Source organism: Mesoplasma melaleucae, from assembly GCF_002804105.1.
Taxonomy (GTDB): Bacteria; Bacillota_I; Bacilli_A; order Mycoplasmatales; family Mycoplasmataceae; genus Mesoplasma; species Mesoplasma melaleucae.
The window spans coordinates 57,672-115,342 of record NZ_CP024964.1; the positions used below are offsets into that span (position 1 = coordinate 57,672).

Annotated in this window: 56 protein-coding genes and 1 pseudogene (2 of these 57 cut by a window edge); 49 read left to right on the forward strand and 8 right to left on the reverse strand. The window is 27.3% G+C overall.

Going from position 1 to position 57,671, the window contains the following annotated elements:
- The 10 genes from EMELA_RS00260 to EMELA_RS00305 all read left to right on the forward strand — a co-directional run.
- On the forward strand, window positions 1-710 hold the 3' portion of the coding sequence (locus tag EMELA_RS00260) for an alpha-ketoacid dehydrogenase subunit beta (protein WP_028123954.1). 280 nt of this gene lie to the left of the window's left edge; only the last 710 of its 990 coding nucleotides appear in the window; its start codon lies off the left edge, out of view; the stop codon is at window positions 708-710.
- A gap of 21 nt (window positions 711-731) precedes the next feature.
- On the forward strand, window positions 732-1,997 hold the full coding sequence (locus tag EMELA_RS00265) for a dihydrolipoamide acetyltransferase family protein (RefSeq protein WP_028123955.1): 1,266 nt from the start codon (window positions 732-734) through the stop codon (window positions 1,995-1,997).
- A 15-nt stretch (window positions 1,998-2,012) separates the two neighbouring features.
- Window positions 2,013-3,827 (forward strand): dihydrolipoyl dehydrogenase, encoded by a 1,815-nt coding sequence (lpdA, locus tag EMELA_RS00270; RefSeq protein ID WP_028123956.1) that lies wholly within the window; start codon window positions 2,013-2,015, stop codon window positions 3,825-3,827.
- A 1-nt stretch (window position 3,828) separates the two neighbouring features.
- The gene (gene pta, locus EMELA_RS00275; protein WP_028123957.1) at window positions 3,829-4,797 is read left to right on the forward strand and encodes a phosphate acetyltransferase; all 969 of its coding nucleotides are present in this window, start codon (window positions 3,829-3,831) and stop codon (window positions 4,795-4,797) included.
- A gap of 1 nt (window position 4,798) precedes the next feature.
- Window positions 4,799-5,992 (forward strand): acetate kinase, encoded by a 1,194-nt coding sequence (locus EMELA_RS00280; protein WP_028123958.1) that lies wholly within the window; start codon window positions 4,799-4,801, stop codon window positions 5,990-5,992.
- A 95-nt stretch (window positions 5,993-6,087) separates the two neighbouring features.
- Window positions 6,088-6,888: a pyrroline-5-carboxylate reductase family protein gene (locus tag EMELA_RS00285; protein WP_028123959.1), complete on the forward strand. Its 801-nt coding sequence runs from the start codon at window positions 6,088-6,090 to the stop codon at window positions 6,886-6,888.
- A gap of 102 nt (window positions 6,889-6,990) precedes the next feature.
- Window positions 6,991-7,332, forward strand: a complete 342-nt coding sequence (locus EMELA_RS00290) for a hypothetical protein (RefSeq protein ID WP_028123960.1) — start codon at window positions 6,991-6,993, stop codon at window positions 7,330-7,332.
- A 183-nt stretch (window positions 7,333-7,515) separates the two neighbouring features.
- The gene (locus EMELA_RS00295) at window positions 7,516-7,806 is read left to right on the forward strand and encodes a hypothetical protein (protein WP_156932101.1); all 291 of its coding nucleotides are present in this window, start codon (window positions 7,516-7,518) and stop codon (window positions 7,804-7,806) included.
- 119 nt (window positions 7,807-7,925) lie between these two features.
- Window positions 7,926-8,144, forward strand: a complete 219-nt coding sequence (locus tag EMELA_RS00300) for a hypothetical protein (protein WP_100608940.1) — start codon at window positions 7,926-7,928, stop codon at window positions 8,142-8,144.
- Window positions 8,145-8,323: 179 nt separating this feature from the next.
- Window positions 8,324-8,626 (forward strand): hypothetical protein, encoded by a 303-nt coding sequence (locus EMELA_RS00305; RefSeq protein WP_028123963.1) that lies wholly within the window; start codon window positions 8,324-8,326, stop codon window positions 8,624-8,626.
- A gap of 377 nt (window positions 8,627-9,003) precedes the next feature.
- Here EMELA_RS00305 and EMELA_RS00310 read toward each other — a convergent pair whose 3' ends face one another.
- Window positions 9,004-9,603 carry an FMN-dependent NADH-azoreductase gene (locus EMELA_RS00310; RefSeq protein ID WP_028123964.1) on the reverse strand — a complete coding sequence of 200 codons (600 nt, stop codon included), beginning with the start codon at window positions 9,601-9,603 and terminating at the stop codon, window positions 9,004-9,006.
- Window positions 9,604-9,690: 87 nt separating this feature from the next.
- Between EMELA_RS00310 and EMELA_RS00315 the strand changes: the two genes are divergently transcribed.
- From EMELA_RS00315 to EMELA_RS00325, 3 genes are all read left to right on the forward strand, one after another.
- Window positions 9,691-10,488, forward strand: a complete 798-nt coding sequence (locus EMELA_RS00315) for a TatD family hydrolase (protein WP_028123965.1) — start codon at window positions 9,691-9,693, stop codon at window positions 10,486-10,488.
- Window positions 10,489-10,537: 49 nt separating this feature from the next.
- Window positions 10,538-11,344 carry a TatD family hydrolase gene (locus tag EMELA_RS00320; RefSeq protein WP_028123966.1) on the forward strand — a complete coding sequence of 269 codons (807 nt, stop codon included), beginning with the start codon at window positions 10,538-10,540 and terminating at the stop codon, window positions 11,342-11,344.
- Between the two features lie 245 nt (window positions 11,345-11,589).
- A complete protein-coding gene (locus EMELA_RS00325) occupies window positions 11,590-11,916 on the forward strand; it encodes a hypothetical protein (RefSeq protein WP_028123967.1) in 327 nt (108 codons plus the stop codon).
- Window positions 11,917-11,919: 3 nt separating this feature from the next.
- Here the strand turns inward: EMELA_RS00325 and EMELA_RS05070 are convergent.
- Window positions 11,920-12,240 (reverse strand): annotated as a pseudogene (locus EMELA_RS05070) (winged helix-turn-helix transcriptional regulator).
- 127 nt (window positions 12,241-12,367) lie between these two features.
- Between EMELA_RS05070 and EMELA_RS05155 the strand changes: the two are divergent.
- The 8 genes from EMELA_RS05155 (at window position 12,368) to EMELA_RS00360 (ending at window position 17,226) form a co-directional block, all read left to right on the forward strand.
- Window positions 12,368-12,556: an NADPH-dependent FMN reductase family protein gene (locus tag EMELA_RS05155; RefSeq protein ID WP_028123968.1), complete on the forward strand. Its 189-nt coding sequence runs from the start codon at window positions 12,368-12,370 to the stop codon at window positions 12,554-12,556.
- A gap of 68 nt (window positions 12,557-12,624) precedes the next feature.
- The gene (locus EMELA_RS05275) at window positions 12,625-12,750 is read left to right on the forward strand and encodes an NAD(P)H-dependent oxidoreductase (protein WP_084485279.1); all 126 of its coding nucleotides are present in this window, start codon (window positions 12,625-12,627) and stop codon (window positions 12,748-12,750) included.
- On the forward strand, window positions 12,728-12,871 hold the full coding sequence (locus tag EMELA_RS04645) for a hypothetical protein (protein ID WP_169733528.1): 144 nt from the start codon (window positions 12,728-12,730) through the stop codon (window positions 12,869-12,871). The genes EMELA_RS05275 and EMELA_RS04645 overlap by 23 nt, the downstream gene beginning before the upstream one ends.
- Before the next feature lie 248 nt (window positions 12,872-13,119).
- Entirely contained in the window at window positions 13,120-13,794 is a 675-nt protein-coding gene (locus EMELA_RS00340) for a type I restriction endonuclease (protein ID WP_028123969.1), read from the forward strand.
- A 717-nt stretch (window positions 13,795-14,511) separates the two neighbouring features.
- Entirely contained in the window at window positions 14,512-15,234 is a 723-nt protein-coding gene (locus tag EMELA_RS00345) for an IS3 family transposase (RefSeq protein ID WP_051584584.1), read from the forward strand.
- Between the two features lie 50 nt (window positions 15,235-15,284).
- Window positions 15,285-15,506: a transposase gene (locus tag EMELA_RS00350; RefSeq protein ID WP_028123971.1), complete on the forward strand. Its 222-nt coding sequence runs from the start codon at window positions 15,285-15,287 to the stop codon at window positions 15,504-15,506.
- Between the two features lie 13 nt (window positions 15,507-15,519).
- On the forward strand, window positions 15,520-16,488 hold the full coding sequence (locus tag EMELA_RS00355; RefSeq protein WP_051584585.1) for an IS3 family transposase: 969 nt from the start codon (window positions 15,520-15,522) through the stop codon (window positions 16,486-16,488).
- 9 nt (window positions 16,489-16,497) lie between these two features.
- Window positions 16,498-17,226: a Fic family protein gene (locus tag EMELA_RS00360; RefSeq protein ID WP_028123972.1), complete on the forward strand. Its 729-nt coding sequence runs from the start codon at window positions 16,498-16,500 to the stop codon at window positions 17,224-17,226.
- Window positions 17,227-17,384: 158 nt separating this feature from the next.
- Here the strand turns inward: EMELA_RS00360 and EMELA_RS00365 are convergent, their stop codons facing one another.
- The 4 genes from EMELA_RS00365 to EMELA_RS00380 form a co-directional block, all read right to left on the reverse strand.
- The gene (locus EMELA_RS00365; protein ID WP_028123973.1) at window positions 17,385-18,923 is read right to left on the reverse strand and encodes an ABC-F family ATP-binding cassette domain-containing protein; all 1,539 of its coding nucleotides are present in this window, start codon (window positions 18,921-18,923) and stop codon (window positions 17,385-17,387) included.
- Between the two features lie 67 nt (window positions 18,924-18,990).
- On the reverse strand, window positions 18,991-20,022 hold the full coding sequence (locus EMELA_RS04650; protein ID WP_028123974.1) for a phosphatase PAP2 family protein: 1,032 nt from the start codon (window positions 20,020-20,022) through the stop codon (window positions 18,991-18,993).
- Between the two features lie 88 nt (window positions 20,023-20,110).
- The gene (locus EMELA_RS00375; RefSeq protein ID WP_028123975.1) at window positions 20,111-21,055 is read right to left on the reverse strand and encodes a 5'-3' exonuclease; all 945 of its coding nucleotides are present in this window, start codon (window positions 21,053-21,055) and stop codon (window positions 20,111-20,113) included.
- 58 nt (window positions 21,056-21,113) lie between these two features.
- Complete coding sequence (locus EMELA_RS00380) at window positions 21,114-21,674, reverse strand: IMPACT family protein (protein ID WP_028123976.1); 561 nt, start codon at window positions 21,672-21,674, stop codon at window positions 21,114-21,116.
- A gap of 78 nt (window positions 21,675-21,752) precedes the next feature.
- Between EMELA_RS00380 and secA the strand changes: the two genes are divergently transcribed.
- The 21 genes from secA to pth all read left to right on the forward strand — a co-directional run bounded on the left by secA (window position 21,753) and on the right by pth (window position 50,850).
- Window positions 21,753-24,584, forward strand: a complete 2,832-nt coding sequence (secA, locus tag EMELA_RS00385; RefSeq protein WP_028123977.1) for a preprotein translocase subunit SecA — start codon at window positions 21,753-21,755, stop codon at window positions 24,582-24,584.
- Window positions 24,585-24,653: 69 nt separating this feature from the next.
- Window positions 24,654-26,657 carry an excinuclease ABC subunit UvrB gene (gene uvrB / locus EMELA_RS00390; RefSeq protein WP_028123978.1) on the forward strand — a complete coding sequence of 668 codons (2,004 nt, stop codon included), beginning with the start codon at window positions 24,654-24,656 and terminating at the stop codon, window positions 26,655-26,657.
- A complete protein-coding gene (uvrA, locus tag EMELA_RS00395) occupies window positions 26,654-29,506 on the forward strand; it encodes an excinuclease ABC subunit UvrA (protein ID WP_028123979.1) in 2,853 nt (950 codons plus the stop codon). The genes uvrB and uvrA overlap by 4 nt, the downstream gene beginning before the upstream one ends.
- Complete coding sequence (locus tag EMELA_RS00400; protein ID WP_028123980.1) at window positions 29,490-30,596, forward strand: bifunctional folylpolyglutamate synthase/dihydrofolate synthase; 1,107 nt, start codon at window positions 29,490-29,492, stop codon at window positions 30,594-30,596. The genes uvrA and EMELA_RS00400 overlap by 17 nt, the downstream gene beginning before the upstream one ends.
- Before the next feature lie 14 nt (window positions 30,597-30,610).
- Window positions 30,611-31,285, forward strand: a complete 675-nt coding sequence (locus EMELA_RS00405; protein WP_034971105.1) for a folate family ECF transporter S component — start codon at window positions 30,611-30,613, stop codon at window positions 31,283-31,285.
- An 86-nt stretch (window positions 31,286-31,371) separates the two neighbouring features.
- Complete coding sequence (hprK, locus tag EMELA_RS00410) at window positions 31,372-32,304, forward strand: HPr(Ser) kinase/phosphatase (RefSeq protein ID WP_028123982.1); 933 nt, start codon at window positions 31,372-31,374, stop codon at window positions 32,302-32,304.
- 7 nt (window positions 32,305-32,311) lie between these two features.
- Complete coding sequence (locus tag EMELA_RS00415; protein WP_028123983.1) at window positions 32,312-33,907, forward strand: prolipoprotein diacylglyceryl transferase family protein; 1,596 nt, start codon at window positions 32,312-32,314, stop codon at window positions 33,905-33,907.
- A complete protein-coding gene (gene trxB, locus EMELA_RS00420; RefSeq protein ID WP_028123984.1) occupies window positions 33,891-34,826 on the forward strand; it encodes a thioredoxin-disulfide reductase in 936 nt (311 codons plus the stop codon). Before EMELA_RS00415 ends, trxB begins: the two co-directional genes overlap by 17 nt.
- Window positions 34,827-34,851: 25 nt before the next feature.
- The gene (locus EMELA_RS00425; RefSeq protein ID WP_084485281.1) at window positions 34,852-36,234 is read left to right on the forward strand and encodes a prolipoprotein diacylglyceryl transferase; all 1,383 of its coding nucleotides are present in this window, start codon (window positions 34,852-34,854) and stop codon (window positions 36,232-36,234) included.
- A gap of 21 nt (window positions 36,235-36,255) precedes the next feature.
- Window positions 36,256-37,209: a DNA-binding protein WhiA gene (whiA, locus tag EMELA_RS00430; protein ID WP_028123986.1), complete on the forward strand. Its 954-nt coding sequence runs from the start codon at window positions 36,256-36,258 to the stop codon at window positions 37,207-37,209.
- Between the two features lie 77 nt (window positions 37,210-37,286).
- On the forward strand, window positions 37,287-37,523 hold the full coding sequence (locus EMELA_RS00435) for a helix-turn-helix domain-containing protein (protein ID WP_034971106.1): 237 nt from the start codon (window positions 37,287-37,289) through the stop codon (window positions 37,521-37,523).
- Between the two features lie 70 nt (window positions 37,524-37,593).
- Window positions 37,594-37,860 carry a preprotein translocase subunit SecG gene (gene secG, locus EMELA_RS00440; RefSeq protein ID WP_100608941.1) on the forward strand — a complete coding sequence of 89 codons (267 nt, stop codon included), beginning with the start codon at window positions 37,594-37,596 and terminating at the stop codon, window positions 37,858-37,860.
- Between the two features lie 27 nt (window positions 37,861-37,887).
- On the forward strand, window positions 37,888-41,463 hold the full coding sequence (locus EMELA_RS00445; RefSeq protein WP_028123989.1) for an ABC transporter permease: 3,576 nt from the start codon (window positions 37,888-37,890) through the stop codon (window positions 41,461-41,463).
- Between the two features lie 12 nt (window positions 41,464-41,475).
- Window positions 41,476-42,822, forward strand: a complete 1,347-nt coding sequence (locus tag EMELA_RS00450; protein WP_028123990.1) for a M17 family metallopeptidase — start codon at window positions 41,476-41,478, stop codon at window positions 42,820-42,822.
- Between the two features lie 89 nt (window positions 42,823-42,911).
- Window positions 42,912-44,255 (forward strand): M17 family metallopeptidase, encoded by a 1,344-nt coding sequence (locus tag EMELA_RS00455; RefSeq protein ID WP_028123991.1) that lies wholly within the window; start codon window positions 42,912-42,914, stop codon window positions 44,253-44,255.
- Window positions 44,256-44,314: 59 nt separating this feature from the next.
- The gene (locus EMELA_RS00460; RefSeq protein WP_028123992.1) at window positions 44,315-45,664 is read left to right on the forward strand and encodes a M17 family metallopeptidase; all 1,350 of its coding nucleotides are present in this window, start codon (window positions 44,315-44,317) and stop codon (window positions 45,662-45,664) included.
- Window positions 45,665-45,708: 44 nt separating this feature from the next.
- On the forward strand, window positions 45,709-46,383 hold the full coding sequence (locus EMELA_RS00465; protein WP_051584586.1) for a hypothetical protein: 675 nt from the start codon (window positions 45,709-45,711) through the stop codon (window positions 46,381-46,383).
- Between the two features lie 202 nt (window positions 46,384-46,585).
- Window positions 46,586-47,875: an adenylosuccinate synthase gene (locus tag EMELA_RS00470; protein WP_034971108.1), complete on the forward strand. Its 1,290-nt coding sequence runs from the start codon at window positions 46,586-46,588 to the stop codon at window positions 47,873-47,875.
- A gap of 18 nt (window positions 47,876-47,893) precedes the next feature.
- A complete protein-coding gene (purB, locus tag EMELA_RS00475) occupies window positions 47,894-49,192 on the forward strand; it encodes an adenylosuccinate lyase (RefSeq protein WP_028123995.1) in 1,299 nt (432 codons plus the stop codon).
- 36 nt (window positions 49,193-49,228) lie between these two features.
- Complete coding sequence (locus tag EMELA_RS00480; protein ID WP_028123996.1) at window positions 49,229-50,272, forward strand: ribose-phosphate diphosphokinase; 1,044 nt, start codon at window positions 49,229-49,231, stop codon at window positions 50,270-50,272.
- 14 nt (window positions 50,273-50,286) lie between these two features.
- Window positions 50,287-50,850 carry an aminoacyl-tRNA hydrolase gene (gene pth, locus EMELA_RS00485; protein ID WP_028123997.1) on the forward strand — a complete coding sequence of 188 codons (564 nt, stop codon included), beginning with the start codon at window positions 50,287-50,289 and terminating at the stop codon, window positions 50,848-50,850.
- A 20-nt stretch (window positions 50,851-50,870) separates the two neighbouring features.
- Here pth and EMELA_RS00490 read toward each other — a convergent pair whose 3' ends face one another.
- Window positions 50,871-51,614: a class I SAM-dependent methyltransferase gene (locus EMELA_RS00490; protein ID WP_051584587.1), complete on the reverse strand. Its 744-nt coding sequence runs from the start codon at window positions 51,612-51,614 to the stop codon at window positions 50,871-50,873.
- A 42-nt stretch (window positions 51,615-51,656) separates the two neighbouring features.
- Entirely contained in the window at window positions 51,657-52,166 is a 510-nt protein-coding gene (locus EMELA_RS00495; protein WP_028123998.1) for a hypothetical protein, read from the reverse strand.
- Between the two features lie 184 nt (window positions 52,167-52,350).
- Here EMELA_RS00495 and rpsF point away from each other — a divergent pair, with 184 nt between their 5' ends.
- From rpsF to EMELA_RS00530, 7 genes are all read left to right on the forward strand, one after another.
- Window positions 52,351-53,226, forward strand: a complete 876-nt coding sequence (gene rpsF / locus EMELA_RS00500; protein ID WP_084485282.1) for a 30S ribosomal protein S6 — start codon at window positions 52,351-52,353, stop codon at window positions 53,224-53,226.
- Between the two features lie 62 nt (window positions 53,227-53,288).
- Window positions 53,289-53,744 (forward strand): single-stranded DNA-binding protein, encoded by a 456-nt coding sequence (locus EMELA_RS00505; RefSeq protein ID WP_028123999.1) that lies wholly within the window; start codon window positions 53,289-53,291, stop codon window positions 53,742-53,744.
- Between the two features lie 26 nt (window positions 53,745-53,770).
- Entirely contained in the window at window positions 53,771-54,001 is a 231-nt protein-coding gene (gene rpsR, locus EMELA_RS00510; protein WP_011182979.1) for a 30S ribosomal protein S18, read from the forward strand.
- 133 nt (window positions 54,002-54,134) lie between these two features.
- On the forward strand, window positions 54,135-54,578 hold the full coding sequence (rplI, locus tag EMELA_RS00515) for a 50S ribosomal protein L9 (RefSeq protein ID WP_028124000.1): 444 nt from the start codon (window positions 54,135-54,137) through the stop codon (window positions 54,576-54,578).
- Between the two features lies 1 nt (window position 54,579).
- On the forward strand, window positions 54,580-55,926 hold the full coding sequence (gene dnaB, locus EMELA_RS00520) for a replicative DNA helicase (RefSeq protein WP_034971111.1): 1,347 nt from the start codon (window positions 54,580-54,582) through the stop codon (window positions 55,924-55,926).
- Between the two features lie 65 nt (window positions 55,927-55,991).
- Window positions 55,992-57,386: a lipoprotein gene (locus tag EMELA_RS00525; protein WP_028124002.1), complete on the forward strand. Its 1,395-nt coding sequence runs from the start codon at window positions 55,992-55,994 to the stop codon at window positions 57,384-57,386.
- Window positions 57,387-57,505: 119 nt separating this feature from the next.
- A protein-coding gene (locus EMELA_RS00530) for an ECF transporter S component (protein WP_028124003.1) crosses the window boundary here: on the forward strand, window positions 57,506-57,671 show its 5' end (the start). Its footprint extends 749 nt past the window's final position; only the first 166 of its 915 coding nucleotides appear in the window; the start codon lies at window positions 57,506-57,508; the stop codon falls past the right edge of the window.

Here is a 57,671-nt window from a genome sequence, read left to right on the forward strand (position 1 = left end):
TTATTGCAAACATTTCACGTATGAGAAACAGAAGTCGTGGTAAATGAACTGCACCAATGGTAATTAGAATGCCTATGGGTGGGGGAATTAGAGCCTTAGAGCACCACTCAGAAGCTTTAGAAGCTATCTTTGCACATATTCCAGGGATTAAAACAGTTATGCCATCAACACCTTATGATACAAAAGGTTTAATCTTGGCAGCTATTGAGTCACCAGATCCAATTATTGTTTTAGAACCAACAAAATTATACCGTGCATTTAAACAAGAAGTACCAGATGGATACTATACAGTTCCAATTGGTAAAGGATATAAAATCCAAGAAGGAAATGATTTAACAATCGTTACTTATGGTGCACAAACAGTTGACTGTATGAAAGCAGTTGAAATGATTAAATCAACTCACCCAACAGCATCAATTGAATTAATTGACTTACGTTCAATTCAACCATGAGATAAAAAAATGGTAATTGAATCAGTTAAAAAAACAGGAAGATTATTAGTTGTAAGTGAAGCAGTTAGATCATTTGGTGTACCTGCAGAAATTATTGCAACAGTTAATGAAAATTGTTTTGATTCATTAAAAGCACCTTTAGCAAGATGTACTGGATATGATGTTGTTATTCCTTATGACAGAGGAGAAGGATACCACCAAGTGAATCCACAGAAAGTTGTAGAAGCAATTAAAAAAGTGCTTGACTATAAATTTTAGTTAGAGAGGAATTAGTAAAATATGTTTAAAGTTAAATTTGCTGATATTGGAGAAGGACTTACTGAAGGAAAAGTAGCAGAAGTTCTTGTTGAATTAGGGCAAGAAATTAAAGAAGGAGACGCTTTATTCTTTGTTGAAACAGATAAAGTTAACTCAGAAATCCCAGCACCAGTCGGTGGGAAAATAGCAAACATTTTAATTTCTCAAGGACAAGAAATTAAAGTTGGTGATTTAGTTATTGAAATCGATGATGGATCTAAAACTGCTGAAGTAACTCATGTTGCTGAAGTTAAAACTAAGAATGAACCAATTGAAGAAAATGCTTCAGTTGTAGGTTCTACACCAGTTTCAAATGACGTTATTGCTTCAAGAGCGACAACAAACACAACTGCAGAAGTTTCTAATAGTGGAGTTAAAGCAACACCATTAGCAAGAAAAGTTGCAGCTGATAAAAAAATTGATTTATCAACAGTTAAAGGAACAGGTCCAAATGGAAGAATTTTAGTTGCAGACTTAGATTCAGGACCAGTTGCGGCAACTGCAACTTCAGCTCCAAAAGCAGCTGTTAAAACTGTTGAAATTGATGCACCATTATCATGAGATTCAGTTCCAATGAATGGAATTAGAAAAGCTACTGTTAAAGCAATGGTTAAATCTCATTCAGAAAATGCTGCATTTACAGGAATGAAAAATATTAACATCACTCCTACATATGATATGCGTGCAATGTTAAAAGATGGATGTGAGTTAAAAGGAATTAAATTAACTTATTTAGCATTTATCGTTAAAGCAGCAGCAAAAGTATTAGAAGAAATGCCAAACATTAATGTGCGTATTGATGCAGAAAATAATGTAATCTTACAAGTACATAACATTAATATTGGAATTGCAGTAGATACTGATAAAGGATTAATGGTTCCAGTTATTAAAGGAGCAAACCATTTATCAATATTTGATATTGCAAACAAAATTGGAGAGTTAGCTAAAAAAGCTAGAGATGGTAAATTATCAATGGCTGAAATGAAGGATGCAACTTTCACAGTTTCAAACTTTGGATCAGTTGGTTTAGATTACGCAACACCAATTATTAATTCACCTGAATCAGCTATTCTTGGAGTAGGAACAATGACAAAAACACCTATCTTTGTGAAAGATGAAATTAAAGCAGGATGAATCATGCCATTCTCAATGACATGTGATCATAGAATAATCGATGGTGGAGATTCCGGAAGATTCTTAATGAAAATAGAAAATTATTTAAGTAATCCAGCATTACTATTAATGTAAAAGAGGAGAAGCAAAATGTTTAAAGTTAAATTTGCTGATATTGGAGAAGGACTTACTGAAGGAAAAGTAGCAGAAGTTCTTGTTAAATTAGGGCAAGAAATTAAAGAAGGAGATGCTTTATTCTTTGTTGAAACAGATAAAGTTAACTCAGAAATTCCAGCACCAGTTGGTGGGAAAATTGCTAAAGTTTTAATTTCTGAAGGACAAGAAATTAAAGTTGGTGATGTAGTTATTGAAATCGATGATGGAAGTGCTACAACTGAAGCAGCACCTGCGCCTGCAGCTGCTGAAGAAGAAAATGCAAGTGTTGTTGGTTCAACACCTGTATCTAATGATTTAATTCCAAGTAGAGGACCAGCACCAACTCAAACTGTTGCTGCTGCTCAACCTGTACCAGTTGCTACAAAACATACTGATATTGAAGAAAGTTTTGATGTAATTGTTGTTGGAGCTGGAATTGGTGGATATGTATCTGCTATTAAAACAGCTCAACTAGGATTAAAAACATTAATTATTGAAAAACAATACTATGGTGGTGTTTGTTTAAATGTTGGATGTATTCCAACTAAATCATTGTTAAGAACTGCAAAAGTTTTTGAAGATATTGTTCATAAAGCAGTTAACTTAGGAATTGATATGAAAACAAAAGATCAACCAAGTATTAATTGAGACAAAGCATTAGAACGTAAAGATGGTGTTGTTAATAAATTAACTAGTGGTGTTAAAGCATTATTAACTAAAAATGGTGTAAAACAAATTATTGGTGAAGCATCAGCATTAGATAAAAATACAATTACAGTAAATGGTAAAAAATACCACTGTGATAATTTAATTATTGCTAGTGGATCAGTACCAAACGAATTGCCTTTACCAGGATTTGCAGAAGGAAGAGCAAGTGGATTCTTAATTGATTCAACAAAAATTCTTTCATTACCAAAAATACCAAAAGCATTAACTGTTATTGGTGGTGGAGTTATTGGAATTGAATTTGGTTGTTTATTCGCAGCTTTAGGAACAAAAGTTACTATTATTGAAGGTGCACCAAAAGTTCTTCCAATGCTTGATCAAGATGTAACAGCATTAATGACAAAAACTTTAAAAGAAAAATACAAAATTGAAATTTTTACTAATGCAAAAGTTAAAGAAGTTAAAGGTAAATCAGTTACATTTGAAATTGATGGAGTAGAACAAAATGTTAAATCAGATTACTGTTTAGAATCAATTGGTAGAAAAACAGTTACTAAAGGATTTGATAATATTGGTCTTGAATTATCAGAACGTAAATCAATTGTTGCAAACGACTATGGTGAAACAAACTTAGATGGTGTTTATGCAATTGGAGATGTTACAAGTAAAATTATGTTAGCTCACGTTGCTTCACATGCAGGGATTGTTACAGCAAACCGTATTGCTTTAAAAGCTAATAAACTTGAAGGACATGATTTAAAAATGGATTACTCAAAAATTCCAAGTTGTATTTACTCACACCCAGAAATTGCTATGATAGGTAAAACAGAACAACAATTAAAAGCAGAAGGGATTGAATACAAAACATTTAAATTCCCATTTGCTGCAATTGGAAAAGCATTAGCTGATGATGATACAACAGGATTTGTAAAAATTATTTGTGAACCAAAATATAAAACATTATTAGGGGCACACATTATTGGAAATAGAGCAACAGACATGATCTCAGAATTCACAACTTTAATGGAATGTGAAGGAACTATTACAGAATTAGCAAGAGCTATCCACCCTCACCCAACAATGAGTGAAGCAATTGGAGAAGCAGCTGAAGCATTAGAATCAGGAAAATCATTAAACCTATAATATGTATTCAGTAGAACAAATTAAAAAAATTCTTATAGATTCAGATCATAAAAAAACTATTGTATTACCAGAAGGTGAAGAACCAAAAATTCAAGAAGTAGCAAATACACTTGTGAAAGAAAATATTTCAAAAGTTATTATGTTATTTCAAAAAGCAGAATCAATTCCAACAACTTTAGATGCAAAAATCGAAGTTATTACAATTGATAAATTTGACAAAGAACCTTTAATCCAAAAATTTATGGATTTAAGAAAAGATAAAACCAATTTAGAGCAAGCAACTAAATTAATGGGGCAAGCGAACTATATTGGTGCAATGCTAGTTAAAATGGAAAAAGCAGACTGTATGTTATGTGGAATTACATATACAACAGCTGACACTATTAGACCAGCATTACAAATCATTAAAACATCACCAAATGTTGCATTAGCAGCAAGTGTGTTTATTATGAACAAAGGTGATGAAAATTACTTCTTTACAGATTGTGCTTTAAACTTAAAGCCAACAAGTCAACAATTAGCAGATATTGCAAAAATGACAGCAAAATTTGCTCAATCGTTTGATGTTAAAAATCCTGAAGTTGCTTTATTAAGTTACTCAACAGCAGGATCTGGAGCAGGTGAAGATGTTGATCGTGTTAAAGAAGCAATTAACTTATTAGATTCTCAAACAGTCGATTTTAATTATGCCGGAGAAATTCAATTTGATGCAGCATGAGATAAAGAAATTAGAAATAAAAAATTTAAAGATTGTAAATTAACTAAACAAACACCTGATGTATTTGTGTTCTCTGATATTAATGCAGGAAACATTGGTTATAAAATTGCACAAAGAATGGGTGGATACGAAGCAATTGGTCCATTTGTTCTAGGATTCAATAAACCAGTTAATGATTTAAGCCGTGGGGCTACATTAGTTGATATTATGAACACAGCAATTATTACAATTTATCAAGCATTGGAGGCATAATATGATTTTAGTAATTAATGCAGGAAGTAGTTCAATCAAATTTAGATTGTTCAACGATTCTGATAAAAAAAATCCAATTGATATTCTTGATGGAATAGCTGAAAGAATAACAATTGGTGGAGATGTTTCGTTTAAATATGAAGGCAAGAAATACGAATATGAAGTAGCTTTACCAAATCACGAAGTAGCAATTAAATTTATTTTAGATAAATTAATTGAATTAAATATTATTAGCAATGTTGATGATATTAGTGCAGTTGGATTTAGAGTTGTTCATGGGGGAACAATTAGTAAATCATCAATTATTAATGATGATGTGTTTAATAAAATTAAAGATGCTGTTAAATTAGCACCTTTACATAACCCAGGAGCAATTACAGCTATTGAAGCTGTTAAAAAAGTTATGCCAAAAGCAGAATTGGTTGCATGCTTTGATACAGCATTCCATCAAACTTTAGCAGAGGAACAATATTTATATGCAGTTCCTTATTCTTGATATCAAAAATATGGAGTAAGAAAATACGGATTTCATGGAATTAGTTACCAATACATCACAGAAAAAATGTCTGAGGTTTTAAACAAACCAAAAGATAAACTAAACTTAATTGTTTGCCACCTTGGTAATGGTGCAAGTATAGCATGCATCAAAAATGGTAAGTCATTTGATACAACAATGGGATTAACTCCTCTCGCTGGTGTAATGATGGGTACAAGAAGTGGTGATATTGATCCATCAATTATCGAGTACATGTGTAAACAATTAAATACAGATGCTTCAAAAATAACAAATATGTTAAATAAAGAATCAGGTCTATTAGGAGTAAGTGGTAAATCAAGCGATATGCGTGATGTAGCAGGTGGATATTTTAGCGGTGATTCAGATTTCAAGCGTGCACTTAACAAATATACTCAAGTTGCAGCAGATTACATTATTAGGTTTGCAAACTTATTAGGACACGATATTGATGCAATCGTTTTCACAGCAGGTGTTGGAGAAAACTCAGCGCATACAAGACAGTTTACACTTCAAAAGTTACCTTTACTAGACATTAAATTAGACATGGATAAAAATGAAGAAAGAAACTACAAAGATTACAAATACATTTCTGCAGCAGATTCAAAAATTAAAGTATTAGCTTTTAGAACTAATGAAGAATTAATGATTTGTAAAGACACAATAAGTTTAACTAAATAATATTTTCCAAAAAACCCTTATATTGGGTTTTTTTCCATCAATTTACAACATTTCTTGTTTAAAATAAAATACAATAATTAGGAAGGAGAAGCAATATGAAAAAAGTTTTATTTATAGGGCTTGGACACATGGGTTCAGCTCTAATAAAAGGTGTTCTTTCAAAGAAAGAACACAAAATTGAAGTATATGGATATGATGCTATTAAAGAAGTACAAGAAAAAGCATTAGCCAATATTTCAGCTTTAAAAGCATTTAACGATTTAAAAGAGGTTGAGTCAGAAAACATTGATTTTGTTGTTATAGGAACAAGACCAATGGATGTAGAGCCATTATGTGAAAATTTAGATAAATTAAACATGGATGGAAAAACTGTTATTTGCATGGCAAATGCAGTTACAATCGATAGAGTTCAAAATAGTTTTAAAAATAATAAAAACGTTTCAGTTATTAGAATGATGCCTAACATGAATGCATCAATTCAAAAATCTGTAACAGCATTAGCAACAAAAAATGCTAGCCCAGAGCAATTAAAATTTGCATCTAAAATGTTTGAATTATGTGGAATAGTTGAATTAATTAGTGAAGATAAATTTGGGACATTAACAGCAGTTTCTGGGTGTTTACCAGCTTATGCATTTACATTCTTTAAAGGACTTACAGATTACGCTGTAGAAAAAGGATTTAACAGAGATCAAGCTTACAGAATAGCTGAAATAGCAGTAATTGGAAGCATTATGAATGCAGCAAATGCAAAAACAGATTTAAGAACAATGATTGATCAAATTTGTGTACCTAACGGTTCAACAATTGAAGGACAAAAAGTATTAGATAATGACGGTTTCGAAGACATCCTTAAAAAATGTCTTGCAGCAGCAGAAAAAAAAGCGTCTGCATAGTTTAAGGTAAAGATATGAATTTACAATAAAAATTAGTTTCTAAAGATAAAGAAATTGATTCTAAATACCTTGAATTAGAAAACTTAATTAAATCAGATTCTAGTGAAAAAACAAAAAATTAAAGAAGCTGAATTAAAAGTTGATAATTTATTTGATGAATATGTCGAATTGCAAAAAAATAAAGAATTAAAAAATTTACGTATAGAAAATAAAGAAAAATATAAGAAAATATTAGCTAGTTATAAAGCAGAAATAAAATCTGCAAAAGAAAAATCAAAACTAGAAATTAAAAAAATAAAAGAGAAAACTTTAACTGATCAAAATAAAGAAGCTGATGCTAAAGCTAAAGATATTAGAAATATTGAAATAAAAAATATTTCTGAATCAAAGAAAAATAAAATGAATAAATCTACAGGAATGGTAGATAAAATTGAAATAAAATAAATGCATTGATTTAAAACTGAACAAGCAAAACAAAAATATATGAAAGTTACTTCTGAAAAATACTAAAACAGGTTTAGTTGGTTCAGAAAAAGAAAAATTAAATCTTGAAATAAACAGAATTAATAAAAATATGAAAATAAATTAGCAGAAGCAAAAGAAAATTTTGCAGTAACAAATAAAGTTATGAACAAACAACTAATTTTCATAATCCCAATTCATGTTTTCGCACTTGTTGGATCTCTTGCGATGATTTTAAACTATTTAGTTTACTTACCACAAAAAGCTGCAATTAATAACAAACTTGCTTATGGTGGTTCATTTTCACAAGCATCATATACAATAGGATTTATCTTATGTATATTACTAATCGTGATTGGATTGGCATTTACTATTTATGTATCAGTTGTTTCAAAAAAATCATTGATTAAAGAAAGAAAAACAACAATGACTAAAAATTTATCAACAGGTTATTAGTTGGTTTCCTAGAATTATTTGGTATTGGTGCTTTTGCTCTGACAATTTCAATTTCTAATGTAATTGGTTTAATTGAAGATGACAAACAAATACCGGGTAAATTAAATGTTAGTTATGCAATGAGTGTTGTTTTACAAGAAATTATTATGATTACAGCTGTTGAAGTTGATATCATTACTTTAGTGGCATTGATTACCGCTGCTGTAGGTGGTAGTTACTTAGGAGCTACTGTTGCAAATAAAGTAAATAAATTAAAAATTAAATTTGGAATGTCACTAGTTTTATTTGTTAGTGTTATATTAATGATCTTACAACACCTCAAGTTGGAGTTATTGTAACAGGAGAAGGTGTAACAAAATTGCCTTTTACAGAAGCTAAAATTTTATATTGCCATTATAGTTTTCTTAATTTTGGGATGTTTAATGAGTTTTGGAGTTGGATTATATGCACCAGCTTTAGTTGCAATTTCATTATTAGGTATTGATGGAATGGCTGCTTACCCAATTATGATGGGTGCATGGCATTCTTAATGACAGTTGCCAGTCATAAATTTATTAGAGATAAAAACTATAGTCCCTATAGTCCAAAATTATCAGTAACTTTAGAAATGACTGGATGTTTTGGAATATTTATTTCATTTATCGTTTTATTCTTAATCATAAGAATAGGTCTAAAAATGAATGAACAAACTTTATTATGAATTGTTATTTCAGTTATTGTTTATTCAGCATTTTTAATGTTTACAGGATGTTTAAAAGTATTTGATCAAAATAAAAAGAACAAATATGAAAAACTATCAGTAAAATATCAAAATGAATAAAAGAAGTTTAATAATTCAATAATCGCAAAGTTTAGAATTGGTAGCATAATACATTTATTAGCCTTAATTCCTTTAATTTTATTTCTACCCTTCGCGAAAAATTTTATTTCAACCCAAAAATATAAAGATTGAAATAAACGGAACCCTTAAAAATTACAAACATGAAGATGTAAAAAAATTTTATATAAAAACGCAACTATATTTGGTACAAAAGAATATATTTACTTTGAGGTTGATGATTTAAAATTTCAAAAACTTTTTAAATACACTAAAACAAATGTAGTGATGTATGCACTTTATTATAATTTGATTAAAATAAACAAAAAAGTAAAAAAACAAAGTTAAATTAAAAAAATCTAATATTTGTGTAATTTAAATTAAAACTTTTTAGCAGCTTCAATTAATTTAAGAACAATTGTTGAAACAATATCTTTTGGTGTTTGTGTGCTTAAAGGTTCAACCTTAACACCAGCTAATAAAATAGGTTCAGCTACTGTAGCTCCCATGAATTCTCAAGTACCTTTTAAGTAAGCTACATGATCTCCTCATGGGTATCAACCTTTTGGAGCACCTTGAGTTGCAAGAATTTGAATTTTTAATTTATCCAATAAACCAATACTTTCTCCTTTAGTTGCATATTTATATGAAAATGTTTGGTTTGCTAATGCAACATGATCAATATAGTTTTTTAACATTCCAGAAACTTGGAAGTTATACATTGGTGCAATAACTAAAACTTTATCAACTTCTTTTAATTGGTTAATGTATTTCATACCTTCATCTTCACTTCAGTATGTGCCAAATGTTTCAGTTGTTAATGTGTTTGTACCAACAACTAATTTGTTTAAATTTAATTCAATAATTTCGTCTTTTGGATTAACTTTTTTATATTCTTCTAAAAATACTCTAGCCATTTCATGTGAATTTGATTTTTCACTTGGAATAACAGAACCGTTTAATACTAATACTTTACTCATAAAAATATTCTCCTTTTTTATTATTTTAATTATATCACTGAAAGTTTATAATTAATATTATGAAAAAAACTCAAAGGAGCTATGAAAATGAAAGATAATAAAATATTTGATGCGCATATTCATTTCAACGATGACTATAAATATACTGATGAAATGATTGAACCAATGATTAAAGAAGCAATAGAAAATAATGTTGAAGGTTTTTTATGTGCAAGTTTTGACTTAAAATCTAGTCAAAAGGCTATTGAGTTATCAAAGCAATACAAAGGCATTGTTTTTGCAGGAATCGCAATTCATCCAAATGAAGTTTCAAATACAGAATTAAGTGTTTTTGATAAACTTGACGAATTAGCTAAATTTGATGAAGTTGTTGCAATTGGTGAAACTGGTTTGGATTACTTTTATACTAGAGAAGATATTGATTTACAGAAATTGTTTTTTAAAAAACATATTGAAATAGCAAAGAAACATAATAAAATACTACAAGTTCATATTAGAGATCAAGTTGATGTTTTCGACGCTTATGATGATGTGCTTGAAATCTTAAAAGAAGTAAATGCAAATAATGTAATAATTCACTGTTTTTCAGCTAATAAAGAATATGCTCAAAAGTTTTTAGAAGTTGAATGTTATATTATCATTGGTGGAGCAGTAACTTTTAAAAATGCAAAAGTTTTACAAGAAGCAGCACAATATATTCCATTAGAAAAGATGTTAATTGAAACTGATGCTCCATATTTAACACCGCATCCACACCGTGGGCAACTTAATGAAGCTAAATTTATTAATCTAACTGTTGAAAAAATAGCTGAGTTAAAGAATGTATCAAAAGAAGAAGTAATAAAAATTACAACTAGTAACGCTAAACTAATTTTTAATATTTAAAAAAGTTTTATAATTAAATTATAGATACGAGAAAAAAGAGGACTATAAAATGGCAGGAGTTTATGACACACATTGTCACTTAAATGACAATATATATATTGAAAACGAAATTTCAAGTAGAGAAATGGTAGCTGAAGCTAAAAAAAGTGGAGTTGACATCATCAATAATGTTGGATATGATATTAAATCTTCAAGAGTTGCTTTAGTACAAGCGCAAAAAAATAAGAATGTTTGAGCATTAGTTGGTATTCACCCAACTCATGCACAATTTTTTACAGAAGAAGCATACAACACTTTAGAAATTATAGCTAATGCTGATAAAGTTGTAGGAATTGGTGAAACTGGTTTGGATTACTCAAGAGGAACTGATTATAAAGCACAACAAATAGCAGGATTTATTAAGCAAGTAAAATTAGCTAAGAAAATGGACTTACCATTAATGCTTCATGTTAGAGATGTTCCGGGATCAACTGATGCTTATGAAGACACTCTATCGATACTAAAAAAAGAAAAATACTTTAGCGGTGTTTTACATGCTTTCAACGAAAGTTTAGAAGTAGCACAAAAATTTATTGAAAAAGGAATTTTAATATCAGTTAATGGACAAATTACAAGAGATAAAAATTTAAAAAAAGTTATTAAAGATTTACCAATGAACAGTATTGTTGTTGAATCTGATGCACCATACGATACACCAAAACCGTATAATAAAAAAACTAACGCTCCTAAATACTTACCATTAGTGGTACAATCTATAGCAAACATTAAAAAAATGAACAGATCAGATGTTGCTGAAATAACAAGAGACAATGCAATGAGAGTATTTTTCTCAATAGATAAAAAAAACTTAGCCTAAGCTAAGTTTTTTGTTAGTCACATGAGCATTCGCTCATTGTGCAGTTGCAATCTTTGCATGTGCAATTTTCTTTTACACAATCTGCGCATTTGCAACTTTTACAAGTACATTTGTTATTTGACATATGAACCTCCAAGGAAATTATTCCTTAATTTAAATAATAGCACTAAATTTAAAATATGTATATAAAATATGTATATAAATTATTTTTTATAATGTATAATCAAATTAAAGAGGTACACACAATGAAAATTAAAGAATTAGAAATAGTTAATAAATTGGGTGGTAAACCAGTTAATATCTATTTAAATGATGAAACTTTAATATTAGAAGAAATGTTTGAAAAGAAATTTAATCAAAAACCCAATAGATCAAAAATTTATAAAGAGTTTTTAAAAAAACAATTAGGTGAAGAGCTTTTATCAGAAGCAAATAACTTAGATAAAAATGTTTGCGATTGCTGTAAGCAAGATTATTCAGTAACAAAGAAACAAATGTATATTTGTAAAGATAAAGATTTATATAAAACTTGCATAGTTTGTCACGAATGCATCATAAAAAATAAAATCTAAAATTTAGAATTTATTTTTTATCATTTTTGATTCCTCATTCATTCATTCATTAATCTGGTTAAGCATAGGTTGTAAACTTTTTCCTAGATCAGTTAATGAATATTCTACTTTTGGTGAAACTACAGGATACACTTTAAGCTCAATCTAATCATTTTTTTCTAAAAATCTTAAATTTGTTGTTAGTACTTTTTGACTTATTCCAGCAAATCTTTTTTCTAATTCATTAAATCGGCATGTTCGGAATGCTAATTCTCTTATAATAAGAATCACTCATTTTGATTTAATAAAACTTAATGTATATTCTAAAGGACAAAATATCTCCACAAATTCACACACTTTCTTTTTGGTAAGTATATAAGAATTTTGTATGTACTTACATTTTATTTTGCTATATATTGTTATATACATGTTAACCAAAAAATACAAAATAAAAAAATAGAGGAATCATAAAATGAGCAAAATTTTAGTTATTAATTCAAGTGTTTTACAAAAAGAAAATTCTGATTCACTTGCAATGTCAAACTTATTTATAAATGAATACAAAACTTTAAATCCAAATGATGAAGTAGTCTACGTTGATCTAAATGATCTTAAAATGGCAAAAAACATTAACAAAAAGCAATATAGGAACATACTTTAATGAACAAGATTCATTTAGTGTTATTAAACAATTAAAAACAGTTGATAAAATTGTAATTAATTTTTTCAATGATTAATTATGGGATACCAGCTATCTTAAAAAATTACATTGATCATATAACAATTGCAAACGTTACATTTACTTATAAAGAGTCAACTGATTGTAGTCCAATTGGATTATTATCCAAACATTAAAAATGTTCAATTATTAGCAACAAAAGGTGGAGCAGGAACACCAAACTCAGAATTTACAGATTATGTAAAAAATATTTGAAAATTCTTGGATGCAAAAGTTGCAACACCAATCATTAATTAAATGATGGATATACCTCCATATAATGAATATTCACCAGTTCAAAATGCTGAAAAAGTTAAAGAAAAAATTTTTAAAGCAGCAAAAGCTTTTTAATTTAAAAAAAACAAAAGACGCTTTAGAGTGCTACCAAAATAGTAAGTATTAAGTAAAAAGTGAGATAAAGCATATTTCACTTTTTTATTTCACTTTTTTATTCTTACTAAAATTGGATAAGTTATAATATAACTAATAATAAAAAAGGAGTACTTATGATTGTTAATGAAAAATTTTTTGAAGAAGAAGTTGAATCAGAATTACAACTTTTAGGTTGAGAAAAATTAACTGATAAAAATTTTTATAGAAATGATTATGCACAAGTCATCAATTTTAAAGTTCTTAATGAGTCAATCCAAAGAATTAACAATATTGCAGAAGACAAAGCAGAATTAGTCATAAGAGAAATTAATAAAAATATTGACTCATGAGAAAACCTAAATATAAAAGGAATGGAAATCATAAATAATGGGATAAGAATTTATGATGAAATTGAAGAAAGAAATTTAACAATCAAATTAATATCAGAAAATGTTGATGAAAATATTTTTAGTTATTATAGACAATTTGAAATAACTGATGGGTACAACAAAAAGAGAATACCTGATATTGTTTTATTCATAAATGGATTACCCGTTGCAGTTTTAGAATTAAAGCAACCATTAGCTAATGAAAATATAGAAGATGCTTTCAAACAAAATGAGTCTTTAAAATATTTTAAACCTGAACTTTGATATTTTAATGTTATAAATTTTGTTTCTAACAGAACATCTTCAAAGTATGGTTCAACAACCTCTGGTTTAAAACATTTTTATGGTTGAAATAACTGAAATTTAGAAAAAGGTGAAAAAACAAAAAATAAGCTAATTTCATTATTAGTAAATTATTAAAAATTGATACTTTTTTTGATAATTTTATATAAAAAAGCATCTTTTTTAACTAAAATTTAAAAAAAGTGAAAAAAATCCTATTTTATTTGTTCAAAAATATTTTTATTTAAAGAAATAAAGAAAAAATAGTTGGGTTTCAACTATAAAGACAACGCTATTCATAACAAAATGACGCCATTTTTTTGACTAAAATCCTTTAAAATAGAGTTTATTTTGTTTTTTAAAGGTATTTTATTGTCTTTAAAATGAAAAAGCGTAGTCACTTTGAAAATGTGGCGCTGTTTTTTTGACGTTATAAAATAAGATTTTATATAGGTTTTTGGTGGTTTTCCACAAAAAGCGTAGTCACCCCTTATCCTGCTTACCATAAAATGGTAAAAAATAGCTTTCAGAAAATTAGTTTAGTTTTAGATGGTATAATATTTACAACAGCATAGGGTATCCTATGCTTTTTTTTGTTCTTTTTCTAGAAGGCTAGAAAGATAATAATATGAAAAGAAAAATGAATAGTGAAGATAAACTGACATTTTTAAAAAATAATAAGATGTTATAAAATATAAAAAAATAGATATTGTTGAATTTATAGTTAAGAATAAATTAAATGAAAAATATTACATTTCAGATTTACTTGAAATTTTTTCTGTAAAAAGATCTTATTGAGATAAATATAAAAGTAAGGTAAGTTACGTTAAAAATAAAGATTATAAGATAGTTAAGTTGATAAAAGAAATATTTGATAATTCTCTAAAACAATATGGAGTAAGAAGAATTAAAAGGGAATTAAAATTAAAATTCTGTTTAACTGTGAATCATAAAAAAATTAGAAGAATATTAAATGAGCATGAATTATTCTCTGAGTATGTTATTAAAATAAAATCTAATAGAGCTAAGAGATATGATCATAGAAATTATAGGACTGAAAATCCTAGATTTGCAAAAGACTTAATAAACAGAAATTTTAGAAAAAGTGAAAAACCAAATCAAATATGATACACAGATGTAAGATATTTAATATCTGAAAATGGAAAAAGATATATGTCTACTTTCATAGACGATTTTGATAAAAGAATAGTGGGTTATCATATATCAAACATGAATGATACAAAATTAGTGATTGAAAGTTTAAAAAATTCAATCACTAATTCAGGTATAACAAAAGAAGAATGTAAAAACCTTATAATTCATTCTGATAGAGGCGTTCAATATGTTTCTAATGAATATAAAGCATATTTAAAATTTTTAGGAATAAAAAGTTCGATGGGGCAAACAGGAGTTACTCAAGATAATATAGAAATTGAAAGATTTCACTCAGAACTTAAAAAAGGAACAATACACAATAATTCATATTTTAAATTTGATATAAATTCTTATGTAGATTTTGTTAAAAATGAATGAATCCCTTGGTATAACAAAGAAGTTCAAAAAAGAAACAAAAACTAGCTTAAAAATGTTTTACGTTACGATATTATACAGATGTAAGTGAGGATAATATGGCAAATAGAAAAAACAAAAAATATTCAGCTGAATTTAGAATTCAAATATTAAAACAAATAGATAATGGAATAAATCCTAAAGTTTTAAGCCAAAAAAATGAAATTAACATTAATACAATATATTCATGAATTAACAGTAGAAACGAAGGCAAATTAAATAAACCGGTAGGAAGAACTAAAGAAAACTTTTCAAGTTTAGAAGAGGAAAATATTTTTTAAAAAAGTACTTAGCATGGCTAAAGACACAAAATTAAAAAGAGTTGAGTTTATTAGCAACGAAATAGATTCAAATAATTTAAGCATAAAAATTATGTTAGATATACTACAGTTAAAAAGATCTTATTGAGACAAATATAAAAATAAATGAAAAGAAATTAAAGGTAAAAAGAATTTTGAATTTAATGTTGTTAATTTAATTTATAATGAAAGTCTTAAACAGTTTGGGTATAGAAGAGTAAAAAATGGTTTAAAGTTTAAATTAGACATTAATTATAGCAATCATAAAATAAGGCGAATAATGAAAGAAAATCATTTAATTCCGCAATATCATTTGAAAGCAATTAAAAGTGCAAATTTAAGAAAAGGTATTATTAATAGTCAATGTATTTATGAAGATAAAATAAAAAGACAATATAAGTTAGTCAATGAACCTTACAAAGTTTTTTACACTGATGTTACTTATCTTATATCTAAAGATGGAAAAAGATATATGTCTACAATAATTGATGGATATTCTAAAAAAGTTATAGACTATAAAATATCAGATAAAAATGATCAGGAATTAGTTATGAATAATATAAAAAGTTTTATCAAAAAAATGAGAAAAGATGCCATTGATTTAAATGGTATAATTTTACATTCTGATAGAGGAGTTCAATATCAAAATATTCAATATCAAAATCTAGCAAATAAAAATAATATTGTAATTTCTATGGGTAGAACAGGTGTTTGTTATGATAATGTTGTTATAGAGTCATTTCACTCATTATTAAAGAAAGGAACTATTTATAACAATAAAACGATTATAAACAGTATTGGTGAATATCAAACACAAGTTAAAAAATGGGTTAATTGATATAATCAGAATAGAGATTTTGAAATGCAAAATAACATTGCTAAAAGAAGACAAAATAAACATTATAAATCTAAAGCACTTTTAAAACCAAAATATTCTAAATTACAAAATAAAATAATATATTAAGGAGTTAAAATGAAAAGTAAAGAAGACATCTACAGTGAAATATATAATAAGCATGTGTTTAGTTCTATACCAGAGAACAATGAAGGCTTTTGTTTAGAATTTTTTGAGTGAGAATTATTTGAATCTGAATACATTGCCAATATAGATAGTTTTAAAATTATTGAAATGATTGAAAAAGTTTCAAAAAAACTATTATTATTTGAAAATATAAATTTAAATCTTAATAAAGATTTTGATGAATTTGAAATGATGATCATAAGTAATATGTCAAAAGCTGCTTCAAAAGTGATCTGAAATCTTTTTAAACCAAATAAACCTGTTTTTATAAAAGAACTTAATAAACTTATGACAGAAAATCAAGCCCTAGTTCCAGGATCTTTCAGAAACAAAAATATTTTTGTCAAAGGAGTTAAAAAAGAATTTAAATTCTTAAGTGAAGAGAGAATTGATGAAAAACTAAATAAACTTTTAAGCCAAGCTAATAACTCTGAAGAAATAGCATTACATCTACTATTATTTATAATTACACAGCAAGTTTTCTTCGACGGAAATAAAAGAACTGCATTTTTAATAGCTAATAAAATACTATTGGAAAACTTTTATAAATTTATTTTGTTAGACGAAACTAACATTGATAAGTTTAATTTACTACTAAATGACTTATATAATAATTTTAAATATGAAAAATATAATAATCTATTTAACTTTCTCAAAGAACAAATAAAAGACTTAAAATAGTTTAAGGATTCTAACTTAAGCTATTTTTTTATGCAAAAGATTTCTTTTAATAATTCTTAATCAAACAAAAGCAAAAAAAGACGCAATTTTGCATCTTTTATAATACCTTATTTAATACTTACTTTTTTGGTATCCCTATACTTCAAAGTGTCTTTTTTTTATCCTAATATATCTTCAAAGTCTAAAACTTTATCAGCTCATTGAGTTTCAAAGTTAATATCGTGGGTTGTTATTAAAACAGTACCCTCAAATTTTTTGATTGCATCTAATAATGATTCTTTGGCTAAAACGTCAATATGGTTTGTAGGCTCATCAAGAATTAATAAACTACTTGGTTCTAAACTTAAAGCAGCTAATCTTACTTTAGTTTGCTCTCCCCCAGAAAGATCTTTCATTTTATTCATCATTAATTCACTTTTTAAACCAAAGATTCCAATTTTTGCTCTAACTTCACCTGAAGTCATTTGTGGGTATCTAGTTAATAAGTAACTAACAGGTGTTTCATGTTCTTCAAAATCATCAATTTGGTGGAAGAAGTTAGTATATACTCCTTGACCAACTTCAAGATCGCCACTAATTTTTTCAATTTCACCTGCAATTGTTTTTAAGAAAGTTGTTTTACCAATTCCATTGTATCCTTTTACAATACATTTTTCACCTTCACGTAATTCAAATGTTAAAGGTTTTGTTAATGCAAAGTCATATCCAATTTCTAATTGCTCAGCTTTAACAATGACTGTAGAACTTGGTCTTTTATATTTAAAGTGTATGTTAGGTTTTGCATTTTCTTTTCTAACATCCATTACATCAATTTTTTCTAATTGCTTTTTTCTTGACTGTGCACTACGTGCAGTTGAGGCTCTAGCACCATTTTTAGCTATGTATTCTTTAAGTTTTGAGATCTGTCCTTGTTGAGCTTCGCGTGCTTTATCGTATTGCTCAGCTCTTAATGCAGAAAGTTCTACATATTTATCATAGTTACCAACGTATCTAACAATTTCTAAATTCTCAATTGCATAAATTACATTAACAATTTTATTAATAAAATCTCTGTCGTGAGAAACAACTAAAAATGCACTCTCATAATTTTGTAAGAAAGTAACCAATCATTCAACTTGTTCAACATCTAAAAAGTTTGTAGGCTCATCAAGTAAAATAAAGTCGTCATTTTTCAAAAGCAATTTAGCTAATAAAATTTTTCCTCTTTGTCCACCAGAAAGAAAACCTAATGGTCTTTTAACATTATCTGGTTTAATTCCTAAACCTGCTACTAAGTTTCCAATTTGTTTATCAATACTATCAAAACCTTTTATGTTTAGTTCGTCTTGCAAAGCTAATGCTTTAACAAGTTCTTCTTCTTTATATTTAATAGTCATGTTTTCATAAATTTGATGAATTTCAGCTTCCATATCAAAAAGATGTTTAAAGGCATCTTTTAAATAATCTTCTCCAGTAATAGTCATGTCGACTTCTTGGTGTTGATCAAGATAACCAATTTTAGCTTTTGGATGTCATTCAACATTTCCATGATCAGGAACAATTTTTTGAGCAATAATATTTAATAAAGTAGTTTTACCAGCACCGTTTGGACCTAAAAGAGCGACGTGCTCACCTTTGTTGATGCGCATGCCTGAATCTTCATATAATTTTTTACCACCATTTTGGTGTGTTATATTTTCTAACAATATTAAACTCATATTTTCTCCTTAAAAATAAATCTTTTTAATTTTATCAAAATAATAAAAATAAAAAAGGGACAAACCTTTATCTAAAATTTTTATTATGTTTTAAGTTATATTTTCCAACTATTTTATCTATTATAATTCCATTAACAATTAGCATTAATAATGAAACTGAAATTGTAAATGATGTATCAGTAATTCAATGTGTTCTTGAAATAATTTGTGTATATTGCATTACATTAATATGTAAAAACCAAAAGCCAATAAATAATCATTTATATCAATTTATTTGTCTATTCTTTTTTTCTCCTAAAAAGAAATAACCACTAAATAAAATTGCAAAACATGAATTCATATGCCCAGAAGGGAAATCCATGTTTCATCATCCTGGCTCACCAGTACCTAATGGTTTAAATAAACTTCGAATATTGCCAAAGAAATCATTGATTTGTCATCATTCTTTGTATGGAACAGATTCAACTACACCATCTTTATTAATGTATCCTCAGCTTCTGATTGTATGACCCGTTTGAATTCAATAATCTTTTCATTCTGTTTGTGTTTGATCAGAATTAAAAATGTTTACAAAATCTACACTATAAAAATAAGGTCTTCCAAAAGTAGGTTTCATTATTCAAACAACAACACTTGATAATAAATAAATTGTTATTGCTTTAATTGCATCAACTCTATATCCATTTTGAATTAAGTCAGTACGTTTAGAAAATTTAAATCTAAGATAATAAAATAATGCACCAAAACTAATTGATTCAATTATGAAAAGAGCAATTATAATGTATTGACGTTTCTTTTGACTGTCAAGGAACCAAACATTAACACCAGGCCCATATCCATCATCTCTATTTGGTGCATTAATAATGTCAATTAAGTTATAAGTTAATCAAACAACTAGTCATCCAAAATAATAAATAGTTAAAAATACTTTTCACTTTTTATTTTTGTCTGATGAAATGTAAGTTATTTCAATTATTACAGAAACAAATCCAAAAATAAAAACAACTGATTGTGTCATTCCAAGTTCTTCATAAATTCAAACAATAATTTTTATTGTGTAATTATCCATTCCTTTTGCGAATCACGTGTTGATTTGCATATCAAAAAAACTTCCTACAATAAACAAGGAAATTGATAATAAAAAGAAAGAAATTAACAGTGTTTTTAAAGTTAGGTAGCTCTTATTCTTAGTTTGAAACATGTTTTTCAGTAACCTTTTTGTTTAGAGAAGTATGCTTTGATTCTGCTGCCATTTTTTCAACATCAGGAACATAAGCTCATATTTTATGTTTCTTTAAAAACTTACTTAATCCATATCAGTTAATTCTTGTGGGTTTTAAATTAATTCTTCCAATAGGAAGACGATCTTGAATTTTAGTTATTTTTTTATTAACTAAAATTAATTCTTTACTTTCATTTAATCGCTTTGCAACGTTTTTCTTTACTTCATCAATATGTTCAAAAATTGTATCAATGTCTTCATATTTTTTCAATAAATCAAGTGCTTGAGCATAGTGAAGATATCTAACACCTTTGATGTTGTCACTTGTATCACCCATTAAAGCTTTAATATCAGCTACTTGGCTTGGATAACATCCAAACTTTTCAAAAACTTTTTCTGCATCAACAATAATATGTTCATCATCTTTACTTGCATTAGTAATAACTTTTGTATTTTCACCAACTAATTGGAAGATATCCTTGTCATTTGACAAGATATGTACTTCATAATCAAGTTTTGTAGCTATTCTGTTAATAGTTCCGATAATATCATCTGCCTCATATCGTGGCATTTCATATCAAGGAATGTTTGCGGCACTTAAAAATTCCCTCACAATTTGTTTTTGAGGTATTAAATTTTCAGGTGTCTCTTTTCTTTTTGCTTTGTATTCTGGATATAATTCTCGACGTCAACAACCTTCGTCCATGTCTAAAGTAACAATGATACTGTAGTAGTTATTTTTCTTTACTAATTGATTAATTTTTGCAACAAAGGTGTAAATTGCATTAATTGGCACACCTTCTCGATTTATTGCTAATTTTTTTCTCTTAAGAGTTCCATAGTAACCCTTATGTAGCAAATGATATCCATCGATAATTAATATCGTGCGTTTTTCATTTAATGTATTCATTTTTCTAAATCCTTACAAGGAAATTATAACATTAACATGTTATTGAATAAAACTAAATTTAATTTAGTAAATGTTTAATTTCTTCAATGTCATCTTTTTTAGCATTTATTGTAAATAAACAGGTTGTTTCATTAAAGTTTTTGTTTAAAATTTCTATATTATTTTTGTTTAAGAAAAACTCAATTTCTTTAATGTTAGATATGTAAAATTTAATATCCAAATTATTAATAATTTTAATATTTTCAAACTTTGTTATTTTTAAAATATTAGCAGCACTTGAAGTATAAGTTCTTGTCAAAGGTCCAGCACCCAATTTAATTCCACCAAAATATCTTTTAACAACAATACAAATATTTGTTAAATCATTTTTTTCAATAACATTAAAAATTGGTTTGCCAGCAGTTCCTTTTGGTTCACCATCATCACTATATCCACCAAAAATAGTGTTAGTTCCAATTTTATATCCATAACAATTATGTCTTGCATCAGATAGAGAAATTTCATTTAAAAAAAGGTCAAGTTCTGCTTTTGAATTAACTTGTTTTACTGTACAAATAAATTTGGATTTCTTTATTTCTGTAGTTTGTGAATAAACTATTTTACTTTTTATTGTTTTCAAAGTCCATTTCTCCTTTACTAAATAGATTATAATCATTATAATAATTAAAGTTAAAAATTTAATTTAATAGGAGGCAAAATGGCATCAGACAAAAGTTTACTTCGAATGTATGGAAAATACGCGAACGAAATTCTTTCATTAGAATCAGAAATGAAAAAACTTAAAAATGAAGATTTTGCGATCAAAACTCAAGAATTTAAAGACAGAATTGCTAATGGTGAAAATATTGATGACTTGCTTGTTGAAGCATATGCATTAGCCAGAGAAGCAGCAAACCGTGTTTTAGGTTTAAATGCCTATAAAGTTCAATTAGTTGGAGCAATTATTCTTCACTTTGGTGATATAGCAGAAATGAAAACTGGGGAAGGTAAAACTTTAACAGGATTATTCTCTGCATACTTAAACAGTTTATCAGGTAAAGGTGTTCACATCGTTACTGTCAACGAATACTTATCAAGACGTGACTCTGAAATAAATGGTCAAGTTTTTGACATGTTAGGAATAACAGTTGGATTAAATGGCACAAGAATGCCAAAACACTTAAAAAGAAGTGCATATTTAGCTGATGTTACATATACAACTAATGCTGAATTAGGTTTTGATTATTTAAGAGATAACATGGTTGTTGATAAAGAGCATAAAGTGCAAAGAGGCTTAAACTATGCAATTATTGATGAGGCTGACTCAGTACTTATTGATGAGGCTAGAACTCCATTAATTATTTCTGGAGGATCATCTTCAAGAATTAATTTATATAAAGCTGCAGATGAATTTGCACAAAAAGTTAATGAAAAAGAAGATATTGATATTGATTTAGAAACAAAACAAGTTTATTTAACAGAAACAGGAATGAAAAAAGCGAAAGACTTTTTTTCATTGGAAAACTTATTCGCTTTAGAAAATACTGAAATTTTTCACTTAATCTTGAATGCATTAAAAGCGCACTTTACATTTAAAGAAGGTGTTGAATATACAGTTGTGACTGGTGAAGTTGAGTTAATTGACCAATTTACAGGAAGAATTTTAAAAGGTCGTGCTTATTCTGATGGATTACAACAAGCAATTCAAGCAAAAGAAAAAGTTGAAATTGAAGAAGAAACAACAACATTAGCAACAATTACCTACCAAAACTTCTATCGTTTATATGCAAAACTATCAGGTATGACAGGAACTGCTAAAACTGAAGAAGAAGAATTTATTAAAATTTATAATACAAGAGTTGTTGTTTGTCCAACTAATAGACCAGTTATTAGAAAAGATGAACCAGATTATACTTTTGGTACAAAACATGCAGCACTTAAAAAGTTAATTCATGATATTAAAGTTGTAAATAAAATTGGTAATCCAATCTTGATCGGTACTACTAGTGTTGAGTCATCAGAACAAATTGCTAGATACTTAGAAAAAGCTGGATTACATTTTGAAATGATTAATGCTAAGAACCACGATCGAGAAGCTGATATTGTTGCTCAAGCAGGTCAATTAAAAGCAATTACATTAGCAACTAACATGGCTGGGCGTGGAACAGATATTAAATTAAGTAAAGAAGTAAAAGAACTTGGTGGTTTATTTGTATTTGGTGTAGAACGAAATGAAGCTAGACGTATTGATAATCAATTACGAGGAAGAAGTGGTCGTCAAGGAGATCCAGGAACATCAAGATTCTATATTTCAATGGAAGATGATTTAATGATTCGTTTTGCCTCACCAAGAGCAAGAAAAAGCTTCTTAAGTTTAGGTGATGAACATATTAAATCTAAGTTCTTTACTAGAGCTGTTACAAATGCTCAGAAAAAATTAGAAGGATTAAATTTTGATCAACGTAAAAACGTTTTAGACTATGACAACATTTTAGCTCAACAACGTGAAGCAATGTATAAACAACGTGATTCAATCTTAGATGCTGAAAACTTGAAAATAGTTATCAAGAAATTCCAAATTACAGTTGCATACGAATTAATTGAAGAAAATTCAGAAATTGTGCATGGTGAAAAAACACTTAACGCAGAAAAACTATTAAACGCAATTGATGGAAAATTTGTAGCACACAAACGATTTGTAGCAAAAGATTTCTATAATAAAGAAAAAATGAATTTAGCAGTGCAAATTGCTGAAGCGATGTTAGAATTCTATAAAGCAAGAGTTATTGATATTCCTGAAGATGTAGTTTTACAAATGGAAAGAAAAAATGTTTTATCTTCATTTGATAAATACTGAACAAGACATATCGATATTGCTTCAAAATTAAAAGTTGGTATTTATTTACAACAATATGCCCAAAATAACCCGTTAGCAGTTTATGTTGAACAAGCAACAGAATTATTTAATAAAACAAAAATTTATATTGCATCAGAAGTTGTTGATATTCTATCAAAAATTATTTTAAAAGATCCAGAACAAGTAGTTGAACCTCAAAAAATTGAAATCACTGATCAAATCATTGATGATATTTTAGAAACAACAGGATTAACAAAAGCAAACATTAATAACCAAGATATTAATGCTAAATTTGATGAATTAATTAGTCAAACTAATGATCAAAATCAAATTAAAAAATTATCTATTCAACGTGATATTATGTTAGGACTTGTAATTGAAATTCAAAAACGTAGAGAAAACTCAGGAAATCAAACAGTAAATTTAGGTAAAGATGAAATTGATGAAATGCTTAAATTATTAAACATTGATGATATTGGTAATGCTACAAGAGAAGAAATTCTTAACAAGGTCGAAGAAAAACTAAAAACATGTGAAAATGATGAACAAAGAAATATTGTTAATATTGCCAAAGAAGTAATAATAGCATTACATGAACAAATTGAATTAATTAAAAAAGATGCAAGTTCTTTGAAATCAGTTATTGACGATGATAAAGACGGTGGAGAAATTGCGAAAGTAAGAATTGGTTAGAACTAAACACTAGAATAAACTCTAGTGTTTTAGTCATTATAAAAATTTAGGAGAGATAGGAGGGAAAAAATGAAATATATAAGTGATAAAAAGTTTGAACTAAAAAGTAATTTTCAACCTGATGGAGATCAACCAAAAGCAATTGAAAAATTATTAAAAGGTTTAAAAGAAAATAAAAAACATCAAGTTTTATTAGGTGCAACCGGAACTGGTAAAACTTTTACAATGGCAAATATTATTAAAGAAATTAATAAGCCAACATTGGTTTTAGCACATAATAAAACATTAGCAATGCAACTTTATTATGAGTTAATGGAATTCTTCCCAAATAACAGAGTTGAATACTATGTTTCAAATTTCGATTTTTTCCAACCAGAAGCATATAAACCGGCAACAGATTTATATATTAATAAAGATGCGAGAATTAACATGGAATTAGACATGTTAAGAATGAGCGCAATGAATGCATTGTCTATTGAAAATGACACAATTGTTGTAGCATCAGTTGCAGCAATTTATCCAGCTCAAGATCCTGTCCAATATGCATCAAGTTTCTTTGAATTAAAAGTAGGGCAAAAGTTTTCAAAAAGACAATTGTTAACTTATTTAGTTAAAACAGGATATACAAGAAATGATATAGAAAATGCACCAGGAACATTTAGTGTAAAAGGTGATGTAATTAAAGTGGTACCAGGATGATCTTTATCAGCAATGTATCGTTTTTCACTATTTGATGAGCATATTGAAATGATTGATATGTTAAATATTGTAACTGGAGCTTTAATTGAAAGAATTTCAACAGTTACAATTTATCCAGCGCAAGCTTATATAACTCCAGAAGATAAATTAAAACAAGCATGCTTAAACATTAGAGAAGAATTAACAGTAAGAGTTAATGAGTTTAAAGAAGAAGGTAAGCTATTAGAAGCCGAAAGACTAGATCAACGTACAAGATATGATTTAGAAAGCTTAGAAGAATTTGGTTTTTGTAGTGGAATTGAAAATTATTCAGCGCATTTAGATTTTAGAGCGTCAGGAGAAACACCTTATTCATTACTTGATTACTTTAAAGGTGATTTTTTAACAATTATTGATGAGTCACACATTATGGTTCCACAAGTAAGAGGTATGTATAATACTGATCATAGTAGAAAACAAACACTTGTTGAATATGGATTTAGATTACCATCAGCTTTAGATAATAGACCATTAAACTTTGAAGAGTTCACAGGTAAATTACAACAAGTTATTTATACATCAGCAACACCTGGTGATTATGAACTTGATCTTGTTAATAATGAAGTAGTAGAACAAATCATTAGACCTACAGGATTATTAGATCCAGTGATTGAAGTTAAACAAACTGAAGGGCAAATTGAAGATATCATTGAACAAATTCACCAACGAAGAAAGGTTAATGAAAAAGTATTTATTACAACTTTAACAATTAGAATGAGTGAAGATTTAACAAGTTATTTACAAGAAAGAAACATTAAAGTTGCATATCTACACTCAGAATTAAAAACACTTGAAAGAAGTGAAATTTTAAACGACTTAAGACGCGGAATTTATGATGCAGTTGTTGGAGTTAACTTATTACGTGAAGGTTTAGACTTACCAGAAGTTAGTTTAGTTTGTGTATTAGACGCAGACAAACAAGGATTCTTAAGAAATACAAAATCATTGATTCAAACTGCGGGTAGAGCAGCTAGAAATGCTAATGGTAAAGTAATCTTTTATGCTGATACTATTTCAACAGCAATGCAAGAAGCAATAAATGAAACAAACCGTAGACGCTCAATTCAAGAAGCATATAACAAAGAACATAATATTACACCAGTAACAATTAGCAAAAAAATTAATCAATCAACATTGACTGAAGCAACAAGAAAAGAACTTGATAATATTAAAAAACAAAAAACTGCTAAAGGTAAAAAACAAGCATATCAAAAAACAATTGATGATATCAGAGCAGAAATGATTCAAGCGGCAAAGGATTTAGATTTTGAAAAAGCTGCTGTTTTAAGAGACACAATAATTGAGTTAGAAGCTAAAAAGAACGAGGTAAAATAATGGAAAATAAAATAGTAATAAAAGGCGCTAGAGAAAATAATTTAAAAAATGTTGATCTAGAAATTCCTAAAAATAAATTAGTTGTTTTCACTGGATTAAGTGGTAGTGGTAAATCATCATTAGCTTTTTCAACAATTTATGCTGAAGGTAGAAGAAGATATATTGAATCATTATCAGCATATGCTAGACAATTTTTAGGTGGAAATGAAAAACCTGATGTTGACTCAATTGAGGGATTAAGTCCAGCTATTTCAATTGATCAAAAAACAACATCACATAACCCACGTTCAACTGTTGGTACAGTAACAGAAATATATGATTATTTAAGATTATTGTATGCAAGAGTAGGAACACCATATTGTATTAATGGGCATGGACAAATTCATGCAGCAACAATTAAAGAAATTATTAATAATATTAAAAATACCACACAAGATAATGAACAAGTTTATGTTTTATCTCCAGTTGTTAGAGACAAAAAAGGAAGTCACAAAGATTTATTTGTTAAATTATTAGCTGAAGGATTCATTAGGGTTTTAATTAATGGTGAAGTTAAAATGCTTGAAGAAGAAATTTTGCTTAATAAAAACTTAAGACATAATATCGATATTGTTGTTGATCGTTTGATTTATCATAATGATGATGAAATACATTCAAGACTATTTTCAGCTATTGAAATTGCACTACAATATTCAAATGGTTTAGTAAAAATCAAATATCCAGAAACAAAAAATAAAGAAGATAACTTATTCTCAAACTCATACTCATGTAATGTTTGTGGATTTAATATTCCAGAATTAGAACCAAGACTATTTTCATTTAATGCGCCTTTAGGAGCTTGTGGAGATTGTGATGGTTTAGGAGTTAGATTGGTATCAGATCCAGAATTAATTATTCCTGATAAATCATTATCAATTAATCAAGGAGGAGTTTTATATTTTAAAAATCTTATAAATACTGATAACTTAGAATGGCAAAAATTTAAAACTCTTTGTGATTACTATTATATTGATATGAACTTACCAATTGAGCAATTAACTAATAAACAAATTAAAGCTATTTTAAAAGGTAGTGAAGAACAAATTGAAATTAAGTTACTAAGTACTAGTGGAAGAAGATATGATTCATATGATTTTGTTGAAGGAGTAGCTGAGTTAATTCAAAGAAGATATTTTGAAACTAAATCTGAAGAAGTTAGAAAATGATTTACAAAATTTATGTCATCAAGTACTTGTCAATCATGTGAAGGAGCAAGATTAAATCCAACAGCATTATCAATTAAAATTGCTGATAAAAACATTTTTGACTTTACTAAAATGAGTATTCAAGCTGAATTAGAATTTATTTTAAATGTTAATTTAACTCAAACGCAAGCTCAAATTGCAAATCTAGTTTTAACTGAAATCACAAATAGAATTAGTTTTTTAAATGAAGTTGGTTTAGGTTATTTAGATTTAGCAAGAACAGCTACAACATTATCTGGTGGGGAAGCACAGAGAATTAGACTAGCAAAACAAATTGGTAGTCAATTAACAGGAATTTTATATGTACTTGATGAACCATCAATTGGATTACACCAAAGAGATAACGATAAATTAATTAAAACTCTAAAACACTTACGTGATTTAGGAAATACATTAATTGTTGTTGAACACGATGAAGATACAATGAAAACAGCTGATTGAATTGTTGATGTTGGCCCACGAGCTGGAGAACATGGTGGAGAAATTACTTTTAGTGGAACATATGATCAGATTTTAAAATCAGATACTATTACAGGAAGATATTTATCAGGTAAAGAAACTATTTCAGTTCCTAAAAAACGCAGAGTTGGAAACGGACAAAAAATTGATATTGTAGGGGCTAGAGAAAATAACCTTAAAAATATTAATGTAAGCATACCTTTAAATAAATTTATTGCTATAACTGGAGTTAGTGGTAGTGGTAAATCAACATTACTTGAAGATATTATTTATAAAGGGATTAAAAAGAACTTAGCAAAAGAAACAATCATAACTGGTAAATTCAGTAAAATGAATGGATTAGAAAATATTGATAAAGTTATTTTTATTTCACAAGAACCAATTGGTAAGACACCAAGATCAAACCCAGCAACTTATACTAGTGTATTTGATGATATTAGAGATTTATTTACAAACTTGCCAGAAGCTAAAATTAGAGGATACAAAAAAGGTAGATTCTCATTTAACGTTCCAGGTGGAAGATGTGAACATTGTTATGGTGACGGAGTTATTACAATTTCAATGCAATTTATGCCAAGTGTAGAAGTTGTTTGTGAAATTTGTGAAGGAAAAAGATATAACGATGAAACTTTACAAGTTAAATTTAAAGAAAAAACAATTGCAGATGTTTTAAATATGACAGTTGAAAGTGCAGCAGCCTTTTTTGAAAATATTCCAAGTATTAAAGATAAATTAGACACAATTTTAGAAGTTGGTTTAGGTTATATTAGATTAGGTCAATCTGCTACAACATTATCTGGTGGAGAAGCTCAAAGAATTAAACTATCTACATACTTACTAAAAAAACAAACTGGTAAAACTATGTTTTTATTAGATGAACCAACAACTGGTTTACACATTGATGATGTAAAAAGATTAGTTCACGTTTTAAATAAATTAGTTGATTTAGGAAATACAGTAGTTGCAATTGAACATAACTTAGATTTCATTAAAGTAGCTGATCACGTGATTGATTTAGGTCCGGAAGGTGGAATTGGTGGAGGTCTAATTGTTGCAGTAGGAACACCTGAACAAGTAGCTGATACTAAAGGTTCATACACTGGAGCTTACTTAAAAGGATATCTATATAATGATTTCAGTAAATAATTATTTAATTCCGATTCAACAAAGATTTCAAAAAGAATATAACTTAGGTAAAGTTTTAAAACTATTAAATAATATTGAAAAAGAAATTCCAATTATTAACGTAGTTGGAACAAATGGAAAAGGAAGTACTTCTTTTTTCTTATCGCATGGATTAAAAACAAAATATAAAAAAGTAGGTTTGTTTATTTCACCAGCATTTTTATATCATAATGAAAGAATTCAGATTAATAATGAGCCAATCAGTGATGATAATTTATATAAATACATTGCAAGAATTGAAACTTATATTAAAGAATATAATTTAACATTTTTTGAAATTTGAACTTTAATCGCAATTTTATATTTTTACGATAATAAAGTTGATATAGCAGTAATTGAAGCAGGAATTGGTGGAATCAAAGATTCAACTAACTTATTTTCAAATCAAATTGCTGCATTACTAACTTCAGTTTCTTTTGATCACACTGAAATATTGGGTAACTCAATCGAAGAAATCATTTATCAAAAAGTTAATATTGTTAAAGATAATTCATTTTTAATTGTAAGTAATGATAATGAACAATATATGAATGTTATTACAAAATCACTGCACCAAAATGCAAAAACATTTTTGGCTGATAAATATCAAGATGAACAAATCGAATATCAAAAAGGTAATAAAGGGCTTGTTAAATTTATTCTTGAAAGGTTAAAGATTACAGATTTTTCTTGTTTAAAACTTAAACCAATGACAGGAAGATTTACAGAACTTAACTATAAAAATAAACAAATTATTATTGATGGTGCACATAATGTTGATGGAATTAATGCACTTATTAGTAGTGTTAAAAATAAAGATGACTGAAATATTTTATATGGAGCAATTGAAGGAAAAGAACATGATAAAATATTAAAAGTTTTAGATGAAAATTTTAAAAATGTTAACATAACTAATTTTGATTTTAATAAAGCTTGAGACATTAATAATATTAATCACTCAAATAAAGTAGATGATTGAAAAGAGTTTATTGAAGCTTCTGATAAAAACTTAATTATTTGTGGAAGTTTGTATTTTATCCCTCAAGTCTTTACATATTTAACTAAAAAATAAAAGGAGGGCATTGCATGCTGTTTTGAACAACAAATATTATTGCTGCTGCACTTATCATTGCCATGTTTTTTATCGGAATGTTAATTGATAAAATACATGCTAAAAAATTCACAGTTAAAAACATTGCATTATTAGGTTTAATAGTTGCTTTAAGTATCATTCTTACTAATGTTATTGGATATTCTAGTGTTTTTGGTTTTAGAATAATGATTGGTAACTTTATGATATTTTTTGCAGGTATGGTTTTTGGTCCACTTGGTGGAATTATGGCTGGTTTTTGTTCAGATTTAGTTGGATCAATGATCAATATATCAGGTATGTTTCATTTTGGTTTTATGTTTGCCAAAGTGTTTATTGGCTTTTGTGGTGCCATGGTATTTATTTTTAAAAAAAATAATTTATGATTTGCAAAAATGATTTTCTTTTTAATATTCAGTTTAGCTATAACAAGTTTTTTAATTACACCAATTTGTTTAGTAGCTAGTGGATTTGGCAGTTTGGCAGGTATTAATTTTGTTAAAAAAACAATTATTTTACCTATTGAACTAGTAATTTTTATTCCAAGTATTTATGCTTGTTTAAAAATATCCAGCATATTATTAAGAAGTGAAATTCAACAACCCTCACAACCATGATTTTTAAGACATGGACAACTAAACTTTATAATTAAAAAAAGTGCGAAAGAATAATTTGACTTTTTATGTTATTTAAATACTAATCATTATTTAGCAAACAAATATAGTAAAATTATAATAATAAAAAAGGAGCTAAGTAAATGAGTAAATTAACTATCAAAGAATTAGTAAAAAAATTTAATTTTGAAATTATTGCAGGTGCAGATTACATGGATAATGAAATTACTGTGTATGGTTTAAACCGTGCAGGTTTAGAGCTAACTGGATATTTCAATGAAAAAGAAGATAAAAAACACAAGCGTGCTATTTTAATGTCATCAAAAGAAAATAATTTTATGTCACAATTTTCAGATATTGAAGCATGTGAAAAGTATAAAAACTTAATTAAAATGGGAGCACCAGTAATTATTATTACTCAAAAATTTACTGATGAAAGATTAAACAAAGTTGCAAAAGAATTGAACTTTCCTTTATTAAAAATTAACTATCCATCAACAAGTGAACTAACTCAAAAAATATTAGATATGTATGATTTATATTTCGCTCCAACTATTGAAGTTCATTCAACATTAATGAATATATTTGGAAAAGGAGTTTTAATCTTTGGTCAATCAGGAATTGGTAAATCAGAGGTTTCATTAGAATTAATGAAAAAGAATCACTTATTTATTGGAGATGACAGAATCATTGTTTCAAATAGAAATAGTGAATTATTTGGTAAATCACACCCATTACTTCAAAATTTAATTGAAGTAAGAGGAATTGGAATTATTGATATTTCAAAAGTTCAAGGACAACAATTAATCATGCCAGAAACAAAAATTCATATGGTGATTGAATTATTCAAATTCCAAGAAGGTGGAATTGACAATACTGACAGATTAGGAAACGAATGAACTCAAAAAGATTTCTTAGGACTAAAAATTCCTTACTTAAGAGTTCCAGTTAGTGCTGGACGTAACTTAGCAAATATTATTGAAGCTGCTGTTGGGCAATTGAAAGTTAATGAAAGTTCTGATGCACAAGACATTATTGAATTATTAGCAAAAAGAAGCAATGAATTAACAGAATAGAGGAAACATGTGAAACAAATACGAGGATTTTTACAGATGAATAAATACTTCGAATAAAACACCTGAAGACATCCGTCTTCTTTTTGGTCTTGTTCCTGCATATCCTGTATTTATGTTTTTAGGTATTTGTTTAGTAATACTAATTACTGTAATACAAATGAATAAAAGAAAAATTACATTAAGAGAGTTAGAAATTGGAATTGTTATAATTATTCCACTTGGTATTATCGGTGGTACTTTTTTTGGAAAGATATTTTTACCAAATTATCAAAACTGGTCAAACTTTTATAAAGCATTTTACTTTTGACAACCAGGTATGTCATTCTTTGGTGCAATAGGTTTAGGTTCAGTTGCTGGATTTGGTTGATTTTACAAAAGAAGTAAGACAACTCAAATTTCAATGTGAGTTTATTTAGATTTGATACTGGTGAATATTTTATTAGGACATGCACTTGGTAGGTGGGGGAATTTATATAATCAAGAAATTTTAGGACATGCAGTTAGTTATGAGAGTATTTCATGATTACCAAGTTTTATCAGAAACAGATTATTTTATTTCCCATCGTTAGTAAATTTTACTGATAGTGCAGGAAATTCACTTTATGCAGATCCAACATGATGAATAAGAATGTTTTATTCTGATGGTTCTTTAAATCCTGTTTATACACAACAATGATCATACAATGGACAAACATTATATGATGTAATGAGAAGCTCAATTCAATATAGAGTCCCATTATTTTTAATTGAAGGATTAGGTAATGTTTTATTATGATTATTAATTACTTTTGGAGTTAGAAATATTAATAGATTTGCTAACAGAAAAAATAATCCATGAAAACTTGAACCAGAAGCATATCCTTGTTTATGAAATCCAAAATATAAAACTATTTCAGAAGACAAATTAAAAGATTGATATACATTAGCACCTGTAAAATATAGAAAAGTTAAAAAACAAACTGAAAATGGTGAAACATATGAGTTAACCATGAGTTTAAGAAGTGTATGAAATAAGGCTTATTATTGGGTTGAGCCTAATTATGAAGCAAATCAAAATTTGTATGCTCAAATTGAAGAATGAAAAAATGATTTATATAATACAACGCTAAAATATCAAAATGATAAAAAACAATTAAAAGTTAAATTGCAAAAACTAAAAATTGATTTTGATAAAAAACTTAAATTTACTAAACAAAATTTACAAGAGCAATTAAAAGTTGAATACAAACAAAATGTTGCTTTAGAAAAAATGAAGATTAAAGAAAAAAAACAAGAACTTAGTGCAAAATTTGCATTTGATGAAAGGTATTTAAACATAAATCCGTTTAGTAGAAAATTAGAACAAGCTAATAATCCAAATAACTTTATAGTTACTAGATGTGGTGTGTCTGCTGGTTGATATGTGCTTGGTTATGGTATACTAAGAACAATATTAGAAACACAAAGACAAGCAACAGAATACATGATTCAAAATCATGTAGTAGCAAACTTTTTGGTTTTAAGTTTAATAATACTAACAGGAATAATGATTATTGTAATAACTCAATTTGTTAGTCCATATAGATGAAGGGAAGTAGGATGATTATATGAAAAAACATACTAATGAAAATTTAAAAGACATATTAATTATTGGTGGTGGTCCTGCTGGATTAACTGCAGGTGTTTATGCTGCTAGAGCTGGAATGAAAACTATCATTTTAGAAAAAGAAGCACCAGGAGGAAAAATGGTTAAAACAGATACAATCGAAAACTACCCAGGATTTGATAGTATTAAAGGTCCTGATCTTGCTTTAAAAATGTATATGCAAGTAATTAACTTAGGTGCTGAATTTGTTTATGATGAAGTAATTAAAATTGAAAAAAACGAAGAAACATTTACAGTAACAACAAGAAATGGTCAAACAATTGAAGCATTAAGTGTAATTGTTGCAACTGGAACATTAGAAAATAAATTAGGTATTCCTGGAGAAGATCAATTGTATGGTAAAGGTGTAAGTTATTGTGCAGTTTGTGATGGTGCATTCCACAAAGGAAATCCTGTTGTAATTGTTGGGGGAGGATACTCAGCAGTTGAAGAAGGAATTTATTTAAGTAAATTTGTAAGTAAATTATATGTTGTTGTTAGAAAAGATCACTTTAGAGTTGATCCTGTAACATTATCAAAATTAGAACAATTAGATAATGTTGAATTTATTATGAACACAGTTGTTAAGAAAGTAAACGGAGCAGAAAAAGTTGAATCTGTTGAAATTGAAAACGCTTTAACAAAAGAAACTAAGACTTTAAATGTAACTGGTCTATTTCCATACATTGGTGCAACACCAGTAACTCAATTTTTAGAAAACTTAAATTTAAATAAGAGTGAAGGTTATTTAACAGGAGATGCTAAATTAAAATCTAATGTTAAGGGATTATTTATTGCAGGGGATGTTAGAGAGGTTCCATTAAGACAAATAGCAATTGCTGCTGGAGATGGAGCTTTAGCAGGTCAAATGGCAGTAAACTATGTACAAGAATTGTAGTTATCTTTAGGAAAGGAGAACAACTATGAAATTTAAAAAATTTAAATTAAAGAAAATTGATTTCAATTTTAAACAAGATAAGATTAAATGAATTTCAATCAGTCTATGGTCATTGTTTTTTATTGTAGTCATTATTCTATTTGCCGTTTTTTGATCAACAACAAATGTTAATTGAAATCAAGGAAATAGCTTTACTGATCCAGTCAAATGAGGTGGAGTTAAAGATTCATATGGTGGAATAAGAATATATCCAATGGCTATGACATTGGGTATGTTAGTTGCCATATTATTTTCATTGTATAAATTTTGAAAAAAAGGTTTAAGTGTTGTTGAATTATCTATTGCTATTGCGATATGTATACCTGCATCACTTTTAGGTGCAAGTTTCTTTGGCAAATTAAATGCACAAGGATCTGGTGTTAACGCTGGTGAAGTTGGATTTTGAGGTCTTTTTGCCTTTTGAGAAGGTGGAATGGCAATTCACGGTGGAGTTTATGGTGGGCTGTTAGCTGGATTAATTCTTTTCTATTTTGTAGGAAGAAGAACAAAAACATCAATGCTAGTTTATGCTGATGCAATAGTTCCAAACATTTTATTAGGTCAAGCAATTGGTAGATGAGGAAACTTCTTTAATCATGAAGTAATGGGAGCACCAGTCGGTGTTATTGCTGCAAAAGGTACTTGGGGTTCTTTAACTGATCTTAAATGAGAAAATGTTCAGAATGTTTTAAACTTACCAAAATGAATTACAAGAAACCTTGTTGTTAAAGCAAAATTTGACATTGAAAAATTTGGAATTTCACAAGGTGACTTAGTTCAATTATCACCAATATTTTTATATGAATCATTAAGTTTATTAGCTGCATGATTTATCATAACTTTTGTAATTCCAAATATAACTAAATGAATAAGTAAAAAACCTTGAAATGTTGAACAAGGAAAATATAACTATAGTTTATCATTCTCAATCAAACAATGATTTATGCCTTGAAAAGAATCAACTGATGAAATTCAATCAGCAAGAGACATATGAAATCTTGCATATTTAAGAAATATTGATGAAAAAGCTAAGCAAGAATATATCAAAAGTTTAGAAATTGATAGACAAAAATACTTAAAACCAAAAGAAATTAATAAAGCAAATGGTCTAAATAACTATATTTCGACAAAAGCAGGAGTAGAATTTTTTGCATATTTCTTCGCTTGAAACTTCGTTAGATTTTTCTTAGAACTAAGTAGACCTGATGATCATTTATTCATTATGTACGATAAAACATTGTCATTAACATTGATTTTATTATCAGCTTTAATAGGATTAATTGGGATGGTTGCTTCTCAATATTGGTTACCAAATTTAATTAGAAAAAATGGATACTTATACGAAAAAGAATACTTTTCATTAAATTAAAATAGTAAAGGAAGTGAAATTATGTCGTTTGCATTAACAGTTAAAGAAGAAATAATTTCTCATACTTTTGACGATGAATTAGGCAAAAGTTTTTTAGCCGGATTTATTAAATATAATGGTGACTTCATTTGAAGTTCAGGAAGTGAAAAATTAAAGTTATCATCAATAAGTAATAAAATTGCAAGAAGTATTTTTTGATTATGTAAAAAGAATTTTGATGGTTATATTGAAATTTCTGTTTCACAAACTCAAACACTAAAACAAAACAAAACATATCAAATTACATTAGTTGGTAGAATCTTAAACTTTTTAAAATCTTTAAATATATGAGATGAAAATAACATGAAAATTATTGAGTTTAAACCTTTAAAAGAACAAAAGAATAAAGAAGAATTAACAAAATTAAAACGTGCTTATATGGCAGGGGTTTTTGTAGCTGTAGGTTCAGTTAATTCACCTCAAACAACTAACTATCATTTAGAACTTCAATTTAAAGAAGAAGACTCTGGTAATTACATTGCTCAACTAATGAATAAATATGACTTTGATTTTAAAGTATTAAAACGAAATGATAAATTGTTTATTTGCTATATTAAAAAGGCAATTATGGTTTCAGATTTCTTAAAATTTATTGATGCTTATCAAGGTGTTATGAATTTTGAAAATGAAAGAATTATGAGAGACGTTTATAATAATGTTAATAGAGTAAATAACATAGATATTTCAAATGAGAAAAAAACTTTATCTGCAGGTTTAAAACAAATTGATCAAATTAGTAAGATTCAAGCAAACCTTGCAAAAAAGCGCCTTTCAGATAAAGCTACTTATCTTTGCGAGCTTAGAATTCAAAATCCAAATGCCTCATATGCTGAGCTAACTGAACTGATGAATGAGAACGGTTATGACATAACAAAATCAGGTGTTAGCAATTTATTTAAAATAATTGAAAAATTAAGTCTAGAATTTAAAAGTTAGTAAGTATTGGACATAATCATTTTTTAATGTTTTAATTAAGTTAGGAAAAAGGCGGAAGGAAAAAGGCGAAAAGAAAAATGAGAAAATATGAAAACGAAAATGCATTGCTTTTAATAGTTGCTGGAAATTTAAAAAGAATCAGACAATCTAAAAAGCTAAACCAAGAAGAACTTGGTTTCAGATGTGGCATTTCAAAAAATTATATTTCTGATTTCGAAAGAGGTCGAAGAAATATAACAATTAAGGTTTTTCAAAAAATAGTTGAAGGATTAGAAATTCAACCTGAAGAATTGCTAAAAACCCACTCTAAATAGTGGGTTTTATAGTATTAAAATCTAAAATGTAGTAATATTAAATATAATATAAATGAAAGGAAATATAACTATGAGTTCATCAACAGCACAAATAATGGTTTTAGTAGTTGAAATAGTAGCAATGATTGTTTCAATTATAATGATTTTAATTGGTATATTTCAAAATAAAAATTCTCAAAGTGGATTAAGTGCACTTAATGGGGGAAACGACGAGTTATTCTCAAATTCAAAAGAACGTGGTTTAGATAAAACCTTATCAAACTGAATGATGACTTTAGGAATAATTTTCTTTATCGTAGCATTAGCAGTATGTATAATAACTAACATTTACCTTTAATAGCCTATACAAAGGAGTGAAGTTGAAATGAAACTTCGATTAATTTTAAAACAGTCATGAAAAGATTATAAAAATAAAAGTATTCTGTACTTTGTTTTTGTAATGTTTTTAACTATCATTTTAGGTCTTATTATTGGTATTTTGGCGTTCATTTCATATGCACAACTTAATTATGATCAGGCCCATCAAACAAAATATGCTGGTCAAGTATACATAAGAAACAATATTGCAAGTGAAAGAAACAAAGATGAAATTTTAGAACAAAGAGCCATTGTAGATAAAGATGGAAAACTTAAGCAATATATAATTGATAATTTAAATCCTAAAACTGTAAAGAAAATAAATAATTATTTTTCATCAGCAGATATTGAAATAATAGTTAATGATTATATAGATATTTTAGGTAAATTCTTTAATGGAAATATTAAGACATTGAAAAACACCAGTAAAGAAGTTATCAGTACATTATCTGATCAATATAATACAAATAGTAATCTTATAGTAGATATTAATAAAGATCTTTATTGAAATTTGCCAGCCGTTTCAAGCGAATTAATGCTTATATATTTTTATGACACTTTAAAAGCAGATCATCAATTATGATTTAATCCAATTTTCTCAGATTTTAAGGATAAATTCAACAACTACTTAGTTGCTTACCTTGCACCAACTTATAGGGATAATGTAAAAAGTGATGAAGAATATAACAAACATCGAGAATTTCATGAAAGTAGTGCAAGCAATTTCCACATTTATGAGGAGAAGAAGACCGCAGAATTTAGTGAAGAAGACCAACAAATGATATATGCCGGTCAATATCTTTATGCTACGCCAAAATACTTAACAATTAATAATTTAAAAGTTGGAGAGAAAATTGAAGTTTTTTATAATGACAAAAGTTACAGTATGTTAATTAAAGGAACAATGATAACTCCATATACAACAGCAATGAATTATAATCAAGGTCTATTTACTATAAGCGCTAAAGGCTTTGCTTATCTTTCAGAGAATAAAAAAACCTATGATGAAAATGATCTTAGATTAAATAATCAAAGACTTCTTTTTACTGAAGAAGGAAATAATTGAGCAAAAACGGGTCATATAATTAATGAAGAAATAAATAAGCATTTTAAGTATTCAAAAGCTTATGGTAATAATAATCAATTATTGCCAGATAGATTAGAAGTTATTTGAAGTCCTTCATTTTTAGAAGATGTTTATTGAAACACTTATAAATTATTAGCGAAAATATTAGGCCTTGTGATAATTGGTTTATTAATTCTTATTTTTATAGTTTTTTACTTTATGTGTGAAAACTTTTTAAGACAACAAAAAGAATCATTTTACAATTTAAAAGCAATGGGTGTAAATAATTTTGTGCTTACTTTATTATCATCGTTTTCGGCAATAATTCCTATTTTCATTTCATTAATATTATCCTTATTTGTTGCAGTACCGATTAGCCGAATGCTAGCGACTTCAGTTTCAACTGCTTACTCTTTTGATTGACCACCAATTTTATTTACATGAAAGCTGCTAATATATATCTTTTTAATCATTTTATGTATTTTTACTATTTTTATGTTTAATAATTTTATTGTTTTAAATGGTAAAAAATCTAAAATTGATAAGTTTAAAGAAAGTAAAAAACCTTCTAAATTTATAATGATGAACAAAAAAATGCTTACTCCGCTTCCAAGTAGAACAAGAATAGGTTTATCATTTGCTTTAACAAATGTAGCAAAAAATATTTATTGTTTAATTATTCTTTCATTAGTTTTTACAGTGATTCTATTTACATTCCAATTTAACGTTTCAGTAAATAATTCAGCAAACTCAATGATTAGTTTTGCTAATCCTGATATATCGATTAAGTATCAAAGTAGTTCATGGGATTTAAAAACTATTTATGATGAAGAAGGAAATGTACAAGAATATCAACATGCATATGATCAAATAAACAAATATGATGATTTAAATAAACTTTTTGTTGTTGATAACCTTGATAAATTTATTGACATGGCCATTTATACATCACTTAATGCCAATATAATTGAAACTAGTAAAAATAATATTTCTAACTATATGATAAGTGGAGATTATATTTATAAATTAGCAACCTCTATTACTAGTGAAGCAGAGTTAAAAGAAATAATTAATAAGAATGTTATACCAAGAATTGACAATCTAGTGATTAAAGATGTTGCTAAAAAATGATTAACTAATTCTGACAACCAAACTTTAATGTGAAATTACTACAAACTATTCCAAGATAAAATTAAAAGTATGAAAGCTAGTCTTCATCAACTAGACATTGATGAAAAATCAATTTTTCCAATTAATGTATTATTTGGTAAAACAGTAATTATACCTGGAGAAAAAAACTATTGAAGTTCAGGAGTATCTTTTTCAAGTATCTCAACTAATAACGATTTAGCAAATGCAACTTCAGTATCAGCAAGTAGAAAACAACATCAAAATTCATTTGGATCAAATAAACTAAATAATTTTTATAGCGAATCAACAATTACAAAAATAAAATTGGTTAATGGAAACGAGGTTTCAGGTTTAAAAATTCAAGTAGCTCAACCATTAGCAAATAGATATAGATTGCGTGTTGGAGATACAATGTTTATGAGTGTAAATTCACTTAAAACAAATGAAATTGCAGATGTTAAAATACCAATAGTAATCTCTGGGTTTATGTCTAATGATTTAGTTACACAGAATGTTTATTTTGAAAAAACAGATTATTTTAGAGTTCTTAAAGAAACCTTAAAAAATAAAATTCTACATTTTAATACAACTAATGTTAAAGAAGAAACAAAAAATCCTTTATCACTAGGTCCTGCATGAACAAGTTATATAAAATTTTTAGATGACACTATTGAAAAATCAGATACATTAGGAAGCAATGATAATCTTGTTTTAAATAACTCTCAATTTTCAAAAGAAGATATTCCTGTAAACTTAAGATATTTAACTTTACCAAAAGTTTCAAATGACTTAGTACTTAACAAAATATCTGAATCACAAAGTATTAAAAGTGTTGAAAATGAAAGAACTGATATTTTAAGTTATTGAGATAACATTGACGGACCAAATGATTTCTGAAAATCAAAAAATGGTAAATATATTAATTCACTTTCAAATGACTTATATAACTATAGATTAATAAAAGAAGCTATTTTACTTAAAGCTGCACCATTCCAAAATATTATGAGAACTTTAGACCAAGCACTTGTAGGTATTGTGTTGTCAATTTCGTTAGTAATAATTACACTAATTCTATTTGAAAATAAAAATACAATTATATTATTTAAATCACTTGGTTATAAAACTAGAGAAATTAATAAATACTTAATTACAGGGTATGTACTTTCAGGAATAGTAGCATTAATTTTTGCACTTGTAGCAAATAATTTTATGATCAGTTATTTATCACAAACAATTTATGATGCTGTTGGTATATCACTGGTATATGTTCTAAGTTCTTCATATATTTTATATGGAGTAATATTAACAGCGTCATTCATACTGTTGATCCTTGGTTCAATTAAAATATATACAAGAAGACAAAACCCAAAAGAAGTAATTAAATAAGAAGGAAAAATTATGATTAAAATAAATGAAACAAAAAATGAAATTAAATTAATAGGAGTTAAAGATAACTCAAAAAATAAACTAATAAAAGATAAAGCAGGTCAAATTACATTGATCTCAGAAGACAAAACAATTTATTTAGTTTTAAAAAAAGATGAAGAAACTTTTATCGAACAAATTAATTCAGCAATTAAGGCTGCAATCAGTACAATTGAATTTGATTTAAATATCGATATTGATTCAATTCACAGTGTTTGTCAAGGTGTTGAAAAAGAAGAAATTATTAAAAATGTTTATGAAACAATTGCATTTGAAACTCATAAAGGATTATCAATTGCTAAAAAAGAAAAAGAAATTAATTACAATTTAATTTTTAAAGGTGATTTTAAAGAATTGATTGCTAACTTAGAAATAGTATGTGAATACATTAACTATGCTAGAGATTTACAAGATACACCACCAAACATTGGAACAAGTGAATATTATGCTGAAAAATTAGTTAGTGATGCTAAAGATATTAAAGGCTTAAAAGTAACTGTTTTAGGTAAAAAAGAAGCTAAGAATTTAAAAATGGGATTATTCTTAGGTGTTAATGCTGGATCAGCACACGAACCAAGAGTTGTTGTAATAGAATACTGTTCAGATGATTCTAAACCAAAAACTGGATTAGTTGGTAAAGGAATTTGCTTTGATTCAGGAGGATACAACCTAAAATCTTCTAATTATATGGAAGGTATGAAATTTGATATGTCAGGTGCTGCTATTGTTTTATCAGCAACTATGGCATTAGCAAAAGCAGGAGCAAAAGCAAACATTGTTGCTGTTGGAATGTTTACTGATAATAAAATTGGTCAAAATGCAACTTTACCAGATTCAGTAATTGAATCAATGACTGGTAAAAAGGTTTTAATTTTTGATACAGATGCTGAAGGAAGATTAGTTTTAGCTGATGGTATTAGTTATGTTGTTAAAGAAAAACAAGTTGATCAAATTATTGATGCTTCAACATTAACAGGAACTGTTTTATTCGCTTTAGGTCATAATGCAACAGGAGCGTTCTCACATTCTAATGAGATGATTGAAAAATTAAATAAAGCATCTGAAAAATCAGGTGAAAGATTCTGAAGACTACCAATTTTTAAAGAACATTTAAAACAAGTAAAAAAAGATGCAGCACCTTTAGCAGACTTAACAAATGCATGTAGAGTTAGATATGAAGATTGTTCATATGCTGCAGCGTTCTTAAATGAATTTGCCGAAAACAAACCATTTTTACACTTAGATATTGCAGGAACAGCAGATAAAGAGAATAAAGGTCAAGGTGTTTTAGTTAAAACATTATTTGAAATGTTGAAATAAGTGGTTAATTCCACTTTTTTTTCTAACCACTTATTGTTTTACTTATTAAGTGCTATAATTTTTAGTAAATAGAAAGATGGTGCATATTTATGATTACATTAAACAAGAAAAATCACGATATTAAATTAGTTGCAGTTGCTGAAAATAAAACTAATGAGTTTATCAAAGACAGTGCGGGAGCAGTTACTTTTATTTCAGAGGACAAAACAATCTATTTAGTTATTAAACAAAAAGGATGTAGAGTTAAACAAATTAAAGCTGGATTAAAAGCAGCACTAGCAAGTTACAAACAAAACCTTAACATTGATTTAGATTCAATTATTGCTCAATTAGGAGAAGAAAACAAAGAAATAGTTTTTAACACAGTTTATGAAACTATTGCATTCTTATCTCATGATGTTGTTTCATACAAAAAAGAATCAAAACCAAGTAAAACAGAATTTAATATTCAAACATCAAAAGATTTTGTTGAATTAGAAAAAGCAGCAGCAATTAAAACAGAATTTATTAATTATGCAAGAGACTTACAAGATACACCTCCAAACATTGGAACAAGTGAATACTATGCAGAAAAAATTTCAAAAGATGCAGAAAAAATTGAAGGCTTAAAAGTTACTATTTTAGGTAGAAAAGAAGCTGAAAAATTTGGAATGGGATTATTCTTAGGTGTTAATGCTGGATCAGCACACGAACCAAGAATTATTGTTATGGAATATTGTGGAGACACATCAAAACCAAAAACAGGATTAGTTGGTAAAGGAATTTGCTTTGACTCAGGAGGATATAACTTAAAACCTTCTGCTTCAATGTTAGGTATGAAATTTGATATGTCAGGAGCAGTTATTATGTTATCTGCAACTATGGCATTAGCAAAAGCAAAAGCAAAAGCAAACATTGTTGCTGTTGGAATGTTTACAGACAACAAAATTGGTCAAAATGCAACTTTACCAGAATCAGTATTAACTTCAATGAACGGATTAACTGTTGAAATTAATAATACAGATGCTGAAGGAAGATTAGTATTAGCTGATGGAATGACATATGCAATTAGAGAAAAAGGTGCTGAAAGAATTATTGAAGCATCAACTTTAACTGGAGCTTTATTAATAGCTTTAGGAAACTCAGCAATTGGAGCATTTACTCATTTTGATGATATGTGAAACACATTTGAAGCAGCATCATTAAAAACAAGAGAAAGAATGTGAAGATTACCAATCTATGAAGAACACTTAGAAAGAGTTAAAGCTGGAGCACTTTTAGGAGATCTTTCAAATGCTGTTAAAGGTTATGAAGGAAGTTCAACTGCAGCAGCATTCTTAAATGAATTTGCTGAAGAAAAACCATTTATTCACTTTGATATTGCTGGAACAGCTGATATTGATGGACGTGGACAAGGTGTTTTAATAAAAACATTATTTGAAGTTTTAAAATAATAAAATAATTCAATCATAAGTATAAAGCTTATGATTTTTTTAAATAGAAAAGAGACGTTATGATTACAATTAATAACAAAAATGAAGAATATAAATTAGTTGCTGTTTCAGATAATAAACTTAATTTAAATATTGATGATAAACCTAGTAAAGTAAGTTTTATTAGTGAAATTAAGACTTTTTATTTAGTAATTAAAAAAGATTCGATGTCTGACTTAAGACAATTAAAATTAGGTCTAGCAGAATTTGTTAAACAAGCAAAAGGTGATACTAATATTGACTTTAAAAGTATTTGCGATTTAATTCCTGAAGTTAAATCTGAAATCATATTTAATGTTATTTGCGATGTAATTTCTTTTGAAACACATAAATTTGTAACTTATAAAAAAGAAATAAAAAATGTTAAGTTTAATTTTAATATTGAAGCATCAAACGAATATAAAATATTATTACAAACAAATGAAATTAAAAATAAATATGTAAACTATGCAAGAGATTTACAAGATTTCCCACCAAACATTGGAACAAGTGAATTTTATGGTGAAAAGCTAAAAAATGATGCAGCAAAAATTGAAGGATTAACAGTTACTGTATTAAAAAATAAAGAATTAAAAGCCTTAGATATGAATCTTGTTTTAGCAGTTAATCAAGGATCAAGTCATGAAGCAAATGTTATTGTACTAGAATATAACAATAATTCAGGCGGTGAAAAAGTTGCACTTGTTGGTAAAGGGATTTGTTTTGATACAGGTGGATATGATCTAAAACCATCAGTGTTTATCGAAGGAATGAAATTTGATATGACTGGAGCAGCAATTGTAATGTCAATTGCCATGGCATTAGCAGAAGCAAAAGCTAAAATTAATTTTGTTGCAGTTGGATTGTTTACAGACAATAAAATTGGAGAAAAAGCAATCTTGCCAGAATCAATTGTTAGATCAAAAAATGGATTAACAGTTGAAATTAATAATACAGATGCTGAAGGAAGATTAGTATTGGCTGATGGAATTACTTATGCAATTAGAGAAAAAGGTGCTGATAAAGTCTATGATATTGCTACTTTAACAGGAGCTACTGCAATGGCACTTGGTGAGTCAGCATCAGGAGTATTTACTGAGTATGATGAAATGTGAAATGAATTACATAAAACTTCATTATACACAACTGAAAGATTTTGAAGATTACCTGTTTTTGATGAACATAAAGAACAAGTTCAACAAGATTCAGAACTTGCTGATTTAATAAATTCATGTAAAAAAGGTCCAGGTGGATCAACTGCAGCTGCATTCTTAACTTTCTTTGCTGAAGATAAAAAATTCTTACACATTGATTGTTCAAGAGTTGTAAGAGTTGATTTAAAAGGCCAAGGATACATTGTAAAGACAATGTTTGAGCTGTTTAAAAAATAAAATATTTTAAGTTATAATAGAATTAAGAAAATAAAGGAATATATATGAAAATTAACACATGAACATTTTATGATGCAAAAGAATTAGTTGATGTACAAAATAATCCATTGTTAAGTGGTGATATTGTATTTTTAGTATTAAGACCTGATATTAATCAACCAAATAGATTATTAGGGTTTGGATTACCAAAAGACAAGTCTGCAACTGTTATTGTTGATTTACAAAATAAAGAATTAACACATGATGATATTTATGCAATCTTTAAAGGTAACTTAGGAATTACTGAATCTAAAAATATTGCACCAATCGAAATTAATGGAACAAAATTATCAACTCCAATTAGATTAGAAAATATTCAAAAAATAATAGAAGTTTATAATGTATTTTTTAAAACAGATTCAGTAGAATTTAATACTGATGATTATTCAACTGAAGAAGGATTATCAAGACCTGATATTTTTACAGAATTAGATTTTAATAAAATTGCATTACCAAATATTTTACAAAGCTTACAAGCTGGTATGACTGAATATAATAAACAAATGCAATTTTTACAAACAACACAAATGCCTGATGAAGAAAGAAAAAATAAAATCGTAGTTTTATCAGTATTACAATCAAACCTTATTTTATTTTTTGATAACGCAATAAGAAAAATAAATGATGTTGTTGTTGAACAACAAGAAGAAATTAATAAGTTAAGAAACCAAAAAAATTAGTACAAATAAATTAAGATTTTAATTAGCAAAAATTTTAATATATAATAATTAAGTAAGTAAAGGAGTTATTCTAATGAGTAGTTTTATACAATTATCAAAATTGAATAAAATTATCGAAAAGATAACTCAAATAATATAAAAATAACCTTGCTTTGCGAAATAGCGTAAGGTTATTTTTTTATTTTTATAGGAAAGGGTTTTTATGAAAAAAATAAATTCATTAGTTGTAGTTGGAAGTCAATGAGGAGATGAAGGAAAAGGAAAAATGACAGACTATTTTGCTCAAAAAGCAGATGTTGTTGTCAGATTTGCTGGTGGAGATAATGCTGGACATATCATTAACTTTAATGGTCAAAAGCATAAAGTAACAATTATTCCATCAGGTATTTTTAATGCAAATGTTACAAGTGTTATTGGAAACGGTTGTGTAGTAAATTTAATCAATTTAGTTAAAGAATTAAAAACTATTCAAGCTAGTGGAGTTAAATTAGGTAAATTATTAATTTCAGATCGTGCTCAATTGATTCTACCTTACCATATTCTAATTGATGGTGCTCAAGAAGATTCAAGAGGGGCTAGAAAAATTGGAACAACAAAAAGAGGAATTGGTCCAACTTATCAAGATAAAACTGCAAGATTAGGAATTCGTATTGCTGATTTAGAAGAAAAAGACTTTAAAGAAACATTTAAAGAAATTTTTGATTATCAAATGATGTTTTTAAACAAAATGTTTAACGTTGAACCAATTAGCTTTGAAGAAACATATAAAGATTTAATGGAAGCATATAATGTTGTTAAAGATTGTGTTACAGATACTGGGATTTTTGTTGAAAAAGCAATTAAAGATGGTAAAAATGTATTATTTGAAGGTGCTCAAGGTGCTCTTTTAGATATTGATCATGGAACTTATCCTTTTGTTACAAGTTCAAATACTTCTGCAAACAATGCTTCAACAGGAACAGGAATTTCACATAAATTAATTAATAATACACTTGGAGTAGTTAAAGCTTATTCAACAAGAGTTGGTGCAGGTGCATTCCCAACAGAATTGCTTAATGAAATTGGTGATGGTATTAGAGAACGTGGCCATGAATATGGTTCAAATACAAAAAGACCAAGACGTGTTGGGTGAATTGATTTAGTTGCACTTAAGCATGCAATAAGAACTTCAGGAATTGATTACTTGTTTATTACTTTATTAGATGTTTTATCAGGAATTGATGAATTAATGATTTGTGATAAATACGTTTTAGATAATAAAGAAATTGAATATGTTCCATCAACAACATCAAAACATGAAAGATGTAGTGCAAAATACATTTCAATGCCAGGATGAAAAGAAAATATTACACAAGTTAAAACTTTTGATGAATTACCAACTAATGCAAAAAACTATTTAAATAAAATTGCTGAAATTTGTGAAACAGAAATAGCAGGTTTTTCAGTTGGACCAGACAGATTACAAACTGTAATTACTAAAGAAATAATGTAGAAATTGTATGGTGATAAAATGATAAATAGATACGCAATAAAAAAAATAGAAGCAATATGAAATGATGAACACAAGTTGAATGTTTGACTTGAAGTTGAAAAAAAAGTCGTATATGCTTGAATGAAACTAAATGTTATTTCTGAACAAGAATACTTACTAATTGAAAAGAATGCAAAAATTAACATTGATAGAATGTTAGAAATTGAAAAAGAAACTCGTCATGATATTGTTGCATTTACAAGAGCAATATCAGAAACTTTAGGAAAAGAAAAAAAATGAATTCATTTAGGATTAACTTCAACTGATGTTGTTGATACTGCACAAAACAAATTAATACAAATGTCTAATGAAATTGTAATGAAGTCATTAATTGATTTAACAAAAACATTAGAAGCAAAAGCAATTAAATATATAAATACATTAACAATGGGAAGATCACATGGAATTTATGGTGAACCAACTTCACTCGGATTAAAGTTTTTATTATGATTTGATGAAATTAATCGACAAATTACTAGATTTGAATTAGCTAGAAAACAAATTGAAGTAGCAAAAATTTCAGGATCAATGGGTAACTATGCTAATTTAGAATTTGAAATTGAAGCAATCGTTGCTAAAGAAATGAACTTAGAAGTTGATAATATTTCAACACAAGTTACACAAAGAGATAGACATGCATTTTTAGTTAGTGTTTTTGCAAACATAGCTTCAACATTAGAAAAAATCGCAACTGAGATTCGATTATTTCAAAGAAGTGAAGTACAAGAGTGACATGAAGGATTTAAAACAAATCAAAAAGGTTCAAGCTCAATGCCACATAAAAAAAATCCAATTAGTTCAGAGAACATAACTGGATTATCAAGATATATTAGATCATTTACTAATACTGCATTTGAAAACAATGTTTTATGACATGAGAGAGACATATCACATAGTTCAAATGAAAGAATTATTCTTAGTGACGTATATAATGTTTTAGTTTATTCAATCAACAGACTAAAAGATACACTAGATGATTTAGTAATTGATGAACAAAAAATGCTTGAACATATTAATTCACAATATAATGTTTTTTACAGTCAACCAATTTTAAATTACATGCTTATTAATTGTGATAAATCTAGAGAAGAAATATATGACTTTATACAAAAATGTACATTTGAAACAATGAATAATAAAATTGATTTCAAACAATCATTAATCAGCAATGGTTTTGATCAGTACATTAAGGATATAAGTGTTCTTGATGAAATATTTAACATTAATTACTTCATTAGAAATGTTGATAAGATTTATAAGAGAACATTGAATAAATAATTTGATATTAATAAAACAAAAGGGGAATATTTAAAAATGCATTCAAACAAAGAAAATGTGCACATATTTGGTTTAACTCAAGGTATTGAACTAGCACAAGAAATTTGTGAAATATTAGGAGTTAGAAGAAAAGAAGTTAAAACTTTAAGATTTGCTGATGGAGAAATCTTAATTGAATCTTTAGACTCTGTTAGAGGTAAGGAAATTTATGTAATTCAGTCTACTTCAACACCTGTAAACGATAGTATTATGGAATTATTAATTGCAATTGATGCATTTAAAAGAGGAAGTGCAGAAAAAATTAATGTTGTAATTCCTTACTATGGTTATGCAAGACAAGATCGTAAAGCAAAAGGAAGACAACCAATTACTTCAAAACTAATTGCTGATTTAGTTACAAAAGCTGGAGCAGATAGAGTTATGACAGTTGATATCCACTCACCTCAATCAATGGGATTCTTCGATGTGCCAATGGATAACTTTTATACAGCACAAACTTTAGCTAGTCAAATCATTGATACTATTGAAGTTAAAAAATGAAATCCAAAAGATTGTATCTTAGTATCTCCAGATTATGGAGGAATGACGAGGGTTCATAAAGTTGAATCATACACTGGCGGAGTAACTAATGGAATTGCAGTTATTGGTAAAAGAAGACCAGAACCTAATAAAGCAGAAATTGAATTTGTTTTAGGAGATATCGCAGATAAACATTGTTTTATTATTGATGACATGATTGATACAGGTGGAACAATCATAAATGCTGCTAAAGCATTAAAAGACCAAGGTGCTAAAGATGTTCATATCTTTGCTTGTCATGGATTATTTAATGGTCCTGCAAAAGAAAGAATGGAATTTGCAATTAATGAAAGCATTGTTGAAGAAGTTGTTGTAACAAACACAATTCAAATTTCTGAAGAAAAAAAATTCAAAGGATTAAAAATAATTTCAGTTGCCCCATTATTAGCTGAAATGATTGATTCATCAATTAGTCATGAATCATTATCAGAAGTTTATAATAATAAAAAACAATTAATTTGAGATAGAGCTCAATGTATTGTTAATAAATTTAAAAAATAAGAAAAGGAATAATTATGAAATTAATAGTTGGATTAGGAAATCATGGTTCACAATATGAAGTTACAAGACATAATGCTGGATGAATTGCATTAGATCAGCTAATTGATAAATATGGGTATACTCAACAAAAAAATGAACATAATTCTATTATTTATTTTTCAACTATTAATAATGAAAAGGTTCTATTTGTTAAACCACAAACTTATATGAACAATTCAGGTATAACTATCCAAGCAATTATGCATTATTACAAAATTGATATTAAAGATCTTGTAGTTTTACATGATGAAAAAGATTTCCCAATTGGAAAAAATCAATTTAAAATGAATGGATCAGCAGCTGGTCATAATGGAATAAAGTCACTTATTCAATATTTAGGAACACAAAACTTTAATCGTTACAGAATAGGAATTGGACAACCAGAAGAAGGTTGACAAATAATTGACTGAGTTCTTTCAAAGTTTAAACCAGCTGAATTAGAAAGCATAATAAGTAATTCAAAACAAATTGCAAATTTCGTAAATGATTGAACAATTGGAGTAACATTTCAAAACATAATGAACAAGTACAACGCATAGTTGTATTTTTTTAAAAACTTTTACTTTTCAAAAATGAAAGTAAGAGTTTTTAAATTTAGTATTTTTAAATTATTGTAATTAATAATGTGATTAATATTTTTAAACTCAAGTTCTTTTAAAATATTTGTAAATTCTTCAACACCATATCATCAAAGAGAAAAGGGTTGAATTTCAGACTTATTTTTGTATCAATATTCCAGTTCTGTATAAGTTTTTTGAGTGATTCAATCAATCGAAATTGATTTATTTTTAACATTAATAATTTCACTATTATCTAATTGAAAATCAAATTCATGTATAGTTCCAGCTTTAAAACTTGTTGGAAAAATAAGATCCAAATACATTTTTCCATTTTCATTTAAATGAGCCTTAAAGTTATTTAAAACATCAATAATATTATCTCGATTTATTAAGCAAAAGCTTCCATTTGGCATAATTATTGAATCAAATTTTTCATCAGTTTTAAAATCTTTTAAATCACCTAAAAGCATATTTGATTTCATATTGTACTTAACTAAATTTGCTTTATATAAATCTAACATTTCTTGAGAATTATCTAAACCAAAAACTTCAAATCCTTTTCTTAAAAGTGGAATAGCCATTCTTCCATTACCAACCCCTGCTTCTAAAACAATTCCATCACGTTGAATTAATTCTTCTGTGTAAAATTGAATATCTCCGTCAATTGATGTACCAGGTGGTTTTGATTGATCATAAACAAGTGAAGATAAACTTCCATAATAATTTCTTTTGATATTTTCCATACTTAATATTATAAATAAAATAAAAAAATAAGGTTTGAAACCTTACTTTTTAGCTTTAAGTGATTTTTTTTGTAAATGTTCTTCATAACTGATTCGTAACATAATTTTAACAACTCATATAAGAATCAGTGCACTTATTGAATCACAAATAATTGATAATATTGTTGCAATTACTGATCCTTGATCTGATTTCATAGACTCAAATAAGAATAGTAAACTTAATATACTTAATAATAAACCTGCTAATCCAAAGAAGAAACTATATAAGTCTAATCTATTAGCAAATTTTTCTTTCGCAGAAGCTTTTAAGCCTTTTTCGCTTTTTCTTTTTAGAATAATTCCTCCGTACTTAAAGGCTATTATGGCCGCTGCGGTACTCAATGAATCAAATCCTACAGTTAATGATGTAAAAATGAAAGATGCTTCTTCATCTGCTTCTCCACCTCATGTACTTGGATTTAAACTTAGTAAGCTTAATATTCCTAGCACTACACCAATAATTCCACAAATGGCACTAATCAACTCAATTGTAATTAATATCCTTGTTTCCATCTTAATATTCTTTTTCATAAAAATAATTATACACTTTTAAAGTATTTTTGCATAAATTTGGGAAATTGGCTGATGATAAGTAGATTTTGAAGGTCTATTCCTATATAATATTTTAAGCGAGTTAATGTACACGGGGTTAACTCCTTGGCCCAAAGGCCCAAAGACCAAAAGGAGGACATTTTAAATGTTAAGAAAATATGAAGCTATGTTTATCTTAGACCAAGATACACAAGATGTTAACGCTTTATCATCAAGAATGATTGATATCATTTCAAAAGATGGAAAAGTAATTGAAAAAAACGATTTAGGATTAATCGAATTTGCTTACAAAATTAACCACAAGAAAAAAGGACACTATTTTGTTGTTATAGTTGAAGCAACTGCTGAAGCTATTAAAGAATTTGAAAGAATTGCAAACATTGAGAAAAATGTTGTTAGAACTTTAATCATCAATATTGAAAATGAACAAGGTTATCAACAATCAGTTAAATTATCAAAAACTGATATGACTAAATTTGAAGAAGAAAAAAAAGCAAAAAGAGATTTCAAAAAACCTTTTGTTAAAAAAAATTTTAGTAAACTAACAGAAAAAAGAACTTTTGAAAAACCTTTAGAAGAAAAAGTTGCTGAACCAAAATTTGAAGCACCAAAAGCTGCTGAAGTTAAATCCGCTAAAGCTAAAAAAGTTGAAGAAGAAGTTTCACATGAAGAAGCACATGACTTTGTTTCAAAAATGGAAGAAAAATATAAAGCTCATTTAGCTGAAACTATTGAAGACTATTTTGATGATGAAGTTGAAGTAAAAGAAGCGAAAGAATTAAAAACTACAGTTAAAAAAGAAGCTGCACCAAAAATGTCAGCTGCTGAAAGAGCTAAAGTTGATGGATCACACAACATTGATGAAGAAAGATATGAATTACAAAAATACTCAAACAAATTAAGAAGTGTTGCAATCGAAAAAAACTTACCAAAAAAATTACAAGAAGTTAACTTAAGAGATTTAACTAAAAAAGAACTAATCGAATACATGAGAAAAGTTCGTTCTGCATTAGCTAAATAGTTATATAATCAAAATAACAAGTATTAAATAAGCTTAAAGAGCTTAAAAGGAGCAGTAAAATTATGAATCAAGTATGTTTAATTGGAAGACTTACAAAAGATATTGAATTAAGAAATACAACTAATGGACAAGGGAAATTCGTTTCATTTACATTAGCTGTTAGTGAATATTCTGGACAAAAAGAAATCACAAACTTTATCCCATGTTTTGCTTTTAACAATACAGCTGAAAATATGGCTAGATTTTTATCAAAAGGAAGTCTAGTATCAGTTTCAGGAAGAGTTAATGTTAGAACATCACAAACTGATGGAAAATATGAAACTATCGTAACTATTACTGCCGACCGTGTAAACTTTTTAGAATCTGCAAAAGCAAGAGGAGCTAACGCTTCTGCTGATGTAAATTCAAACATTAATTTAGATTCACCAATTCAAAATAAACCATCATCAATTGCATCAAGCAACGTAGATACAGATGAAATTATTTTAAGTGAAGATGAATCAATTTTATGAGATTAATATAAATTAGAAAGGCTACTAAAATTATGGCAATGAAAAAATTCGTTAAAAAAAGAAAAAAAGTTAACTTTTTTGCTAAAAACAAAATTAACTACATCGATTACAAAGATGTTGAATTATTAAAAAAATTCATTTCAGGAAATGGACAAATCTTACCAAGAAGAATTACTGGTACATCTCCAAAACATCAAAGACAATTGGCTGTTGCAATTAAAAGAGCACGTCAAATGGCATTATTACCATACGTAATTGACTAATAAATAACTAAACCATCAAACCGATGGTTTTTTATTTTATCATCTTTTTTAAAATCAAATTAGAATGAATTATGTTAATTAAATTAAAGTGATTTATAATATTATTAAGTTCAAAATAACTTAGGGGGTTTTTATGAAAGTAATTTTTTTACAAGACGTACAAGGGCAAGGCAAAAAAGATGAAATAAAAGAAGTTAGTGATGGTTATGCAAGAAACTTTTTAATTTCTAAAGGATTAGTTAAAATGGCAACTAATGGAAGTGTAAAATCAGTTAAAAATAAAAAAATTGTTGAACAACAAGAAAATGATTTAGCAATTGCTGAAACTAAACAACTTAAAACTTTATTAGAAGAAATAACATTAAAATTTAAATTACAAATCAATGAGGGAAAAGCTTTCCACTCAATTTCTAATCAAGACATTGTAGATCAATTAAAAAACTCATATAAACTTGACTTAGATAAAAGAAAATTTGTTAACTTTAAAAATCTTAACCAATTAGGTTTACATTATATTGTTATTAAATTAAATTTTGGAATTGAAGCAAAACTTAAAGTAGAAATTCAAGGGGTATAAAATGAGCAGAAAAGATATGAGTGAAAATAACTTATATGCAGTAGAAAAAATGGTATTGGCAATTGCAATGCATTCACCAAATGCGTTACCAGATATTATTACAGGGTTAGTTGCAGATGATTTTCTAGATTCAACTCACAAAATAATTTTTCAAGCAATTATTGATCTTCAATCTGAAAGTAAAGAAGTTACTATTAATTCAGTTGCAAACCAAATTGAGAAAAAAAGTAATTTAGATTCAATTGGTGGAATTCAAAGATTGCAAGATATTGCATTAGATTTCTTTTCAGATGAAGGAATTGAAAACTTTATTGAAGAAGTTTTTTACGCAAGTTCATCAAGAAAATTTGATGCAGCATTAAGAAGAGTACAAAACTTAAGAAAAGAAGAACAACTTGATATTGAATCATCAATTAATGAGATGCAAAAAGAATTATTAAAAATAGATCTTAATGCTCAAAAGAATGAAGTTCAAAGTATTTATAAATCAACTGAATTATTAATTAAAAAAATTCAAGAATTAGAAAAAAGAAGTGAAACTTTAACAGGTATTCCAACAGACTTATATGATTTAGATGAAATTACTTCTGGATTACAAGAAGGTGATTTAATTATTCTTGCTGCACGTCCAAGTATGGGTAAAACAGCTTTTGCTTTAAACCTTGCATATAATGCAGCAAGACATAAAAATGGTGTAGCTATATTTTCATTAGAAATGCCAGCAGAACAATTAACTCAAAGAATTATGACTATGGTTTCAAAGATAGATTCTAGAAAATTAAGAACAGGAAAAAACATTTCAAAAGCTGAATGAAGTAACTTATTAGCTTCAAAAGAAATTATTTCACAATTACCAATTTATATTGATGATACTCCAGGTATTACAGTTCAACAAATTCAATCAAAATTATATAAATTAAAAAGAGATCATGATGTTAAATTTTGTGTAGTTGACTACTTACAATTAATTAGTTCAACAAATAGCACAGGTGATAGACAAAATGAAATATCAAATATTTCTCGTCAATTAAAAAGAATTGCAAGGGAATTAAAAATTCCGATTGTTTGTTTATCACAACTGTCAAGAAGTGTAGAAAAACGTGAAGATAAACGACCAATAATGTCAGACTTGCGTGATTCAGGTGCTATTGAACAAGATGCAGATATTATTATGTTCTTATACCGTGATGACTACTATAAACACAAAGATGGTACTGAAGAAGAAAACAAAATTATTAATCAAGTAAGTTCAACAGATTTAATTCTTTCAAAACATAGAAATGGTGCTACTGGAACAATTAGTATTTTATTTGATAAAAGTCATGGTAAGTTCATGGACAAAGGGTAATTAAAATGAAAGAAATTTCATTTTTTTTGTTATAATTATAAAAGATATGCTCATAAGGAGGATTTATGAAAAAACTACTATCTATTATTACATCATTAACTGTAGCTGCCTCAGCAACAACTAGTTTAGTTTCATGTAAAGTTATAACTAATTTGTTTAAAATTGAAATTAGTAATTGAGAAGCGGCAGGTGATTTAAAATATAAATTCGATACAAAAGAAGGAATTTATAAACCTACACCTTATGATTCATCAACAACAGATGACCAAAAAAAAGCTAATGTTAAAAAAGCACTTGATGGAGCTTCTGGGACTTTTGCCTCATCTTTAGTTGCAGATATGATCAATTCTGTATTTTTTAACTCAGAATTAAATGTAACTAAAAATACAATTAAAACATGACAATATCTTTTTAGAACAAATCAAGAAGGTGTTTATGCTGATGGTCAATTTAGAACAGCTGGATTAAATAGTTCACAAGAAGATGAAATAAAAGAATATTATTCAAAAGTAACAAATATTTCTTCATTGTTAGGTTTATATCAATACACAAAATATACATCTACAGAATCTTCAACAAAAGCTGACGCTAACTTGACTAAATTGTCTCCAGAAACAATTAATGAGATTGAAACAAGTGGAATTTTTAGTAGTTCTAATAATCAAGGAATTACAAATGTTAAAATAAACTTTACTCCTTCATTATATGAAGGTAAAATTGGTTTAGGTAATTTGACAGGTGATACTGAAATAAAAAAATATGACTCAAATTATATTTCACCAACTACAAACTATAATGCTAAAACAGCTAAAGAAACAGAAAAGGATCCTTCTAAGGGTTATAAAGAATATCTTGCAGGAACAAATATTGCTTATAACTTTTTCCAGCAATTAATGATTTTAGAAGTTAAATCTACTGATTTAGAATTACCAATAACTGTTAAAGAAGTTAAAGAACAATCTGAAACAAGTAAAAAAAATGTTAAAAAACAAGGGTTAATTTTAAATCCTAAATCATCAGAAAAAGCTACTGAGCCAATTGTTTTTGAATATACTACAAATGATAAGAAAGAAAAAACAGCATATTCATATGGTTACTCATTAGTTTCACTTGCGCCAATTGATTTAGAAATTACATATAATGATAATGTTGACTTAAAAACAGGTACACCCAATGGAAAAAACTATCTAATTGATTTAACTATTGATGGCTTGAGTGCTGCATTTAAACCAATCTTAAACTTTACATCAAACAAAGATGAAGAAGATAAAACTACTACTTCAAATGGAACTCCATACATTGGTTGAAGATTTATGGGGTACCAATTCAATTCAAAAAATATTGTTGGATATAACGAAGATGGAACGTTATTTACTGAAAAACGAAGTAAAAAAATGACAGCAACAAATAAAAAATTTAATGACTTCAATATTACAAAATTAGAATTTAAAGAAGCTTAGGAAAGTACATAAAATAAAGAAAAATAAGCATATTACATATGCTTTTTTATTTTTAAAAACCAATTTTTGATTAATACAAGTATAATATTATTAAGTATTTTTGCTTGAAAGGAGATATGATGGATAATTTTTTACAATGATTAATGACTGGAAATCATCTAGCATATGCTTCAAGCTTGTTAACTTTTATAAGTTTACTACTATTCGCACTAGGTTCATTCATTTATAAGAAATACTTAGTCAGAAAAGGTGAACTATTTATTTCACCAACATTTAATACAAAAA